The sequence below is a fragment of the Pseudomonas sp. S2_B07 genome (assembly GCF_054668435.1).
The window spans coordinates 1-57,671 of sequence record NZ_CP162769.1 but is presented as its reverse complement, the minus strand read 5'-3'; the positions used below and the strand labels follow the sequence as shown (position 1 = coordinate 57,671).

At 59.8% G+C, this 57,671-nt stretch carries 45 protein-coding genes, 1 pseudogene and 2 riboswitches (1 of these 48 running past the window's edge); of the genes and pseudogenes, 22 read left to right on the top strand and 24 right to left on the bottom strand.

Annotated features, from left to right (window positions below; translation table 11 throughout):
* Together hbdH and AB4N43_RS00225 are read left to right on the top strand one after the other, a co-directional pair.
* A protein-coding gene (gene hbdH, locus AB4N43_RS00230) for a 3-hydroxybutyrate dehydrogenase (protein WP_027923789.1) crosses the window boundary here: on the top strand, positions 1-700 show its 3' portion. Its footprint begins 74 nt before the window's first position; only the last 700 of its 774 coding nucleotides appear in the window; the start codon falls outside the window, past its left edge; its stop codon occupies positions 698-700.
* A 120-nt stretch (positions 701-820) separates the two neighbouring features.
* Positions 821-2,776, top strand: a complete 1,956-nt coding sequence (locus AB4N43_RS00225; RefSeq protein ID WP_460152699.1) for an acetoacetate--CoA ligase — start codon at positions 821-823, stop codon at positions 2,774-2,776.
* A gap of 6 nt (positions 2,777-2,782) precedes the next feature.
* On the opposite strand, the gene AB4N43_RS00220 is transcribed toward AB4N43_RS00225, so the two are convergent.
* Both AB4N43_RS00220 and AB4N43_RS00215 read right to left on the bottom strand, forming a co-directional pair.
* Positions 2,783-6,634, bottom strand: coding sequence for a hypothetical protein (locus tag AB4N43_RS00220; protein WP_460152698.1), 3,852 nt, complete (start codon positions 6,632-6,634; stop codon positions 2,783-2,785).
* Positions 6,635-6,758: 124 nt separating this feature from the next.
* Positions 6,759-7,868: a PilT/PilU family type 4a pilus ATPase gene (locus AB4N43_RS00215; RefSeq protein WP_460152696.1), complete on the bottom strand. Its 1,110-nt coding sequence runs from the start codon at positions 7,866-7,868 to the stop codon at positions 6,759-6,761.
* A gap of 121 nt (positions 7,869-7,989) precedes the next feature.
* Between AB4N43_RS00215 and AB4N43_RS00210 the strand changes: the two genes are divergently transcribed.
* Both AB4N43_RS00210 and AB4N43_RS00205 read left to right on the top strand, forming a co-directional pair.
* The gene (locus AB4N43_RS00210; protein WP_194940167.1) at positions 7,990-10,527 is read left to right on the top strand and encodes a PAS domain-containing hybrid sensor histidine kinase/response regulator; all 2,538 of its coding nucleotides are present in this window, start codon (positions 7,990-7,992) and stop codon (positions 10,525-10,527) included.
* 51 nt (positions 10,528-10,578) lie between these two features.
* The gene (locus AB4N43_RS00205) at positions 10,579-10,854 is read left to right on the top strand and encodes a peptidylprolyl isomerase (RefSeq protein WP_007898282.1); all 276 of its coding nucleotides are present in this window, start codon (positions 10,579-10,581) and stop codon (positions 10,852-10,854) included.
* A gap of 115 nt (positions 10,855-10,969) precedes the next feature.
* On the opposite strand, the gene AB4N43_RS00200 is transcribed toward AB4N43_RS00205, so the two are convergent.
* The 8 genes from AB4N43_RS00200 to AB4N43_RS00165 all read right to left on the bottom strand — a co-directional run bounded on the left by AB4N43_RS00200 (position 10,970) and on the right by AB4N43_RS00165 (position 17,645).
* Positions 10,970-11,902 (bottom strand): sugar kinase, encoded by a 933-nt coding sequence (locus AB4N43_RS00200; protein WP_027923786.1) that lies wholly within the window; start codon positions 11,900-11,902, stop codon positions 10,970-10,972.
* A gap of 131 nt (positions 11,903-12,033) precedes the next feature.
* On the bottom strand, positions 12,034-13,251 hold the full coding sequence (locus tag AB4N43_RS00195) for an amino acid deaminase (protein WP_460152694.1): 1,218 nt from the start codon (positions 13,249-13,251) through the stop codon (positions 12,034-12,036).
* Positions 13,252-13,290: 39 nt separating this feature from the next.
* Complete coding sequence (locus AB4N43_RS00190; protein WP_027923784.1) at positions 13,291-14,055, bottom strand: IclR family transcriptional regulator; 765 nt, start codon at positions 14,053-14,055, stop codon at positions 13,291-13,293.
* Positions 14,056-14,201: 146 nt separating this feature from the next.
* Positions 14,202-14,591, bottom strand: a complete 390-nt coding sequence (locus AB4N43_RS00185) for a RidA family protein (protein WP_027923783.1) — start codon at positions 14,589-14,591, stop codon at positions 14,202-14,204.
* Positions 14,592-14,621: 30 nt separating this feature from the next.
* Positions 14,622-15,413: an amino acid ABC transporter ATP-binding protein gene (locus AB4N43_RS00180; RefSeq protein ID WP_027923782.1), complete on the bottom strand. Its 792-nt coding sequence runs from the start codon at positions 15,411-15,413 to the stop codon at positions 14,622-14,624.
* Positions 15,410-16,072, bottom strand: a complete 663-nt coding sequence (locus AB4N43_RS00175; protein WP_027923781.1) for an amino acid ABC transporter permease — start codon at positions 16,070-16,072, stop codon at positions 15,410-15,412. Before AB4N43_RS00175 ends, AB4N43_RS00180 begins: the two co-directional genes overlap by 4 nt.
* A 9-nt stretch (positions 16,073-16,081) precedes the next feature.
* A complete protein-coding gene (locus tag AB4N43_RS00170; protein WP_008015908.1) occupies positions 16,082-16,744 on the bottom strand; it encodes an amino acid ABC transporter permease in 663 nt (220 codons plus the stop codon).
* 52 nt (positions 16,745-16,796) lie between these two features.
* Positions 16,797-17,645: a transporter substrate-binding domain-containing protein gene (locus AB4N43_RS00165; RefSeq protein WP_027923780.1), complete on the bottom strand. Its 849-nt coding sequence runs from the start codon at positions 17,643-17,645 to the stop codon at positions 16,797-16,799.
* Between the two features lie 344 nt (positions 17,646-17,989).
* Between AB4N43_RS00165 and AB4N43_RS00160 the strand changes: the two genes are divergently transcribed.
* Entirely contained in the window at positions 17,990-18,433 is a 444-nt protein-coding gene (locus tag AB4N43_RS00160) for a thioredoxin family protein (RefSeq protein ID WP_059182854.1), read from the top strand.
* A 130-nt stretch (positions 18,434-18,563) separates the two neighbouring features.
* Here the strand turns inward: AB4N43_RS00160 and AB4N43_RS00155 are convergent, their stop codons facing one another.
* Positions 18,564-20,123 carry a TerC family protein gene (locus tag AB4N43_RS00155; RefSeq protein WP_027923778.1) on the bottom strand — a complete coding sequence of 520 codons (1,560 nt, stop codon included), beginning with the start codon at positions 20,121-20,123 and terminating at the stop codon, positions 18,564-18,566.
* Positions 20,124-20,458: 335 nt separating this feature from the next.
* On the opposite strand from AB4N43_RS00155, the gene AB4N43_RS00150 reads away from it, so the two are divergent.
* Complete coding sequence (locus AB4N43_RS00150) at positions 20,459-20,716, top strand: DUF2790 domain-containing protein (protein ID WP_059182853.1); 258 nt, start codon at positions 20,459-20,461, stop codon at positions 20,714-20,716.
* Here AB4N43_RS00150 and AB4N43_RS00145 read toward each other — a convergent pair.
* Entirely contained in the window at positions 20,707-21,117 is a 411-nt protein-coding gene (locus AB4N43_RS00145; protein ID WP_059182852.1) for a MerR family transcriptional regulator, read from the bottom strand. The genes AB4N43_RS00150 and AB4N43_RS00145 overlap by 10 nt on opposite strands.
* A 77-nt stretch (positions 21,118-21,194) precedes the next feature.
* Here AB4N43_RS00145 and AB4N43_RS00140 point away from each other — a divergent pair, with 77 nt between their 5' ends.
* A complete protein-coding gene (locus AB4N43_RS00140) occupies positions 21,195-22,418 on the top strand; it encodes an NADH:flavin oxidoreductase/NADH oxidase family protein (RefSeq protein WP_460152689.1) in 1,224 nt (407 codons plus the stop codon).
* 52 nt (positions 22,419-22,470) lie between these two features.
* Here AB4N43_RS00140 and AB4N43_RS00135 read toward each other — a convergent pair whose 3' ends face one another.
* The 4 genes from AB4N43_RS00135 to cobW all read right to left on the bottom strand — a co-directional run bounded on the left by AB4N43_RS00135 (position 22,471) and on the right by cobW (position 29,041).
* Complete coding sequence (locus AB4N43_RS00135; protein ID WP_460154185.1) at positions 22,471-23,082, bottom strand: vWA domain-containing protein; 612 nt, start codon at positions 23,080-23,082, stop codon at positions 22,471-22,473.
* 53 nt (positions 23,083-23,135) lie between these two features.
* Complete coding sequence (locus AB4N43_RS00130) at positions 23,136-24,134, bottom strand: ATP-binding protein (protein WP_194940171.1); 999 nt, start codon at positions 24,132-24,134, stop codon at positions 23,136-23,138.
* Positions 24,135-24,199: 65 nt separating this feature from the next.
* Positions 24,200-27,976: a cobaltochelatase subunit CobN gene (cobN, locus tag AB4N43_RS00125; protein WP_460152687.1), complete on the bottom strand. Its 3,777-nt coding sequence runs from the start codon at positions 27,974-27,976 to the stop codon at positions 24,200-24,202.
* A 3-nt stretch (positions 27,977-27,979) separates the two neighbouring features.
* Positions 27,980-29,041 (bottom strand): cobalamin biosynthesis protein CobW, encoded by a 1,062-nt coding sequence (cobW, locus tag AB4N43_RS00120; protein ID WP_460152685.1) that lies wholly within the window; start codon positions 29,039-29,041, stop codon positions 27,980-27,982.
* Between the two features lie 100 nt (positions 29,042-29,141).
* A riboswitch (cobalamin riboswitch) is annotated at positions 29,142-29,353 on the bottom strand.
* A gap of 114 nt (positions 29,354-29,467) precedes the next feature.
* Positions 29,468-29,695, top strand: a riboswitch (cobalamin riboswitch).
* A gap of 120 nt (positions 29,696-29,815) precedes the next feature.
* Between cobW and AB4N43_RS00115 the strand changes: the two genes are divergently transcribed.
* The 4 genes from AB4N43_RS00115 (at position 29,816) to cobM (ending at position 31,976) form a co-directional block, all read left to right on the top strand.
* The gene (locus AB4N43_RS00115) at positions 29,816-30,019 is read left to right on the top strand and encodes a CbtB domain-containing protein (RefSeq protein WP_027923770.1); all 204 of its coding nucleotides are present in this window, start codon (positions 29,816-29,818) and stop codon (positions 30,017-30,019) included.
* Between the two features lie 11 nt (positions 30,020-30,030).
* Positions 30,031-30,738, top strand: a complete 708-nt coding sequence (locus tag AB4N43_RS00110) for a CbtA family protein (RefSeq protein WP_410922783.1) — start codon at positions 30,031-30,033, stop codon at positions 30,736-30,738.
* Positions 30,735-31,148: a cobalamin biosynthesis protein gene (locus tag AB4N43_RS00105; RefSeq protein WP_027923768.1), complete on the top strand. Its 414-nt coding sequence runs from the start codon at positions 30,735-30,737 to the stop codon at positions 31,146-31,148. Before AB4N43_RS00110 ends, AB4N43_RS00105 begins: the two co-directional genes overlap by 4 nt.
* An 81-nt stretch (positions 31,149-31,229) precedes the next feature.
* On the top strand, positions 31,230-31,976 hold the full coding sequence (cobM, locus tag AB4N43_RS00100; protein ID WP_460152682.1) for a precorrin-4 C(11)-methyltransferase: 747 nt from the start codon (positions 31,230-31,232) through the stop codon (positions 31,974-31,976).
* A gap of 97 nt (positions 31,977-32,073) precedes the next feature.
* Here cobM and nfuA read toward each other — a convergent pair whose 3' ends face one another.
* Positions 32,074-32,658: a Fe-S biogenesis protein NfuA gene (gene nfuA, locus AB4N43_RS00095; RefSeq protein ID WP_007946504.1), complete on the bottom strand. Its 585-nt coding sequence runs from the start codon at positions 32,656-32,658 to the stop codon at positions 32,074-32,076.
* A 216-nt stretch (positions 32,659-32,874) separates the two neighbouring features.
* Entirely contained in the window at positions 32,875-35,172 is a 2,298-nt protein-coding gene (locus tag AB4N43_RS00090; RefSeq protein ID WP_460152680.1) for a fatty acid cis/trans isomerase, read from the bottom strand.
* A 155-nt stretch (positions 35,173-35,327) separates the two neighbouring features.
* Between AB4N43_RS00090 and metH the strand changes: the two genes are divergently transcribed.
* A complete protein-coding gene (gene metH, locus AB4N43_RS00085; protein WP_027923765.1) occupies positions 35,328-39,038 on the top strand; it encodes a methionine synthase in 3,711 nt (1,236 codons plus the stop codon).
* Between the two features lie 190 nt (positions 39,039-39,228).
* Complete coding sequence (locus AB4N43_RS00080) at positions 39,229-39,447, top strand: DUF2970 domain-containing protein (RefSeq protein ID WP_027923764.1); 219 nt, start codon at positions 39,229-39,231, stop codon at positions 39,445-39,447.
* On the opposite strand, the gene AB4N43_RS00075 is transcribed toward AB4N43_RS00080, so the two are convergent.
* On the bottom strand, positions 39,444-40,517 hold the full coding sequence (locus AB4N43_RS00075) for an ABC transporter substrate-binding protein (RefSeq protein ID WP_460152678.1): 1,074 nt from the start codon (positions 40,515-40,517) through the stop codon (positions 39,444-39,446). The genes AB4N43_RS00080 and AB4N43_RS00075 overlap by 4 nt on opposite strands.
* Before the next feature lie 522 nt (positions 40,518-41,039).
* Between AB4N43_RS00075 and AB4N43_RS00070 the strand changes: the two genes are divergently transcribed.
* Both AB4N43_RS00070 and AB4N43_RS00065 read left to right on the top strand, forming a co-directional pair.
* Positions 41,040-42,698 carry a nitrite/sulfite reductase gene (locus tag AB4N43_RS00070; protein WP_027923762.1) on the top strand — a complete coding sequence of 553 codons (1,659 nt, stop codon included), beginning with the start codon at positions 41,040-41,042 and terminating at the stop codon, positions 42,696-42,698.
* Positions 42,682-43,176 carry a DUF934 domain-containing protein gene (locus tag AB4N43_RS00065; protein WP_460152676.1) on the top strand — a complete coding sequence of 165 codons (495 nt, stop codon included), beginning with the start codon at positions 42,682-42,684 and terminating at the stop codon, positions 43,174-43,176. The genes AB4N43_RS00070 and AB4N43_RS00065 overlap by 17 nt, the downstream gene beginning before the upstream one ends.
* A 52-nt stretch (positions 43,177-43,228) precedes the next feature.
* On the opposite strand, the gene AB4N43_RS00060 is transcribed toward AB4N43_RS00065, so the two are convergent.
* Entirely contained in the window at positions 43,229-46,972 is a 3,744-nt protein-coding gene (locus tag AB4N43_RS00060) for a leucine-rich repeat domain-containing protein (RefSeq protein WP_460152674.1), read from the bottom strand.
* A gap of 183 nt (positions 46,973-47,155) precedes the next feature.
* A complete protein-coding gene (gene sohB, locus AB4N43_RS00055; RefSeq protein ID WP_027923759.1) occupies positions 47,156-48,178 on the bottom strand; it encodes a protease SohB in 1,023 nt (340 codons plus the stop codon).
* 204 nt (positions 48,179-48,382) lie between these two features.
* Between sohB and AB4N43_RS00050 the strand changes: the two genes are divergently transcribed.
* The 6 genes and pseudogenes from AB4N43_RS00050 to AB4N43_RS00025 all read left to right on the top strand — a co-directional run bounded on the left by AB4N43_RS00050 (position 48,383) and on the right by AB4N43_RS00025 (position 54,912).
* Complete coding sequence (locus AB4N43_RS00050) at positions 48,383-49,093, top strand: histidine phosphatase family protein (RefSeq protein WP_027923758.1); 711 nt, start codon at positions 48,383-48,385, stop codon at positions 49,091-49,093.
* Positions 49,094-49,160: 67 nt separating this feature from the next.
* Positions 49,161-49,475 (top strand): SCP2 sterol-binding domain-containing protein, encoded by a 315-nt coding sequence (locus AB4N43_RS00045; protein ID WP_027923757.1) that lies wholly within the window; start codon positions 49,161-49,163, stop codon positions 49,473-49,475.
* A gap of 296 nt (positions 49,476-49,771) precedes the next feature.
* Positions 49,772-51,619: an amidohydrolase gene (locus tag AB4N43_RS00040; RefSeq protein ID WP_027923756.1), complete on the top strand. Its 1,848-nt coding sequence runs from the start codon at positions 49,772-49,774 to the stop codon at positions 51,617-51,619.
* A 97-nt stretch (positions 51,620-51,716) separates the two neighbouring features.
* Positions 51,717-52,580, top strand: a complete 864-nt coding sequence (locus AB4N43_RS00035) for a LysR family transcriptional regulator (RefSeq protein WP_194940181.1) — start codon at positions 51,717-51,719, stop codon at positions 52,578-52,580.
* Positions 52,581-52,679: 99 nt separating this feature from the next.
* Positions 52,680-53,825, top strand: coding sequence for a sterol desaturase/SRPBCC family protein (locus AB4N43_RS00030; RefSeq protein ID WP_027923754.1), 1,146 nt, complete (start codon positions 52,680-52,682; stop codon positions 53,823-53,825).
* Positions 53,822-54,912 (top strand): annotated as a pseudogene (locus AB4N43_RS00025) (SMP-30/gluconolactonase/LRE family protein). The gene AB4N43_RS00030 and the pseudogene AB4N43_RS00025 overlap by 4 nt, the downstream one beginning before the upstream one ends.
* Before the next feature lie 137 nt (positions 54,913-55,049).
* On the opposite strand, the gene AB4N43_RS00020 reads toward AB4N43_RS00025, so the two are convergent.
* Both AB4N43_RS00020 and AB4N43_RS00015 read right to left on the bottom strand, forming a co-directional pair.
* Positions 55,050-55,214 (bottom strand): hypothetical protein, encoded by a 165-nt coding sequence (locus tag AB4N43_RS00020; RefSeq protein ID WP_172825943.1) that lies wholly within the window; start codon positions 55,212-55,214, stop codon positions 55,050-55,052.
* Positions 55,215-55,322: 108 nt separating this feature from the next.
* Positions 55,323-55,565, bottom strand: coding sequence for a DUF465 domain-containing protein (locus AB4N43_RS00015; RefSeq protein ID WP_027923752.1), 243 nt, complete (start codon positions 55,563-55,565; stop codon positions 55,323-55,325).
* Positions 55,566-55,783: 218 nt separating this feature from the next.
* Here AB4N43_RS00015 and AB4N43_RS00010 point away from each other — a divergent pair, with 218 nt between their 5' ends.
* Positions 55,784-56,305, top strand: a complete 522-nt coding sequence (locus tag AB4N43_RS00010; protein WP_027923751.1) for a DUF4142 domain-containing protein — start codon at positions 55,784-55,786, stop codon at positions 56,303-56,305.
* 142 nt (positions 56,306-56,447) lie between these two features.
* Here AB4N43_RS00010 and AB4N43_RS00005 read toward each other — a convergent pair.
* On the bottom strand, positions 56,448-57,671 hold a 1,224-nt coding region (locus AB4N43_RS00005), incomplete at its 5' end, for an excinuclease ABC subunit UvrA (protein WP_460152669.1).

Sequence of the window (57,671 nt, the reverse complement as noted above, 5' to 3'; positions counted from 1 at the left end):
CTTGGCCAAGGCCGGCGCCAACGTGGTGCTCAATGGTTTCGGCGATGCTTCCAAGGTGATCGCCGAGGTCCAGCAGTTCGGTGGCAAGGTCGGTCATCACCCCGCCGACGTCAGCGACCCGGCGCAGATCGCCGAGATGGTTGCCTATGCCGAGCGCGAATTCGGTGGCATCGATATTCTGGTCAACAATGCCGGCATCCAGCACGTGGCGTCGGTAGAAGAGTTTCCGGTGGAGCGCTGGGACTCGATTATCGCGATCAACCTGTCCTCGGTGTTTCACAGCACCCGCCTGTGCCTGCCGCGCATGCGTGCGAAGAATTGGGGGCGGATCATTAACATTGCCTCGGTGCATGGTCAGGTGGGTTCGGTGGGTAAAGCCGCGTACGTCGCCGCCAAACATGGGGTGATCGGCTTGACCAAAGTGGTGGGCCTGGAAACCGCGACGACGCACGTGACGTGCAATGCGATTTGCCCGGGCTGGGTCTTGACGCCGCTGGTGCAGAAGCAGATTGATGACCGTGCCGCGACCGGGATCGATCCGCAGCAGGCGCAGCATGATTTGCTGGCCGAGAAACAGCCGTCACTGGAGTTCGTCACCCCGCCGCAATTGGGTGAACTGGTGCTGTTTTTGTGCAGCGAGGCCGGCAGTCAGGTGCGTGGCGCGGCGTGGAATATTGATGGTGGGTGGTTGGCGCAGTAACCCCCCCAAACCGCGTTATCGTTCATCGCGGGCAAGCCGCGCTCCCACATTAGATCGCGTTTACCGGTGGGAGCGTGGCTTGCCCGCGATTGGATCTCCAGATAGAACAAGAGGCAAACCATGTCCGACATTCTCTGGCAACCCAGTGCCGAGCGCATCGCCAAGACGCGCATGGAGGCCTTTCGGCGTTCCATCAGCCAGCGCCACCACGTCCACATTGATGACTACCCGGCCCTGCACCAATGGTCCATCGATCAGCGCGAAGACTTCTGGCAGGCCATCGTCGACTTCTTCGACATCCGCTTCCACGACCAACCCGACGCAGTGCTGGTCGAAGGCGCGCAAATGCCCAGCGCCCAGTGGTTTCCCGGCGCCACCCTGAACTTTGCCGAACACCTGCTGCGCCGTCGCGACGATGCCATTGCGGTGATTGCCATTGGCGAGAACGGCCAGCGCGAACACCTGACCTGGGCGGAACTGGCCGAGCATGTGGCCGGGTTCCAGCACAGTCTGATCGCTGCCGGCGTTGGCCTCGGCGACCGCGTCGCCGCGTGCATGCCCAACACCTGGCAAACCCTGGTGGCCATGCTCGGCACCACCAGCCTGGGGGCGATCTGGTCCTGCTCCTCGCCGGACTTCGGCACCCAAGGGGTGATCGACCGTTTCGGCCAAATCGAACCAAAGGTACTGATCACCTGCGCCGGTTACCGCTATGCCGGCAAGGACATCGACCAGACCGGCAAAATCAACGAAATCCTCTCGCGCCTGCCGTCCTTGCAGCAGTTGATCGTGGTGCCGTATGCACGGCCACAGGCGCACATCGTCGATTTCCACACCCATGCCAATGTGACGTTGTGGGAGGATTTCTACGACGTGGGCGGCGAGCCGGATTTTGTCCCCGTGCCTTTCGCGCATCCGTTGTACATCCTCTACTCCAGCGGCACCACCGGCGTGCCGAAATGCATCATCCACAGCACCGGCGGTGTGTTGCTGCAGCACGTCAAAGAACATGGGCTGCATTGCGATCTCGGCGCTGGCGACCGTTTGTTCTACTACACCACCTGCGGCTGGATGATGTGGAACTGGCTGGTCTCGGCCCTCGCCGTCGGCAGCGCCGTGGTGCTGTACGACGGTTCGCCGTTCCATCCAGGCCCCGAACGGTTGATCGACCTGATAGACGATGAACAGATCAGCGTCTTCGGCACCAGCCCCAAGTACCTGGCGACCCTGGAAAGCAATGGCGTGAAGCCGCGCGAAAGCCATGACTTGAGCAGTCTGAAAACCCTCCTCTGCACCGGCTCCGCACTGTCGCCCCAGAGTTACGACTATGTTTACCGCGACTTCAAGCCCGACGTATGCCTGGCGTCGATGTCCGGTGGTACGGACGTCGTTTCGTGTTTTGTGAACGGCAACCCGTTTCAACCGGTGCGCCGTGGCGAAATACAGGGCAAGAGCCTGGGCATGGCCGTTGAAGTCTGGAATGACGACGGCCAACCGGTGATCGGAGAGAAGGGTGAACTGGTGTGTACCCGGCATTTCCCGGCCATGCCCATCGGTTTCTGGAATGATCCGCAACAGGAAAAGCTGCACGCTTCGTATTTCAGCCAGTTCCCCGGTGTCTGGTCCCAGGGCGATTACGCCGAGCAACTGCCCCACGGCGCGATGATGATCCATGGCCGCTCGGATGCGGTACTCAACCCCGGCGGCGTGCGCATCGGCACGGCGGAGATCTACCGCCAGGTAGAGAAAATCACGCAAGTGCTGGACAGCGTGGCCATTGGTCAGCAATGGCAGGATGACGTGCGGGTCGTGTTGTTTGTGCGATTGCGCGACGGTGTCGAACTGGATGAAGCCTTGCAGCAACAGATCCGCCAAGTGATTCGCGCTAACACCACGCCGCGACATGTGCCAGCGAAGATCGTCGCGGTGACCGATATTCCACGAACCATCAGCGGCAAGGTCGTTGAGCTGGCGGTGAGGAACGTGGTGCATGGGCAGAAGGTAAAGAACACCGATGCGCTGGCCAATCCCGAGGCGCTGGAGCAATTTCGGGATCGGCCGGAACTCGCTTTTTAAACGGTTCTACTGGACGCTCGTGCCAGGCCTGCCAGAGCCAGAGCCAAGCCGCTGCGCAGTCACGGAATGGTTCAACGTGATCCGCACCGGATCGACGATCGCGCTATCGGGATGTGCTTCAAGTGTGTTCCGCAGGAGGGACATGTTGCGGTCAAACCCGACTTCGTCGGTGTGCAACTGGCTCAGCAGCGAAGTGACCACCGCCAGTGAGTCGGCGTTTTCAAAGGCTTTGGAACTGGCGTGACGAGCATTGCCTTCATCTGTCACCGCAAGCCGGCCGGAAGCCAGGTTCAGCAGCGACGCCACGTCCAGCGACTGTCCACCGCCGACGCTGCCAGCGTCGCGGGCATAGGCGACATCACCGATCTGCGCAGGCCCGTGAAACAGCTCATGGATCAAGTCGTCTGCGACGACGTCATGATTGAATCCCAGGCCAATGAAGTGCCGGTTAAGATTGGGCGTATAGATTTCAATGAACTTCGCGTCGGATTGCCCGGCTGCACCTTTCCACTGTTGGTAAGCGCTCGTGTCGAAAGCGGCAATGTGGTGGGTGTCCTTGAGTGGATCAAGGATGAAGTTACTGATGGAAACGCCCCCAAAGTCGGCCCTGACCGCTCTCAAATAGTTCAATAACTGATTGATTGCATCGTTCGAGTCGCTTCCCATCAGCAGTCTGGCAACCAGGTTGCGCTGCGACACAAAGTCACGATGGGTCAAGGCGTTGATCGCGTTTTCGATTTTCGTCCGGGCCCGCGGCAGACTTTGTTCGATGAACTGTCGGGTATAACTGACAGGCAATGTCTTGGTAGATCGCGGCAAACGGACAGGGGCCACATAGGCAAAGTTGTCGAGTTTTGGCCCCCAGGCTTTGCCCAGACGGTCGAGGGCATACCATTGAAAATTATTGCGGGTCGCCACCACCGTGAGCTCCTCACCGATGGCACCACGGGGTCGCCAGGTACCCTGTCCGGTGTTGACGTTGCTGGCTGCGCGGACCAGGTCATAGGAATTGTGGCTGCCATGGAGTCTGCCCAACTGGGACTTTGCCAGTCCGAGAAGCTCTTCAGCCTGCTTGCTGAACCGTAACGCGCCTTTGTGGATGAGTTTCCCGGCACCATAGAACACCGTTGGCACATCATCCACGGGGTTGAAGAGGGAAACGGACGTCGCAAACGCCAGTTTGGTCAGGCGGGCGCCTTTGGACGACAAGGAGACCGCCTTCGACGAAATGCTCAGCGCTTTGGCGCCCGCCCCCACAAATGCACTGCCCAACGCCATAGCATCCATGACGCAACCGTAGATCCCGTCAACGACCTTATTGTGTTCTCCAGAAGACAAATCCTCGATGCACTTCTTGAACGGAACCACCAAATTCACGATGTAATCTGCAGTCTCTTCGCCATTTTTGCGTTCTGTTTCAAGTGCTGTCGGTACCGTGGCCATTAACTCGATTTCGTCAAATGTGCGCAACGGATGATTGTTCACAACGAACTCGGCAATTCGCCGTAGCTGCGGATTACCGAAATTACGGTAGTGACTCTGCTGCCGCGCCGACACAGACGCTGGTGCGGGAAGCTCACCCAGTTTTTCAATAATCCCCATGGCGCTGCTGGCGTCATTCTCAGCAAAATCGCCGGCAGTGTATTCAACAACCGAGAGAGGCAACAATTCGGGAGTCGCAGGTCGCAGGGGCGCATTCAGCTCCCCGTTAAAATCCATTCGGGCGGCAGTCCGCAATTTACCCGTTGAGGTTATCAGCGTCGCCAGCGTGGTGTTTTTCCGTAATTCACCGCGCAAGGCAAACAACTCATAACAGGCAACCGCATTGCCGTGGGCAGCGAACATGACAATGCCAAAACGTCCCTTCACAGCATCGTTACTTTGCTGTGTTTCGTAAGTCGTCGAAACGGGCACCGGCGATATCGAGAAGTAAGACTCAGTGCTGGTCGCTGGAAGACGAACGGTAAAAAAGGTGATCTTACCTTTTAGAAAAATCTCCAGATCATGGGCAAGCATGTGTGAAAGGGCCAACTTCACATTGGTCGCCAGCGCTTTATTCAGATCGCCGAGATAATTCCGTAACAGGCGATGGTATTCGACATTGTTGGGCGGCAGGCTCTGCAACCTTGGAAAGCGGCTATAAAGGCTGGTGACGGAGGGGTCGTAGTGAGTTGGTCTTTGTTGATTGGTCACACCGGCCAACAAATCAGGGGTTCTGGAAAAAACATCGTCGGGAAAGACCGCGCGGAAATCCCACTGGCCACCCGCAAGGTCCGCCGACATGTGCAAGCCGACCATCGACATGGGGTTGGGGGATGCATAGAGGCCGGGGTGTTGATAAAGCACTTTATCGTCCAGGAAATCACATTCCGGCACTGCTCCTTTCAACGCTTCGCGCGCAATGGTTTCGCGGTTGGGCATTGGGATGGAATAGACGCTGGCCAGATGGGTGAAGTTCTCCGCGAATTCCTGGAACGCCGTGATTGCCCGCTCGGTGGTTTCCTTTGCCGCTTGAGTGAGCTCGCTTTCGCTGATAACGCCATTCAATAGCGCCCAGTCAACGATCGGATCGATCATCGCCAATTCCCGCAGTCGGGACAGCGGTTCGCTGACAGGTTCCAGTTCGACATACGCCATGATCTGCGCATACGTCAGCACACGCGACGCCCCCTTCCTCACCGCTTCCGCCAGAGCAACGCCATGGCAAAAGGTGACCCAGGCAACCGAGCCCATCGTCATCGCTGCTGGCACGCCCGTGACCAGAAATTCCGGCGCCATCTCCGCCAGCAGCAGATGACACGCCAGCGGCGCCGCGGCAGGATCAACCCAGCCTTTGGTATAGAGTAAGGCTTGCAGCTCCTCGCGCACCACGGCCGGCGACCGCTCAACGTTGCTCGGCGCATATAAAGCGAAACCGGCGATACGCTTGCGGTCTTGGGTGCTACCGAGAGACGGATAAAGATCCAGCAACAGGCTGGTTACCAGCAGTTGCTCAAGACCTTGTGAAGAGACCTCTTGCCCGGATTGCGCGCCGAACCAGCCCGACTCCTCCAGGAGTTTCCTGGCACAAGCTTGGGCCACCGGATGCTTGATCAACTGACCGATCCGTTGCGCGGCATTATCGTGCGTCGCAATGACGCGCCCCGTTTCGCGGAACAACTTATCCAGCAGTTTGGTGTTTTTGGCGACACGCTGGGTGACCTGCCGAATGGCGTCGCGCTGCTCAACCGACAAGACGGCTAACGACGGATCATCCGTAACAAGCTGCCCCCAATAGTTACCCAGCTCATCAACCTCAGGATCGAACTCGAAAAGCGCGATCAGGTTTTTTGTTTCGCTGGCATTTCTTGGAACCATCAGGCCATGAAACTTCAGCCATTGGTCCACATCGACGAAATCTTCGCTATAAATGTAACCACCGGCTTGTTTGGCAATATCACCTATCACCAGAAGCTTCTGATAATAGTGGGACTCCTGGACGATATTCACGTCGACGACGTCCCACACTAACCGGTCTTTTCTGAAAATCTCAAGCCCGCCGGTTTCGTTGATACGGGTTGCGGCCATGTTCTCGGGGCCGTGGCGACGGAGTTCATCCATCACGACCGTGTAGTTGGCCAGGTTATTCCATGCCACTCGACCCGGCATATGGACTTCATACAACGAAGAGCCTTTCGCCAGTTCAAACTCGTAGCCTTGCCAATGGTAGGGCCCGTCGTCCTCTTGATCCTCGAAGACACTTTGCAATAAGCGCACGACCACCTGTCGCTCAGCCGCATCGACCTTTAACCAAAGGTGTTGAACTTCAGAAACCGCCCCGGACAACGGATAGTCTTTATACTTAAACTTATAAAACATAACAACCTTATGAAATTAGTTAACTGATTCATTCAACGACGGTTAATCCTGACTCATCGAATAATAACTAAACAGTAAAAAGTCATAAGACAATATTTCACAACCCCTCACTTTACCAATTTAATCAATCCACCAACCCCCAGCCATCACTGCGCATATTAACGTTCGAAGCCCCTGCGCCATAAAGTTTAAGGCGCAACTTAAGATTACAAAGCGAGTCCGCATGTTTTAGCGCCTCTTCCTCGCTGATAGCGCCTTCCACCACCAGCGCATACAGTGCGCCATCGAACGTTTGCATACCGAACTCTGCAGACTTGTCCATAATGTTTTTAAGTTCATCGAGTTCATTGCGTCTAATCAAGTCAGCAATCGTCGGTGTACCCAACATCACTTCCACTGCCGCCCTGCGCTGACCGTCGCGGGTACGCACCAGTCGTTGTGAAACAAACGCCTTGAGATTGTTGCCCAGGTCATGCAGCAACTGCGTCCGCCGCTCTTCGGGAAAGAAATTAATGATGCGGTCCAGCGCCTGATGGGCGTTGTGTGCGTGCAACGTGGAAATCACCAGATGACCGGTGTCGACGAACGCCAGCGCGTGCTCCATGGTTTCGCGGTCACGAATTTCGCCGATCAGCACCACGTCCGGTGCCTGGCGCAGGGTGTTTTTTAATGCCGCATGAAAACTTCGGGTATCGACGCCCACTTCGCGCTGATTGATGATCGACTGCTTGTGCCGATGGATATATTCGATCGGGTCTTCAATGGTGACGATATGACCGCTGCTGTGGCGATTGCGGTAGTCGATCAGCGCCGCCAGCGATGTCGACTTGCCCGAGTCTGTGGCGCCGACGAACAGTATCAGGCCTTGCTTGAGCATCACGGTGTCCAGCAGCACGGGGGGTAATTTGAGATCTTCGAAGCGCGGGATGTCGAGTTTGATGTTACGGATCACAATGGACACGTCGTTGCGTTGCTTGAACAGATTGACCCGAAAGCGCCCGATTCCCGACAACGAAATGGCCAGGTTCATTTCCAGCTCACGGTCGAACTCCAGACGCTGTTCGGCGTCCATGATGGACGCGGCCATTGCCGCGACTTCACCGGGTTTGAACGGCTGATCGCACAACGGTTCAAGGACGCCGTCGAACCGCGCGCTGGGCGGTGCCGCCGTGGAGAGATAAAGATCGGAGCCATTACCGCTGGCCAGAAGTTTCAACAGTGCATCGATTTCCATGGCAAAAAACACCCGCGAAGCATTCAATGAAAAAATAATGACCCGACATGGGTCATCCAGCCTCTACCGCCCTACGAGGATAGTAGACGCCGCCACACCGACTTAAGCGCAGGACCACTTGATGAACGCATCACCCACCGGCAGCGATGCCCAGGCATTGATTGCCCGACTGGACTGGACACAGACCCCCTTGGGCCCTGCTGGCACCTGGCCGCAGAGCCTGCGCACCGCCGTCGACATCGTGATTCACTCACCGATGCCGATGCTGTTGCTATGGGGACCACAGCTGACACAGATCTACAACGACGGTTTCGCCCTGCTCGCTGGCAGCAAACATCCACACGCTTTCGGACAGCCGACGCACCAGATCTGGCCAGAACTTCAGGACTTTACCGACCCGATTTACAGCGCCGTCCTACAAGGCCAGGTGCGCACCTACAGCGAACAGCGCTTTACCCTGCAACGTGACGGTGGCGATTCCGACTTCTGGCTGGATTTGACCTACAGCCCGATCCGCGATGAAAGCGCCGAGGTGGCGGGCATTCTGGTCACCGCCATCGAAACCAACGAACGTCGCCGCATCGCCCTTGAACTGGAACAACGCTCGGCCGCCAGCCTCAAGGCCCAGCGCGAAACCGAGCAGCGCCTGCAACTGGCCTTGGCCGCGACCGACTCGGTGGGCACCTGGGATTGGGACATCGGCGAAGACCGTTTCCTCGCCGACGCTCATTTTGCCCAACTGCACGGCATCGATCCGGCGTTGGCCGGGGAATTGCCGATCAGCGCGTACCTCCAGGGCGTGCATCCGGAAGACCGGGCGATGATTGCGCGCAGCATCAAGCACTGCATCACCCATGGCACCGAGTACGCCGAGGAATATCGCCTGCTGCAACCCGATGGGCAGTTGAGCTGGGTGTTTGCCCGGGGGCGCTGCTACAAGGATCATCACGGCCGGCCGATGCGCTTTCTCGGCGCCGCGCTGGACCTGACCGAGCGCAAACGCACCGAACAGGCCCTGCGCCAGAGCCAGACCGAGCTGCAATTGATCATCAACGCGATGCCGATCCTGATCAGCTACGTCGACAGCGAAGAGCGTTTCCGCCTGAACAATTCCGCGTACCTGGACTGGTACGGCCTGACGCCGCAAGAGCTCTACGGCAAAACCATTCGCGAAGTACTGGGTGACGAGGCCTATGCCTTACGTGCCGAACACATTGCTGAAGCACTTACGGGCAAACCTTGCTGCTTCAGCATCAGCACGCCACACCGCGACGGCAGTCTGCGGCATGCGCTGATGAACTACCTGCCGCGCCACGGCGCGGATGGCGCGGTGAATGGCTTCTACATTTTTGTGATCGACGAAACCGAGCGCAAACAGACCGAAGAAGCCTTGCGCAATCTCAATGAAACCCTGGAGGAGCGCGTCGCCGCTCGCACCCAGCAGTTGGCCGAAGCCAACCAGCGCCTGCAAAACGAGATGGTCGAGCGCGAGCGTGCCGAGGACGCCTTGCGCCATGCTCAAAAAATGGAAGCAGTCGGCCAACTCACCGGCGGCATCGCCCATGACTTCAACAACATGCTTACCGGGATTATTGGCAGTCTTGACTTGATGCAGCGCTACATCGCCGATGGGCGCACTCACGAGATCAGCCGTTTTACCGAAGCCGCGGTGTCCTCGGCCAACCGCGCCGCCGCGTTGACCCATCGCCTGCTGGCGTTTTCCCGTCGCCAGTCACTGGATCGCAAACCGCTGAATGCCAATGAATTGGTGCGCTCGCTGGAAGACTTGCTCAGCCGGACCACGGGCGACCACATCGAGCTCAATCTGAAACTGGCCGATGAAGTCTGGCCGATCAGCACCGACGTCAGCCAACTGGAAAACGCCCTGCTCAACCTGGTGATCAACGCCCGCGATGCGATGCCCGATGGCGGCCAACTGCTGATCGAAACGAGCAATGTCTACCTCGACGGCACTGACATCACCACACTGGAACCGGTCAAGGCCGGGGATTACGTGATGATCGCCGTCAGTGACAACGGCACCGGCATGACACCCTCGGTACTGGCCAAGGCATTTGACCCGTTCTTCACCACCAAACCCATCGGCCAGGGCACAGGGCTGGGGTTGTCGATGATCTACGGCTTCGCCCAGCAATCAGGCGGACATGTCAGCCTGTTCAGCCTGCCCGGCAAGGGCACCAGCGTGCGCCTGTACCTGCCGCGCTTGCATGCCATGGAACCGGAAAACGTGCTGGTGCCGGTCACGGGCGAGGCGCCCGCGGCGATTGCCGGTGAAACCGTGGTGCTGGTGGAAGACGACCCGGCGGTGCGCATGCTGGTGCTCGACTTGCTCAATGAGCTGGGTTACCACGCTCACGAAGCCGAAGACGCCAAGACCGCCCTGCCCTTGCTGGAATCGGATTTGCGTGTTGATCTGCTGGTGACCGATGTCGGACTGCCGGGCATGAACGGTCGGCAACTGGCGGAGATCGCCCGCCAGCATCGCCCGGACCTCAAAGTGCTGTTCATGACCGGTTACGCGGAAACCGCCGCGGAACGTCAGGGCTTTCTGGAGGAAGGTATGGACATGGTGGCCAAGCCCTTTTCCATCGACTTGCTGGCCAACAAGATTCGCACGATGATCGGCCAACCCGAGTGAGTTGAGGCATAATCGCCCGCCCCGCTGTCAGCACGTTGCAAGGTACGCCCCATGAAAGCTCAAGCCCGCCATATTCTGGTGAAAACCTCGGAAGAAGCCGAGCAGCTCAAACAACGCATCGCCAAGGGCGAAGCCTTCGACGTGCTGGCCAAAAAGTACTCCACTTGCCCGTCCGGCAAGCGCGGCGGCGACCTCGGTGAAGTGCGGCCGGGGCAGATGGTCGGGGTGATTGATGCGGTGATTTTCAAGAAGCCGCTGCGGGTGGTGCACGGACCGATCAAGAGCAAGTTCGGGTATCACCTGGTGCAGGTGTTTTACCGGGATTGAGGGGTGGCCTTGAGGGCCTCATCGCGAGCAAGCTCGGCTCCTGCATTGGAATGCGTTCCCCTGTGGGAGCGAGCCTGCTCGCGAACCGACTGCGAAGCAGACGGCCATTCATCCCTTATCTAGGGATCAGCGCCCCCGGCACCTGAATCACCCGACTCGCCAACCGATGCCCCGCCTCAGCCGCTTCCACCGCGCTCGCGCCCTTGAGCCGACTGGCCAGGTACGCCGCACTGAACGAATCCCCTGCCGCCGTCGTATCTACGACGCGGTCGACCTTCTGCGCCGGCACTTCAAACGACTCACCGTCACAGCGAATCAGGCACGCGTCTGAACCGCGCTTGAGCACCACTTCCGGCGTGCCGATCTGCTCGTAAGCATCGAACACCGCCTGGCAACTTGAGAAATGGAACAGCGCCTGCTCGTCCTCAACCGTCAGCAACGCCAGGTCCACATACGGCAACACACTGCGATACGCCGCGCGGGCTTCCTCAACCGACGCCCACAAGCGCGGCCGATAGTTGTTGTCGAAGACGATGCGCGCATCTCGCTGACGGGCTTCGATCAGGGTTTCCAGCAATTTTGCCCGACCTTGCACACCGAGCACCGCCAGCGTGATGCCGCTGAAGTACAACACGTCGTAATCCGGCAGCGCCGCCAGAATCGGCGCGGCGGCGGGCGTGGTGAAGCAATCGCGCACGGCCGCTTCGTTGCGCCAGTAGAGAAAACGACGCTCGCCGGCGGCGTCGGTCTGGATGCAATACAAGCCGGGCAAACGTCCGGGTAAACGCTGGACCATGCCCAGGCCGATGTTTTCGCTGGCCCAGTTCTGGCACATCGCGTCGCTGAAGCTGTCGTCGCCCAGGGCGGTGACGTAATCGACGATGCCGCGCTCGCCCAGTTCACGGGACAGGTAGACGGCGGTGTTCAGGGTGTCGCCGCCGAAGCTTTGTTGCAGGCTGCCGTCGGCGCGTTGTTGCAGCTCGATCATGCATTCGCCGATCAGGGCGATGCGCGGGATGTTGGGGCCGAGGGTGTTGATGGTGTGCATGGTGTGGGGTCTCTGGTGTTTCTTTGTTGTCTGGGCGGGCCTCATCGCGGACTAGCCCGGCTCCCACAGGGATCGTGTTACCCATGTAGGCGCCGGGCTTGCCCGCGATAGCAGCGCCTCGGTCTCAAGCCTTAGAAACAGGTTTCCATGGTTTCGATGACATTCATCTGATCATCCACCAGACACCCCGTGCGCCACTTGTCGAACGTCAGGCACGGGTGCGACGTGCCGAACGAAATAATGTCGCCGACCCGCAACTCAACCCCCGGCGCCACGGTCATGAACGCGTGCTGGTCCATCACTGCCGTCACCTTGCAGGCACTGACGTCATCGCCCTTCGCCGGCACCACACCGGCCTTGTAACGCAGCAACGGCACCGGCAGACCGGCGTCGTACGCTACATCGCGCTTGCCCAGGGCAATCACCGCAAAACCCGGTTCCGGCATCGACTGCACGTGTGCCCAGACTTCCAGCGCCGGACGCAGGCCTTCATTCAGGTCACTACGACGGTCGAGCACACAGCATTGCGCTTCCTTGTAGATGCCATGGTCGTGGGCCACGTAGCTGCCCGGACGCAACACACTGAGGAAACGCCCGGCAGCGTTCTGTGCTTCGAACTCCTCGGCAATCAAGTCATACCAGGCGGAACCCGACGCAGTGATGATCGGCTTGGCGATCGCAAACGCGCCGCTGTCCTGCAACTGCACGGCCAAACGCACCAATGACTGGGCGAATGCGCGGATACCGGTCACCGCATGATCGCCATGGATCACGCCTTCGTAGCCTTCGATACCGGTCAGAGCCAGCGCCGGTTGCGCGTTGATGGCTTTGGCCAGCGCGATGACTTCGTCCTCAGTGCGGCAACCGCAACGGCCGCCGACCACACCGTATTCGATCATCACGTTCAGGCGCACGCCGCGCGAGGAAAAGTAGGCACCGAGGTCCGCGACGTTGTCCGGATGATCGACCATGCAATGGAAATCGAACGTCGGGTCCGCCAGCAGATCGGCGATCAACGCCATGTTCGGCGTACCGACCAATTGGTTGGCCATCAGCACCCGACGCACGCCATGGGCATAGGCCGCGCGGGTTTGCGTGGCGCTGGCCAGGGTGATGCCCCAGGCGCCGGCGTCCAGTTGGCGGCGAAACAAGGCAGGGGTCATGCTGGTCTTGCCATGGGGCGCGAGTTCGGCGCCACTGTTGCTGACAAAGTCCTGCATCCAGCGAATGTTGTGTTCCAGCGCTTCGCGGTGCAGCACCAGCGCCGGCAGGCTGACATCGCGGACCAGGTTGGCGCCGGTCTGGGCAAAACCCTTTTCCACGGCGGCAGTATTGTTGGCAGTAGACATGGTCGAACTCCTCACATTCGCGGCCGCAGGCAGCCGCATTTATTCGTTGATACGCCGGGCCAGGTGGTTGGCGTTGTCGATCAGCACTCGGCGATAGTCGTTGTAATGGGTCTTGGCATCAGCCCGTGGGGCCACGATGCACAGGGTCGCAATGGCCACGCCGTTGGGGTCTTTGACCGGGGCGGCGAAGCAATGGGTAAAGGTGTCGGCGACGCTATCGAAGGAGAAAAAGCCATCGATGCCGGCCTGCCGGATTTCCGCCAGAAACTGTTCCAGCGGCAGGCGTTCGCCGTTGGGCAGAATGAAGTCGTCATGGTCGATCAGGTCGACAATTTCCTCGTCACTCAAATGCGCCAACAGCAGGCGCCCGGAAGCGGTCCAGGGAATCGGCGCGTTCTCGCCGATGTCCGAGGAAATGCGGAAATGCCGCTCGCCCTCCTTCATCAGCGCCACGGTGTATTTGCGCCCATTGAGCAGGCACATCTGGGCGGTTTCGTGGGTCTGGCTGACGATTTCCTGCAAGGCGAGATCGGCCTCGCGGGTCAGGTCGAAATGACGCAAATGCGCCTGCCCGAGGAAGTACAACTGACGGCCCAGGTAGACATGACCGTCCTTGCCCACGGTTTCCAGAATGCGCCGTTCCAGCAGGGAGGCCACCAATTCGTAGACCGTGGATTTCGGGCTGCCGATACCGCTGGCAATTTCATTCGGGCGCAGGGGTTTGCCGATTTCCTTGAGGAAGTCGAGGATATCGAACGCCCGGTCCAGACCGCGAGCCCGGCGCTTGATGGTGTCTTCGGTCATTTCATTGGTTCCCATACAAAGTGCCGGGAGTTTACCTAGAGTGCGGTGGCGATTGTTAGGCCGCCATCGCGGGCAAGCCACGCTCCCACATTTGAAATGCATTCCCCTGGGGGAGCGTGGCTTGCCCGCGATGGGCGCGACTCGGTTCAGGCCTTTTTCTTGTACGCGATGCAGTCGATCTCGACCTTGCAGTCGACCATCATGTTCGCCTGCACGCAGGCACGGGCCGGAGCGTGTTCGGGTTTGAAGTACTCGGAGAAGACCTTGTTGAAACTGGTGAAGTCCCGTGGATCCTCCAACCACACGCCAGCACGTACCACATCTTCCAGGCCATAACCGGCCTCTTGCAGAATCGCAATCAGATTCTTCATGGTCTGGTGGGTCTGTTCGACGATGCCACCCGTAATGATCTCGCCATCCAGCGCCGGCACCTGCCCGGAAACGTGCAGCCAGCCATCGGCTTCAACGGCGCGGGCGAAAGGACGAGGCGTACCGCCAGCGGCGCTACTGCCGGTGCCGTAACGAGTAATGCTCATGAGTGTTTCTCCTGATTGAATTCTGAAAAGTTAAAAGCGCGTGTTTTTGAGAAACTCAGCCAGACGCGGTGATTGAGGGCGCTCGAACAGCTCCTTGGGTGGCCCCTGCTCTTCGATGCGCCCCTGATTCATGAAAACGATTTTGTCCGAGACTTCGAATGCAAAACGCATTTCGTGGGTGACCAGCAACATGGTCATGCCTTCGTCGGCCAGGCCCTTGATCACGTTCAGCACTTCGCCGACCAGCTCCGGGTCGAGGGCCGAGGTGACTTCGTCGAACAGCATCAGGCTCGGGTTCATCGCAATCGCCCGGGCAATCGCCACGCGCTGTTGCTGACCGCCGGACAACTGACCGGGATAGTGATCACGGCGTTCCAGCAAGCCGACGCGCTCCAGCCATTTTTCCGCCAGAGCAACGGCCTCGTCCTTGTGCAGTTTTTTCACCTTGAGCAAACCCAGGGTGACGTTCTGCAAGGCGGTGAGGTGCGGGAACAGGTTGAATTGCTGGAACGCCATGCCCGTCATCGCACGATGCCGGGCGATGACTTTTTCCGGGTGACGGATGCGTTTGCCGTCGACCTCGTCATAGCCGATGGACTCGCCGTCGAGCATGATCTGCCCGCCCTGGAATTCTTCGAGCATGTTTACGCAGCGCAGCAAGGTGGTCTTGCCCGAACCGCTGGAGCCGATCAGTGTGACGACGTTGCCGCGCTGCATGCTCAGGTCGACGCCCTTGAGCACTTCGAGCTTGCCGTATTGTTTGTGCAGGCCGCGTATGTCCAGCAGGGCCTGACCGTTTTGCGTGTTGGAGAGTTGAGTCATGGCAAGGCCACCCGCTTTTCAATGTGCCGGCCGAGTAATTCGATGGCGTAGTTGATGACGAAAAACAGAAATCCGGCGAACAGGTAAAACTCCAGGGTCATGAAGGTCCGGGCGATGATTTGCTGTGTGCTGAGCAGTAACTCCGCCACGCCGATCACCGACAACAGCGTCGAGGCCTTGACGATTTCCGTCGAGGAGTTGACCCAGGTCGGCAGGATCTGCCGCAACGCTTGAGGCAACAGCACGTAACCGAGGGATTGGAAAAACGTCAGGCCAATCGCCTTGCTCGCTTCCATCTGACCGCTAGGCAGTGCTTGCAACGCGCCGCGCACGATCTCGGCGACGTGGGAGCCGCAAAACAGCGTCAACCCCAACGCACCGGCCTGAAACGCGCTGATCTGCCAACCCAGTGCCGGCGCCATATAAAAGCAGGCCAGCACCAACACAAACACCGGCGTACCGCGAATCAGGTCGACGTAGACGCGAAACGGCGCACGCATCCAGAACTTGCCGTAGGTCAGCACCAGACCGGCGACAATGCCGACCATCGTGCCCAGCAAAATGGCCAGCGCCGACACCTGCACACTGGTCAGGAAGCCTTGCCACAACACTTCGCGGGCAACCCATAACTCATGCAACCAACCAGGGGATTCGTACATGGGGGGCTCCTATCGGCGAATCGCCAGACGCTGTTCGAGGTAACGCAGCATCATGGCAATGAGGTAACAGGCCGCCACATAGAGCGCCGTGGTCACCAGCCAGGTTTCAATCACCCGGTAGCTCTCGACATTGATCTTGCGCGCGTAATAGGTCAGCTCCGGCACCGCGATCGCAGCGGCCAGCGAAGTGTCCTTGAACAGCGAAATAAAGTTGTTCGACAAGGCCGGCAGCACATTGCGCAGCATCACCGGGACGGTGACGTAAGCCTTGACCTGCCACTCGCCGAGGCCGATGGCGAGCCCGGCTTCACGCTGGCCCTTGGGAATGCTCAACAAACCGCCACGGAACACTTCGGTCAGATACGCCCCGGCGTAGAGCGACAGGGTGATGATGAACGACGGGATCTTGTCCAGACGAATGCCCAGGCTCGGCAAGGCAAAGTAGATCAACAGAATCAACACCAGAATCGGCGTATTACGGATCACCGTCACATACACCGACGCCAGCACCCGCAATGCGCGGTGCTTCGAGAGCAAAGCAAACGCCATCATCAGGCCGATCACGCAACCGATGGCGATCGACACCAGCGCCAGCTCAAGACCCAGACCGAGCCCCGCCAGCAAGGTGTCGAAATCGCGCCACACGGCGGCAAAGTTCAACTGATAGTTCATGGTCAGCAGTACCTTGAACGGGGCGCGTTACAAGCGCCCCGCTCTCACGGGATCATTTGAATTCGACAGGGAAACCGATGGCTGGAGTCGGCAGATCGACACCGAACCATTGTTTGAAGGACGCCGCATAGGTCGGGAACTCAACGCCGGTCATGGCTTCATGCAGGGTGGTGTTGACGAAGTTCAGCCAGTCCTGATCACCGCGTTTAACTGCACAGGCGTAGGTTTGCGGGCTCCAGGCGTAAGTCGGGCTGCGGTAGCGGCCAGGGTTCTGCACCATCAGGTATTTCACCGACGACTGATCGGTGGCGGCGGCATCGGCACGGCCCGAGTTCACGGCCTGGTACATCAGGTCCACGCTGTCGTATTGATCGACCTTGGCCTTGGGTAACGCCTGGTGCACCAGCTCTTCGGCGTATACGTTCTGCAAGACCGCCACGGTCACGCTGTCGTTGGCAGCCTTGAGGTCTTCGATTTCCTTGTACTTGCTGTTCGCCGGCAGCAGCAGGCCGACACCTTCGCGGTAGTACGGCAGGGTGAACGCCACCTGCTGCGCACGACTGGCGGTGACGGTGATGAACTGGCAACTGATGTCGACCTTGTCGGTCAGCAGGTTGGGAATCCGCGCATCGGACGACTGCACCACAAACTCGACTTTGGTCGGATCGTTGAACAACCCCTTGGCAATCATCCGCCCGATATCGATATCGAACCCCTGCAACTTGCCATCCGCTCCCTGGAAGTGCCACGGCGCATTGGTACTGCCCGTGCCCACAATCAATTTTCCACGGGCCAGCACGCTATCGAGCTTACTGTCCGCCGCCTGGGCCACGCCCATGGCAGCGGCGGTAGCCGCGAGAACAAAAACACACGCTTTTAACAAGGAAGGTCGGCGATGCATGGCAAGCACTCCAGGATGATGTTTATTCCGCTATACCGGACATAGGTATGTAACAACGGAATAGACAGCAGAAAGTGTGCCACAGGTTGCGGAGAGAATGTTGGGGAGATTGAAAATCGATTTGAATCAACGGGATGGGAAAAACACTGAGGGATCTGTTACCAAACGCACGCGAGGGGAAGCGCTACCGTTGGCTACAGCGTGCGGGTACTTGCACCACAATTGGAGATGAATGACCGAAATTGACGCAGCGTGTCACCTGTAATTTCTGACAGTAGACCCGCCCCCGCTCCCTCCTTTAACGTCGACAAACCTCGATGGTCGTTGTGAAAAGGAGATTTTCAATGGGCTCGACACATCACTTGGCATCGCTCGCCCCGGTCTACCGCAAGGCGCTGAAAACCTGGCGCCCGGTGATCCTGTATTTCGGCGATGAACACTGTCCGGCCTGTGAATGGGCAGAACCGGTCTTTCGCGAAGTCGCCCTACGCTATCGTCATCACGCGAACATTTATGTATTGAACACCCGTGAATCACCGCGGCACCCGAACGTTACCGGCACACCGACGGTGTTGTTCTTCAAGGACGGGCGATTGCGGAAGAAGCTCAAGGGCATTGGCACCCGAGAGACGCTGGAGGAGGATTTCGCCAGCCATGTTGGCAGGCTCAGGCCGCGATACGTGCCGCATAAAACGCGTCACGATCTGGCGTGGTTGCGCCAGACGTTGCGCGGGTTGTGTACGGTGCCTCGGGCGTTAGAGCGGTTGAATTGTCGTAGTGGGTGTTAGGGCTTGGGAGCGATGGGGTTTGGCAGGACGCTATCGCGAGCCAGCTCGCTCCCACATTGGATCTCCAGTGCTCACACGACCCGTGTGGGCGTGAGCCTGCTCGCGAACAGGCCCTGAATCCCGGAAAAAACTAGCGGTCGATACACACCAGCAGCACCCGCGTCACCCGCCGCTCCTCAACGGCCACCACTCTCATTCGCCAGCCCTGCCACTCCAGGCTGTCGCCGATCACCGGCAATCGATCCAGCAAGCTCACGACCAACCCGGCCAGGGTCTGATAGTCCTCAGTAGGCTCAGCCACGAATCCGGTCTGCTGTCGAACCCGTGTCAGGTTCAACGCACCGCTGACCAAAAAACCGCCTTGCTCTTCCACCACGTCCGGGCCTTCGATTTCGCTGGCGTCGGGCAGTTCGCCGGCAATCGATTCCAGAATGTCGGTCATGGTCAACACACCCACAAAGTCACCGAATTCATTGACCACGAATGCAATGTGCGTCGAGGCCTGGCGCATCTGCTCCAGCGCATTGAGGATGGAGTAGCTGTCCAGCAAGTTAACGGTCTTGCGCGCCAACTGCTCCAGATCCGGTTCGTTGCCGGCCAGGTATTCGTTGAGCAACTCCTTCTTGTGCACGAAGCCCAGCGGCTCGTCCACCGCGCCGTCACGGATCAACGGCAAGCGCGAATAGGACGAATGCATCAGCCGCGTACGAATGGTAGGCGCATCATCGGCCAGGTCGATGTAATCAACGTCGGCACGCACGGTCATCAACGTTCGGATCGGCCGTTCGGCCAGTTGCAGTACGCCGCTGATCATCACCCGCTCGCGGCGGTCGAACAGTGCTTCGCCCGGTGCGTCGCCGTTGTCCAGCAGGTCGGCAACCTCCTCACCGACTTCCTCCACCGCCATGCTGCGACCGCCGAGCAAACGCAACACCGCATGGGCCGTTCGCTCGCGCATGGGCCGCAGTCCCTGCAGGGATTTCTTGCGGCGAGCGCGGGCGATCTGGTTGAACACTTCGATCAGGATCGAGAAACCGATGGCCGCATACAGATAGCCTTTGGGAATGTGGAAACCCAACCCTTCGGCCGTCAACGCGAAGCCGATCATCATCAAGAAGCCCAGACAGAGCATGATCACTGTCGGGTGCGCGTTGACGAACCGGGTCAACGGCTTGCTGGCGACGATCATCAGGCCGATGGAGATGATCACCGCGATCATCATCACCGCCAGTTCATCGACCATACCCACAGCGGTAATCACTGCGTCGAGGGAGAACACCGCGTCGAGCACCACAATCTGCGCCACGATCGGCCAGAACATCGCATATGCGGCGTTGGCCGAGCGCTGGCCGACATGGCCTTCGAGCCGTTCGTGCAATTCCATGGTGGCCTTGAACAGCAGGAACACTCCACCGAACAGCATGATCAGGTCACGACCGGAGAAGCTCTTGTCGAACACCTCGATCAGCGGCTGCGTCAAGGTGACCAGCCACGAGATACTCGCCAGCAAGCCCAGGCGCATGATCAGCGCCAACGACAAACCAATGATTCGCGCACGGTCGCGCTGCTCGGGCGGCAATTTGTCCGCAAGGATCGCGATAAACACCAGGTTGTCGATGCCGAGCACCAGCTCCAGCACAATCAACGTCAATAAGCCCAGCCAAGCGGTGGGGTCAGCTAACCATTCCATAAAAACGTCTCGATCTCTTCAGTGAATTCAGAATGCCAGGCACGGCAAGGCGCGGCGCAGAGGCCGTGGGATTGCAATGACAAAGTGTTTTGAATGTCGAAAGACCGGGTGTTTCAAGAGCGCGCAATGGCGCGATGAGGAAGGATAACCGGGAGGCTCCAAGAGGGTGTTCATGCAAGTCCTGAAAGACAAAAGGACTTGGATCGTACAGGCGAAACCGATAATTCCTACAATCGAAAATCATTTCAAAATTTGTAGTCAGCCTGGAATAAACCCTGACCGGGCTCGTCGTACTGCCACTGAAATCGTTCAGTAGCCACCACGAGAGCCCCGCCATGAAAAGCCTCCTGTCCGCGCTGTTTCTGATTGCCTTCAGCGGCACTGCCGCCGCTGCGTCTGCCGCCACCGCCAGCCCCTCGAATGTCGAGGACTACAACTATTCGACACCGTTGAATATCGCCAAGGTCGTCAACATCACCCGCGGCGACTATTGCGGCATTGGCCCACGGGAGATGACCTACGTCGACACCAAGGGCGCCACCCATGTCTTGCGCTATCAAGCGTTCGGTGATTCGTGCATCGATCAGAATTGATGTTTGAGCGACGCCATCACCCGCTCGGCATTCGCCTCACAGGCTATCCCCTCAGGCCGCGCCTGGATGCCTTCAATCACCCCCAGCAACTTCGCCTTGCTCTGTGCCAGGTGAAGTTGCATCTGTTCGATCTGCTCGACCTTGCGCAGCAGCCCCGCCAATAATTCTTCGTGCTTGAACTCGCCCGTCACCGTATCCGGCAACAATTGCTTCAGCTCTTCAAGGCTGAACCCGGCCTGCTGCGCGCACTGGATGATCATCAGCGTTTGCAGGACTTGTGCGGGATAATGCCGGTAGCCGTTGGCCGAGCGCTCTACCTGACGAATCAATCCCTGAGACTCGTAAAAGCGAATGCGCGATGCATTCAATCCGCTCAACTGCGCCAATTCACCAATCTTCATCCCGGCCTCATTTGCCTGCTTGACATTAAAGTTAACTTTAAGCTTAGCCTCTGCTCTTCACTGATGAGGAGTCAAGCATGTCGCCCTTCCAAGCGTTGAATCTGCCCAACGGCCAGACCGTCGGCAATCGTATTGCCAAAGCCGCCATGGAAGAAAATCTCGCCGACACCGGGCAAGCACCGTCAGGCGCATTGTTTCAGCTGTATCAGGCCTGGGCCGAGGGCGAAGCGGGCCTGTTGCTGACCGGCAATGTGATGATCGACCGCCGCGCCATGACGGGTCCCGGCGGCGTGGTGCTGGAAGATGAACGCGATCTGCAGCGCTTTCGTCAGTGGGCGACGATCGGGCGTTCCGGTGGCGCGCAGTTCTGGATGCAGCTCAATCATCCCGGTCGCCAAACCATGGCCAACCTCGGTCAACCAGCCTGGGCACCCTCTGCCGTCGCACTGGACCTGGGCGCGTTTTCAAAGATGTTCGCCGAGCCCAAACCGATGTCCGAAGACGATATCGCCCAAGTGATCGCACGCTTCGCCACCAGCGCGGCCCTCGCGGAAAAGGCCGGGTTCACGGGCGTGCAGGTTCATGCGGCCCACGGTTACCTGATCAGCCAGTTCCTCTCGCCGTTGACCAATCACCGCACCGACCATTGGGGCGGCTCACTGGAGAACCGCGCGCGCTTGTTGCTGGACGTGGTCCGCGCCGTTCGCCGCGCGGTCTCACCGCAGTTTTGCGTGTCGGTGAAACTCAACTCTGCTGACTTCCAGAGAGGCGGCTTTGACGCCGACGATGCTCGCCAAGTGATTGTGTGGCTCAACGAGCAACGCATCGACCTGCTGGAGCTCTCCGGCGGCAGCTACGAAGCGCCGGCGATGCAAGGCGAAGCCCGCGACGGCCGGACGTTGGCACGTGAAGCCTACTTCCTGGAAATGGCCGCTGAACTGGCCAGCGTCGCGCACATGCCGGTGATGGTGACAGGCGGCATTCGGCGCCTGGCCATCGTCCAGCAGGTGCTCGACAGCGGCATCGCCATGGCAGGTATCGGCACGGCACTGGCGGTTGAACCGCAGTTGGTCAAACACTGGCGCGAAGGCCGCAACAGCCATCCGCAATTGCCGCCGATTCTATGGAAGCGCAAACCGTTGGCCGCACTGGCGAACATGGCAGTGGTGAAGTTTCAGCTGCATCAATTGAGCCGCGGGCGCAAGCCTCGTCCTCAGGTCTGGGCGGTGTGGGCGTTGATTCTTGACCGGCTGTACATAGGCCGGCGTACGCGGCAGTACCGTCAGGCGATGGGTAAATAGATTTAGACCGAGTTGCATGTTCGCGATGGGGCCAGGACAGCCAGTCAATCACTCAACCAGGAATCAGCTCATCAATGTGCCGATAATCCGCTTGCAGCTCTGCCGCCAACTGCTTCGCCCGGCCCAACCGGATCGGCCCGCGCTCGATATCAATCAGCAGGCTGGGGCATTCCAGCGCTGGCAACAATGACCACTCCTTCAATCGCCCATCAGTCAGCAACAACACACGCAGCTGTTCCGCCGGAAAGCGCTTTTTGCGCGTCGCCAACCAACGCCCCGCCTCACCCAGCGCCGCCAACACTGGCGTGCCACCGCTGGCGCCCAACCCATCAAGCCAGGTCCGCAGTCCGCTGGACGCTTTCAAGCCTTGCACCTGCCATTTCGGCACATTGCCGCTGGCCGTCAACAACGCCAGGCGCGCACGCTGACGGTAGGCATCGTCAAACAGCTGCGCCAGCAACCCCTTCGCATCACTCAACGCCTGATGTCGGCGAGTCGAGGCGGAGGCGTCGACAATCACCAGCCACAGCTCATGGGCGCTTCGAGTGCGAAGGTGGAACAACACGTCGCTGCGCTGACGAGGCTGACCATTGAGCAAGGTGCCGGGCCAGTTGATCGAGCCGCTGCGTGCAGCATGGCGTTTGCCCTGTTTGCCGTTGTCCAGCCGTCCTGTACGGGGTCTGGCATTCGCCCCCGCGTCAGATCGAGGGCGAATGCCTAGGGCTTTTTTGGCCAGCTCGGCACTTCACGGCGGGCGCCAACCGGCAGCGCCTGGGCGGGCATTTCACCCCATTGCCCCTGGCCTTCGCTCGGGGCGGACTGTTGCGGGGATGGCGCCTGACTGTGCTGCGGGGCCGGCGGTGATTGCTCGCGGCGGCGATGGCGCAAGGCGAATTCAGCGACGGCGTCGATATCGTCCTCACTGATCGCGTTCGCACCGCGCCACGCAGCGTGGGCGCGAGCCGCACGCAGCCACACCAGGTCAGCGCGCAAGCCATCGACGCCGGCAGCAAAGCAGCGCTCAGTGATCAGCGCCAACGCTTGATCGTCGAGCGGGATGCTCGGCAAGAGGCGGCGGGCCTTCTCGCACCGTTCGCGCAGCGATTGCTGCGGGTGTTCCCACTGCGCGCAAAAGCGCTGCGGATCGCTGTCGAAATCCAGGCGCCGACGGATGATCTGCCCGCGCTCGATCGGTGCGGTGTGGCCGCTGAGCGCGACGTTCAGGCCAAAGCGGTCGAGCAATTGCGGACGCAGTTCGCCTTCTTCCGGGTTCATGGTGCCGATCAGCACAAACTTCGCCGAATGCCGATGGGAAATACCATCACGCTCGATCAGGTTGGTGCCGCTGGCGGCGACGTCGAGCAACAGGTCCACGAGGTGGTCGGGCAGCAGGTTGACCTCGTCGACGTAGAGCACGCCACCATCGGCCTTCGCCAGTACGCCGGGAGAGAATTGCGCACGCCCGTCGCTCAGCGCGGCATCGAGGTCGAGGGTGCCGACCAGACGTTCTTCCGTGGCGCCCAGCGGCAAGGTGACGAACTGACCGCTGGCCAGCAGGTCCGCGAGGCCCCGAGCCAGGGTGGATTTGGCCATGCCGCGCGGACCTTCGATCAGCACGCCGCCGATTTTCGGGTCGATGGCGGTCAGGTACAGGGCGAGCTTCAAGTCGTCGGCGCCGACCACGGCGGATAAGGGGAAATGCGGGGTGTCGGTCATGTCGAGTCTCGTGTGTGGTCGGTGATGTGATCGTTTCCACGCTTTGCGTGGGAACGATCATGCCCTCATGAATCTTCTTCTATATCCAGCAGCAGGTTTTCCAGGGCCTCGCGGTACTCGCCCGGCTCCTGCCACATCCCCCGCTGCTGCGCTTCCAGCATCCGTTCGGTCATGTCGCGCAAGGCATGCGGATTGTGCTCGCGAACAAACTCGCGCGTCGCCGGGTCGAGCAAATAGGCATCAGCCAGCAACGCGTACTGGTGATCGTCAATCAGCTGCGTCGTCGCGTCGAAGGCAAACAGGTTATCGACCGTCGCCGCCAGTTCAAACGCGCCTTTGTAGCCGTGACGCTTGACCCCGTCGATCCACTTTGGATTGGCCGCCCGGGAGCGGATCACCCGGTTCAGTTCTTCTTTCAAGGTGCGGATCTTCGGCAGATCCGGCTGACTGTGATCGCCGTGGTAACTGGCCGCTGTTTCACCGCTAAGGCTTTCCACGGCAGCAAGCATGCCGCCCTGGAACTGGTAATAGTCGTTGGAATCGAGCACGTCGTGCTCACGGTTGTCCTGGTTTTGCAGCACCGCTTGCACCTGACTCAAGCGCTGGGCGAATTGTTCGCGGGCGGCGGTGCCTTCGTCGGAACCGCCATAAGCATAGCCGCCCCAATTCAGGTAAACCTCGGCCAGGTCTTCACGGCTTTGCCACAGGCGCCCGTCGATGGCGCCCTGCACACCGGCGCCGTAGGCACCGGGCTTGGCACCAAAAATTCGCCAACCGGCCTGACGGTTCGCGGCGTCTTCATCCAGGCCCGATTGCATCAGCGCTTCACGCTCGGCACGCACTTTGGCGGCCAAGGGGTTGAGGTCGTCGGGTTCATCCAGCGCTGCGACCGCTTGCACCGCCGCATCGAACAGACGGATCAGGTTGGCAAACGCATCGCGAAAGAACCCGGAAACACGCAGGGTCACGTCCACACGCGGGCGGTCGAGCAAGCTCAGCGGCAGGATTTCGAAATCGTCGACCCGCTGACTGCCCGTGGCCCAGACCGGGCGCACGCCCATCAGCGCCATGGCCTGGGCGATGTCGTCGCCGCCGGTGCGCATGGTCGCGGTGCCCCACACTGACAGGCCGAGCTGGCGCAGGTGATCGCCATGGTCTTGCAGGTGTCGTTCGAGGATCAGGTTGGCGGACTGGAAACCGATGCGCCACGCAGTGGTGGTGGGCAGGTTGCGCACGTCGACCGAATAGAAATTGCGCCCGGTTGGCAGCACGTCCAGGCGACCGCGACTGGGTGCGCCGCTCGGGCCGGCGGGGACGAAGCGGCCGTTCAAGGCGTCGAGCAGACCGCGCATTTCGGCTGGGCCGCAGGCGTCAAGGCGTGGGGCGACGACTTCGCACAAATTGTCGAGGATGGCGTGCACTTCCGCCCAACCCGGCTCACTCCTACAAGGTCCGGGTTCGGTCGACAACGTTTGGGTAATGAGTTGAGCGGCGAACAATTCCAGGCGTTCACGGGTATCCCCCGCCGTGCGCCAGGCTTCATCGGTGAGGGTTTGCAGTTCAATGGGACGCGGCCCGCTCCAAGTCTCGGCCAGCGCACAATCCAGCGGATCGAACCCCAACTCGAACGCCTTGGCCAATGCCCGCAGCAAACTCGATTGCGCGCCACGCCCATCGCCACGCGGAATCCGCAGCAAAGCCAGCAAGGTGTCGATGCGCAACCGCCCTCTCGGTGATTCACCAAAGATGTGCAAACCATCGCGAATCTGCGACTCCTTCAAATCGCACAAATACGTGTCCAGTCGCGGCAACCAGATCGCCGCGTCGGCATCGCTGTCGAGTTTTTCGTCCAGTTGCAGCTCACGATCAATGTGCGTGTCGCGCACCAGTTGCAGGATGTCGCGCTGCAATTCACGGGCGCGGCGCGGATCGAGCAGTTGCGCTTCGTAATACTCGTCGGCCAGCAGCTCAAGGTTGCGCAGTGGGCCGTAGGTTTCAGCGCGCGTCAGCGGCGGCATCAGGTGGTCGATGATCACCGCTTGGGTGCGGCGCTTGGCCTGCGCGCCCTCGCCCGGATCGTTGACGATAAACGGGTAGATGTTCGGCAGCGGCCCGAGCAACGCATCCGGCCAGCAGCTTTCCGAGAGCCCGACGCCTTTGCCCGGCAACCATTCGAGGTTGCCGTGTTTGCCGACGTGGATCACACCGTGGGCGCCATAGGTGTTGCGCAGCCAGAAGTAGAACGCCAGATAACCGTGGGGCGGCACCAGGTCCGGGTCGTGATAGACCGCGCTCGGGTCCACCTGATAGCCGCGCGCCGGTTGAATGCCGACGAAGGTCAGGCCAAAACGCAGGCCGGCAATCATCATCCGTTCGCCACGGTACATCGGGTCGTTTTCAGGCGTACCCCAGCGTTCCAGCACGGCCTGGCGATTGGCCTCGGGCAAGGCGTCGAACATCCGCTGGTATTCGTCCAGCGCAAGGCTTTGATGACACGGACGCTGGTCGAGCGTGTCAAGGTCGTTGCTGACGCCGCCAAGCAATTGCTGGATCAACGCGGTGCCACTGTCCGGTAATTCGGCCGGCAACGGATAACCTTCTTGATGCAGCGCACGCAGGATGTTCAACGCGGCGGCTGGCGTGTCGAGGCCGACACCATTACCGATTCGCCCATCGCGGGTCGGGTAGTTGGCGAGAATCAGGGCGATGCGTTTTTCGCGGTTCGGCACCCGCGCCAGATCGATCCAGCGCCGCGCCAGTTCAGCGACGAAATCCATGCGTTCCGGTTGCGGTCGATAACACACCACGTCCGACTGACTGCGCTCGCTGCGCCACGCCAGGTCCTTGAAGCTGATCGGGCGGCTGATGATCCGACCGTCCAGTTCCGGCAGCGCGATGTGCATCGCCAGGTCGCGCGGGCCTAGGCCCTGCTCGCTGGCGCGCCAACCGGGTTCGTTGTCCTGGGCGCATATCGCCTGGATCACCGGGATGTTGCGGCGAAAGGGTCGCAGATGCGGCGCTTCGGGACTGGATTGGGCAAAACCGGTGGTGTTCAGAATCACCCCCGCCTCGACTTCATCCAGCCAATCCTCGACCACCGTCAGGCAGCCGGGCTCTTTCAAACTGGCCACGGCCATCGGCAAAGGGTTTAACCCGGCCGCTTGCAAACGCTGGCAGAAAACATCGATGAAAGCGGTATTGGCCGCTTGCAAATGCGAGCGGTAAAACAGCACTGCCGCCACCGGTTGATCGGCTTGCCAGTCGGCCTGCCAATCCTTCAGTTCAGCCGGACTTTTGTGCGGGTGGTAAATCGCTGTGCGCGGCAGGACTTGCGGCTCGGCCCACGCGTAATCGCGGTCCAGCCAGCGAGTGGCGAGGCAGCGGAAAAAGTCCAGGGCATTGCCCATGCCGCCCTGACGCAAAAACTGCCAGAGCCGATCACGGTCGCAGGCCTCGACGGTGCTGAGGTCGCTGAGTTCCGGGTCCGGACGATCATCGCCGGGCACCAGAATCAGTTGCACGCCTCGCTCGGACAATTGCACCAGCCGCTCGACGCCATAACGCCAGTAGGCAATGCCGCCGTGCAGCGAGATCAGGATCACCTTGGCGTGGCGCAGCACTTCATCGACATACAAATCGACCGAGGCGTGATTCTGCACCTGCATCGGGTTGGCCAAACGTACGCTCGGGTAGTCGTCGGGCAGTTGCTGCGCGGCTTCGGCCAGCAGCGCCAGGCTGGAATCGCCGCTGCACAGGATCACCAGCTCGGCGGGGGTTTGTCCGAGGTCGGCGATGTTGTCATCCGACACAAAACCGCCGGGCTGGGTCCTGAGCAGGTGCATGGCTTAAACGCTGAGCGCAGCGCGCAATTGCGCTTCGAGTTCGGTGGCGTCCAGTTCCTGGCCGATCAGCACCAGGCGCGTGGTGCGTCCTTCCTCGACTCCCCACTGGCGGTCGAAGTGCTTGTCGAAACGTGTGCCCACGCCCTGAATCAGCAAGCGCATTGGTTTGTTCGGGATTGCCGCGAAACCTTTGATACGCAGGATGCCGTGCTTGACCACCAGTTGCGTCAGGGCGTCCATCAGCAGGCTTTCGTCGGCTTGCGGCAGCTCAATGGAGATCGAATCGAACGCGTCGTGGTCGTGATCGTCTTCACCTTCATGGTGATGATCGTGGTGACTGTGACGGCTGTCGATGTGTTCTTCGGAGCCGGCGCCGAGGCCGATCAACACGTCCAGTGGCAGGCGACCACTGCTGGCTTCGATGACTTTCACTGCAGGCGGCAGTTCTTCGGCGACTTCGAGGCGTACGCGGGCCAGGTCTTCAGGGCTGATCAGGTCGGCCTTGTTGAGGATCACCAGGTCGGCGCTGGCCAGTTGGTCGGCGAACAGTTCGTGCAGCGGCGATTCGTGGTCCAGGTTCGGGTCGAGTTTGCGCTGGGCATCCACTTGATCCGGGAACGCGGCGAAGGTGCCGGCGGCCACGGCCGGGCTATCGACCACGGTGATCACTGCGTCAACGGTGCAGGCGCTGCGGATTTCTGGCCACTGGAAGGCCTGGACCAGCGGCTTTGGCAGGGCCAGGCCCGAGGTTTCGATGAGGATGTGATCGAGGTCGCCGCGACGGGCCACCAGTTCGCGCATCACCGGGAAGAATTCTTCCTGGACGGTGCAACACAGGCAGCCGTTGGCCAGTTCGTAGACGCGACCGTTGGCTTCTTCTTCGGTGCAGCCGATGGAGCACTGCTTGAGGATTTCGCCGTCGATGCCCAGCTCGCCGAACTCGTTGACGATCACCGCAATGCGACGGCCTTGGGCGTTGTCGAGCATGTGCCGCAGCAAGGTGGTTTTGCCCGAGCCGAGGAAGCCGGTAACGATGGTGACGGGGAGTTTGGCCAGTGTTTTCATCGGATGCCCTTTGGCAAGGTGGCGGGCATACGGGACGACGACCGCAGCAGCACACGCTGCGCGGAAGATTTCGCCACCGGATCACCCCGCCCGGTTGAAAGTCAGAATCTGTGTCGAGGCAGGTCTCCTGGCTGACGGCTGGCCAGTCGTTTGACTGGCGGTTTCTGCGCCTTCCCGCTCGCGCCATGGCTGGCGCATGCAGTGGCATGGCAGAAACTGAACCGTTCACAGTTGCGGGGGCAGCCGCGGCATTGACCGCGTTCCCTTCTTAGCTTCGGCAAACGCCGAAGAACCTCGAAAGCGCAAGGCTACGCATCGCGCTGGGGCGGGTCAATGTCTTGTGGCGGCCATTAGGACGCTATGGCGTCGACACGGTCCCAAGTTGAGAACCCTTGCCAATTGACGCGAATCCCCCGCCCATGCTCTCCTACGCATCTTGTTACGGGTGCCCTTCACAGGGTGAAACGGGAAACCGGTGAATCATGTGCTTTACTCAAAGCCATGTCAGTCCGGTGCTGCCCCCGCAACGGTAAGCGAGCGAAGCATCAAATCCACTGTGCCAGCAGTTCGGCATGGGAAGGTGATGCTTGCAGGTCAAGGCGAAAGCCTGCGCCCCTCGTGAGCCCGGAGACCGGCCCGCAACACCCAGTGACCGTTACGGTCACTGAACAACAAACCCGCGGTGGGCGGGCGCTGTTTGAACGTCTGCGTGCCCGGCTCGCAGGGGTTTTCCATGCGCTCTATTCACCCGCTGACAGACCAGAGGGATGCGCCATGTCGATCATCAACAGCACCGCCAGCAACGCCGATAAGAGCACCGCCAGCACCACGTCTACCCTGACCCAACGCCTGACTGCCGCCATCTGCGCGTCGATCCTGGGCGCGTGCCTGGTGTATTTCGCCGGTTTCTCGCACATCGAAGCGGTGCACAACGCTGCACACGATACCCGTCACAGCTCTGCGTTCCCGTGCCATTGAGAGCTCTCGACATGATCAAGCGTATTGCGCAAACCGCAGGGTTTACCGGGCTGCTGGCCGCCCTGCTGCTGACCTTGCTGCAAAGCTTCTGGGTCGCACCGCTGATTCTTCAAGCGGAAACCTACGAGAAAGCCGAGCCGGCAGTGGTTCAACCCCATGAACACGCCAAAGGCGCCATGGCCGCGCACACCCACGACGCCGAAGCCTGGGAGCCGGAAGACGGCTGGCAGCGCGTGCTGTCGACCACTGGCGGCAATCTGGTGGTGGCCGTTGGTTTCGCCCTGATGCTCGCCGGCCTCTACACCCTGCGTGCACCGACTAAAACGTCTCAAGGCCTGCTCTGGGGTCTGGCCGGTTATGCAACGTTTGTCCTCGCACCGACCCTGGGCCTGCCGCCTGAACTGCCGGGCACCGTTGCGGCGGATCTGGCGCAACGGCAGATCTGGTGGATCGGCACTGCTGCTTCAACCGCTGTCGGTATCGCGCTGATCGTGTTCAGCCGTCACTGGCTGATGAAAGTGCTGGGCGTGGCGATTCTGGCCGTTCCGCACGTGATTGGCGCGCCACAACCGGAAGTGCATTCGATGCTCGCGCCGCAAGCCCTGGAAGCTCAATTCAACATCGCTTCGCAGTTGACCAACGTAGCGTTCTGGCTGGCCCTGGGCCTGATCAGCGCCTGGTTGTTCCGCCGCAAAAGCGATGGCCAATACCACGCATGACTGATGCCAGCACAGCGCCGACGCTAGTGGTCGGCCTGGGCTGCCAGCGCGGCTGCCCCGCGAGCACGCTGCGGGCATTGCTGGATCAGGCGCTACAGGCTCATCAAATCGGGCTTCATGAGATAAAGGCCCTCGCCAGCATTGACCTGAAGCGCGATGAGCCTGGCCTGATCGAACTCGCGGAACAACTCGCACTGCCGTTGATGTTCTTCAGCAGTGAACAATTGGCTGGATATCACACCAGCCTCAGCCATCGTTCCGACATCGCGTTCGAACGCACCGGCTGCTACGGCGTAGCGGAAAGTGCCGCCCTGGCACTGGCCGAACAGCTGGCTCAGGCTCCGGTAAAACTGCTGATCTGCCGACAAAAATACGCGCAAGCAACCCTGGCATTGGCCGGCGCTGCGTAAAATCCCCGATAATCGCGCATTCGATCATGAGCAATCTTCATCTGAAGCGTTGCCCGGCCTCTTTTTTCACAGGAAACGACGATGACCGTCTACTTCATTGGCGCGGGTCCCGGCGACCCGGAACTGATCACGGTCAAAGGCCAACGGCTGATTCGCAGCTGCCCGGTGATCATCTATGCCGGCTCACTCGTGCCGGCAGCCGTGCTGGAAGGCCATCGCGCCGAACAGGTGGTCAACAGCGCCGAATTGCACCTGGAACAGATCATTGATCTGATCAATACCGCCCACGCCAACGGTCAGGACGTGGCGCGGGTGCATTCCGGCGATCCGAGCCTGTATGGCGCGATTGGCGAGCAGATTCGCTACCTGCGTGAACTCGACATTCCGTTTGAAATCATTCCTGGCGTGACGGCGACCGCGGCGTGTGCAGCGCTTTTAGGGGCTGAACTGACCTTGCCGGACATCTCGCAAAGCGTGATTCTGACCCGCTATGCCGACAAGACCGCCATGCCGCCGGGCGAGGAACTGGGCAGCCTGGCGCAGCATGGGGCGACCATGGCCATTCATTTGGGCGTGAATCATCTGGAGAAAATCCTCGCTGAGCTGCTGCCGCATTACGGCGCGGACTGCCCGATTGCGGTGATCCACCGGGCGACGTGGCCGGATCAGGATTGGGTGGTGGGAACGCTTGAGGACATTGCCGGGAAGGTCGAGGCCAAAGGGTTTCGGCGCACGGCGTTGATTCTGGTGGGACGGGTGTTGGGGAGTGATCAGTTCAGCGAGTCGTCGCTGTATCGTGCGGGGCATGCGCATCTCTATCGCCCATAGGGCCCCATCGCGAGCAAGCTCGCGATGGGGCCACTGAATTTCACCCATAAAAAAACGGCGCTCACGGGGCGCCGTTTTTCATGTCGCAGCGAACACCTTAGTAGTAGGCGTTTTCTTTCTGCGTGTGGTCAGTCACGTCACGCACACCCTTGAGCTCAGGAATACGCTCAAGCAACGTGCGCTCGATGCCTTCCTTCAGGGTCACGTCCGCCTGACCGCAGCCCTGGCAACCGCCACCGAATTTCAGCACGGCAATGCCGTCTTCAACGACATCGATCAGGCTGACCTGACCGCCGTGGCTCGCCAGCCCCGGGTTGATTTCGGTTTGCAGGTAGTAATTGATGCGCTCATTGACCGGGCTGTCGGCGTTGACCATCGGTACTTTGGCGTTTGGCGCCTTGATGGTCAGCTGGCCGCCCATGCGGTCAGTGGCGTAGTCGACCACCGCATCGTCCAGGAAGGCTTCGCTGAACGAGTCAATGTAAGCGGTGAAGCTTTTGAGCCCCAGCGCCGTGTCTTCAGGTTTTTCTTCGCCCGGCTTGCAGTAGGCAATGCAGGTTTCGGCGTACTGGGTGCCAGGCTGGGTGATAAAGACGCGGATGCCGATGCCCGGGGTGTTCTGCTTGGAGAGCAGGTCAGCCAGGTAATCGTGGGCGGCGTCGGTAATGGTTATAGCGGTCATGGAAACTCCTCGCAGGCTTGGGCGCAGTTTACGCCAATCAACGCGCCGCACAAAGTCCTAGTATTTTTGTCGGGAAAGATTCCGACGATCCCCTGATCCCTGATCCCCTGTGGGAGCGAGCTTGCTCGCGATAGCGTCCTGACAGTCAGCATAAATGTTGATTGATCCGACGCCATCGCGAGCAAGCTCGCTCCCACAGGGGGGTGTCGCGGTGAGTCAGAGGTTTTGGTAGCGGTTCATGTCCAGCACACCCTCTTCCACCGGATCGGTCTCGTGGACATAGCGACTCAGGTCGTGGAAATAGAACCAGAATTGCGGATGACTGCGGCGAATCCCCCAACGTTCGACGATTTTCTCGAAGCCGTCATCGTCCTTGGCGTTTTCCATTGCATCGACGAACGCCGGCACCTGGTCGGCCGGGATGTTGAATATGAAATTCGGGTAACTGCTGAGTACGCCAGGGAAAATCGTCAATGTGTCCAGCCCCGGCTGGTAGCGCAACGATTCACCCAACAGGAACGCCACGTTGCTGTGCGCACGGTTGCGCAGCAGGCTGTAGACCTCGCGCTTGCCGCTCGTCGTTTCGATGCGCAACATCGTCGCTTCCGGCAACTGGTCGATGACCTTCAAGCCCGCCGCCGGCCTCGATGTCAGGCGACTCAAGGCCTGTTCGGCGCCCTGCAAGGCCGGGTCGATGTTCGGTCGCGAGCAATAGGCGCCGTCGCAGCGGTTGATCGGGTCGGGGGTGGCATTGAGCTCGCCGTAACGGACCAGCAACTGTTGGGCGAAGTCGCGCTTGGGGTCCTTCTCGTCGAGTTTCAACGCAGTGGGTTTGTCGTCATCGATGGACTCATAGTCCAGCCACATCTTGAACTTGCCGCTGTTCTGGTACCAATCGTCAAGGTAGGCGTCCCGGGAGTCCGCCGGCATCAGACGCAGGAAGTTCTGCTCGGCGCCGTTACGGATCAGGTCGAAGTACAAACGGGTCTGGGCCTGGTGAGAAACGTTGCCGAACACGTCGAAGTTCACCGCCAATTGATAGTAGGTACGCTCCAGCAACGGGAAGTCGAACAGCCACATCGTTTGCGGCACATCGCCGATCAGGCCTTTGTTCACCGATGCACTGTCAAAGTGCCGGAAGATGCTCAGCAGCGCGTTGTCATTCCCCGCCCACAAGGCCGACCAGCTCGGTGCCGGTACATCGGCGTAGCTGTCCCGACGCAGTGCTTCGTACTCGTTACGCTTGTCGCGGTAGTCATGCCACAGGCTCAAGACACTGCCGACATCATCGTTTTGGCCAGGCATGGCCAGCAACGGCGTCGCCTGGCCGCGGTAGTTGGGATCGATGATATAGAGGTCGTGTTCAGGGGCCTGGAACAGCGCCCAGAAGTTATCGCGGATCACGTCCGTGGCGATCTGGCCACGGCAGACCGGGCCACGAATAAAGGTGCGCACGAAGTATTCGGCGTTATCCAGCATGAACTGGTAGCGCGCCTGCGCCGGGATCGCCTCGAAGGTAGCGAACGGATTGGCCCGCCGTTCAGGTCCGTAACCTGGCGAGGCGTTGACCTGCCAGTCGCCGCTATAGAACAGGCTTTTGACCCGCGCCATCTTCGCCGCACTCAGCGGGTAGGTGATGTGGGTCTTTTGCACAATCACGCCCTGCACCGGCCACAGGCGGTAATACACCTGAGTGCCCGGGTCGTCATTCGGGCGCCGGGTGTTGATCAAGTCAATCGGCTGGCCGGTGGGCGTGCGCGAACGCACCCACTGGAAGAAATGCCCGGGTTCGCCGTCCTTGAAGTAGATATGCGCAAGAAACCAGTGCTCGAACAACCAGCGCGCCACCAGGCTTTGCCGGGAGCCGGGCGCGTTGAGCAGGTTTTCCCATTGCACCACCTCCTGTGCTTCTTTTGCGCTTGGCACCAGCCCGACCTCATCGATCGGCGCACCCGACGCCAGCCAGCGCTGCAACGTCTGATATTGCTGATCGGTCAGGCCGGTGACCGCCAGCGGCATGCCCTCTTTGGGATGGGAACTGGCGTAATTGTCGAACTCTGCGGGCATGGCGCACATGTTTTCCCGGTTCAGACCGAGAACGATGTCTTGCGGTAATTTGATGTTGGGTTGCAATGGGGTTTTGTGGCCCAGTTCCAGCATCCGCGCCATCAACGCGGCCTGACTGCCCTGGGCGTCAAGCATCGGATAGAAGCCCTTCTGGTGCCAGGCGTGCTTGCCGAACGCATCGTAAAACAGCCGCGTCGGTGCCGCAGCGGTACTGCGGTCGCCGTCGTAGACCGTGACTTTCGTGGCGCCCCGCGCCGCCCCTTCACCACTGCCCAGGTTGAGCTGGCAGGGGGCATCGTTGCACGCATGGCAGGCGACGCACTTTTCGGTAAAGATCGGTTGGATGTCGCGGCTGTAGGAAATCGCAGAGGACATGGCCGGACCTTGCGCCGCGGCGCCCCAGCTTAAAAGCAGCATGAAAATGCTGGTGATGACGCGATACGACATATCCCTGGTCCCAATCATGAAAAATCGCGGCGATTCTACCGGTCAGATACCCATACCAACATGAACGATATTCATGCAAAACCGGGTGATGCTCTAAAAGCGCACAGGTTTGCTATGATCCCGCCCCTTCGTCATGGTCTTTCCGAGTAGTCCAAATGTCCGATCGCAGTGTTCGCCTTCAAGCTCTCAAGCACGCCCTCAAAGAGCGCATCCTGATTCTCGATGGCGGCATGGGCACGATGATCCAGAGCTACAAGCTCGAAGAGCAGGATTACCGTGGCAAACGCTTTGCTGACTGGCCAAGCGATGTCAAAGGCAACAACGACCTGTTGGTGCTGACTCGCCCGGATGTGATTGGGGGTATCGAGAAAGCCTACCTGGATGCCGGCGCCGATATTCTGGAAACCAACACGTTCAACGCCACCCAGATTTCCCTGGCCGACTATGGCATGCAGGGCCTGGCGTATGAGTTAAACGTAGAAGGCGCACGCCTGGCCCGCAAGGTGGCTGACGCCAAGACCCTGGAAACCCCGGACAAGCCACGTTTCGTCGCTGGCGTGCTTGGCCCTACCAGCCGCACCTGCTCGCTGTCCCCGGACGTGAACAACCCCGGTTACCGCAACGTGACCTTTGATGAGCTGGTGGAAAACTACACCGAATCCACCAAGGGTCTGATCGAAGGCGGCGCCGACCTGATCCTGATCGAAACCATCTTCGACACCCTGAACGCCAAAGCCGCGATCTTTGCCGTGCAAGGCGTGTTCGAGGAGCTCGGCATCGAGTTGCCGATCATGATTTCCGGCACCATCACCGACGCCTCCGGCCGTACCCTCTCCGGCCAGACCACCGAAGCGTTCTGGAACTCCGTGGCTCACGCCAAGCCGATCTCGGTCGGTTTGAACTGCGCCCTCGGTGCCAGCGAATTGCGTCCGTACCTGGAAGAGCTGTCGAACAAGGCCGGCACCCATGTTTCCGCGCACCCGAACGCCGGTCTGCCGAACGAGTTCGGTGAGTACGACGAACTGCCGGTGGACACTGCCAAGGTCATCGAGGAGTTCGCTCAAAGCGGTTTCCTGAACATTGTCGGCGGCTGCTGCGGCACCACCCCTGGCCACATCGAAGCCATCGCCAAGGCCGTAGCCGGTTACGCACCGCGTCAAATTCCGGAAATCCCCAAGGCCTGCCGCCTGTCGGGCCTGGAACCGTTCACCATCGACCGCAGCTCGTTGTTCGTCAACGTCGGTGAGCGGACCAACATCACCGGCTCGGCCAAGTTCGCCCGCCTGATCCGCGAAGACAACTACACCGAAGCCCTGGAAGTCGCCCTGCAGCAGGTCGAAGCAGGCGCCCAGATAATCGACATCAACATGGACGAAGGGATGCTCGATTCGAAGAAGGCCATGGTGACCTTCCTCAATCTGATTGCCGGCGAGCCGGACATCTCCCGCGTCCCGATCATGATCGACTCCTCCAAGTGGGAAGTGATCGAGGCCGGCCTGAAATGCATCCAGGGCAAGGGCATCGTCAACTCGATCAGCATGAAAGAAGGTGTCGAGCAGTTCATCCATCACGCCAAACTGTGCAAGCGCTATGGTGCCGCGGTGGTCGTCATGGCCTTCGACGAAGCCGGCCAGGCCGACACCGAAGCGCGCAAGAAAGAAATCTGCAAACGCTCCTACGACATTCTGGTCAACGAAGTCGGCTTCCCGCCGGAAGACATCATCTTCGACCCGAACATCTTCGCCGTGGCCACCGGTATTGAAGAACACAACAACTACGCTGTGGACTTCATCAACGCTTGCGCTTACATCCGCGACGAACTGCCGTACGCGCTGACCTCGGGTGGCGTGTCCAACGTGTCGTTCTCGTTCCGAGGCAACAACCCGGTGCGTGAAGCGATCCACTCGGTGTTCCTGCTGTACGCGATCCGCAATGGCCTGACCATGGGTATCGTCAACGCCGGTCAGCTGGAGATTTACGACCAGATCCCGCAAGAGCTGCGCGACGCCGTCGAAGACGTGATCCTAAACCGCACCCCGGAAGGCACCGACGCCCTCCTCGCCATCGCCGACAAGTACAAGGGCGATGGCAGTGTCAAGGAAGCCGAGACCGAAGAATGGCGCGGCTGGCCGGTCAACAAGCGCCTGGAACATGCGCTGGTCAAGGGCATCACCACGCACATCGTTGAAGACACCGAAGAGTCGCGCCAGTCGTTCGCCCGACCGATCGAAGTGATCGAAGGCCCGCTGATGTCCGGCATGAACATCGTTGGCGACCTGTTCGGCGCCGGCAAAATGTTCCTGCCGCAAGTGGTGAAATCCGCCCGCGTAATGAAGCAGGCCGTGGCCCACTTGATCCCGTTCATCGAACTGGAAAAAGGCGACAAACCGGAAGCCAAGGGCAAGATCCTGATGGCAACGGTGAAAGGCGACGTGCACGACATCGGCAAGAACATCGTCGGCGTGGTGTTGGGCTGTAACGGCTACGACATTGTCGACCTCGGCGTGATGGTCCCGGCGGAGAAAATCCTGCAAGTGGCCAAGGAGCAGAAGTGCGACATCATCGGCCTGTCGGGCCTGATTACGCCTTCGCTGGATGAAATGGTCCACGTCGCCCGTGAAATGCAGCGTCAGGACTTCCACCTGCCGCTGATGATCGGTGGCGCGACCACCTCCAAAGCGCACACGGCGGTGAAGATCGAGCCCAAGTACAGCAACGACGCGGTGATCTACGTGACGGACGCCTCCCGCGCCGTGGGCGTGGCGACGCAGTTGCTGTCCAAGGAGCTGAAACCGGCGTTTGTCGAGAAGACCCGCCTGGAATACATCGACGTTCGCGAGCGCACGGCCAACCGCAGCGCGCGCACCGAGCGCCTGAGCTACCCGGCTGCGATCGCCAAGAAGCCGCAGTTTGACTGGAGCACTTACGCACCGGTCAAACCGACGTTCACCGGCTCCAAGGTGCTGGACAACATCGACCTGAAGGTTCTGGCCGAGTACATCGACTGGACGCCATTCTTTATCTCCTGGGACCTGGCCGGCAAATTCCCGCGCATCCTCCAAGACGAAGTGGTCGGTGAAGCCGCCACCTCGCTGTATGCCGATGCCCAGGAAATGCTCGCCAAGCTGATCGATGAAAAGTTGATCAGTGCCCGCGCGGTGTTTGGCTTCTGGCCGGCCAACCAGGTGCGCGACGATGACATCGAAGTCTACGGCGACGACGGCAAGGCGATTGCCAAGCTACATCACCTGCGCCAGCAGATCATCAAGACCGACGGCAAGCCGAACTTCTCCCTGGCCGACTTCGTCGCGCCAAAAGACAGTGAAGTCACCGACTACGTGGGCGGGTTCATCACCACCGCCGGCATCGGCGCCGAAGAAGTGGCCAAGGCTTATCAGGACGCTGGCGACGATTACAACTCGATCATGGTCAAAGCCCTGGCCGACCGCCTGGCCGAAGCCTGCGCAGAATGGCTGCACCAACAAGTCCGTAAAGACTACTGGGGTTACGCCAAGGACGAAACGCTCGACAACGAGGCGCTGATCAAAGAGCAATACACCGGCATCCGCCCTGCTCCGGGCTACCCCGCGTGCCCGGATCACACCGAGAAGTCCACGCTGTTCAAACTGCTGGACCCCGAAGCCGAAGAGCTCAAGGCCGGTCGCAGCGGCGTATTCCTCACCGAGCACTACGCGATGTTCCCGGCGGCAGCCGTCAGCGGGTGGTACTTCGCTCACCCGCAGGCGCAGTACTTCGCCGTGGGCAAGATCGACAAGGATCAGGTGCAGAGCTACACCTCGCGCAAAGGTCAGGAGTTGAGCGTGACCGAACGTTGGCTGGCCCCGAACCTCGGGTACGACAACTAACCAACCGACGGGCCACAATACGGTGGCGAACCGTGATCCCCTGTGGGAGCGAGTCTGCTCACGAAGGCGGTGGACCAGGCGATATTAATGTCGACTGACACGACCTCTTCGCGAGCAGGCTCGCTCCCACAGTTGTTTGTGCTGTCCGTAGGTCTATGCTTACGGCTCACACACACGTGACGAGGGGTTTATGGACGATCCAGCAGACAACAAGCCGCCGACCTTCTGGCAGATGCTGCAGAGCGTCATGGCGGCGGCGTTCGGGGTACAGAGCGGGAAGAACCGGGCCCGGGATTTCACCCACGGTAAACCGAGTCATTTTGTGATTCTGGGGATTTTGTTCACGACCGTGTTTGCCTTGACCCTGTACGGCATCGTGCAACTGGTGCTGCATCTGGCCGGGGTTTAGCGCATCAGTGTTTGCAAGCTGAACGGGTAGCGATAGGTGGTCGGCCGCCCTTTGGCCGAGAGTCGACGGAAGTTCACGCCATAGTCAGGTGTGGCCCCCAACGCCAGCAGGCGTTTGGCTTGCGTCTTGTCGATCAGTTGCAACAGCGGGATCAGCCGGTGGCGGCCACCGTACAGATCAAGATCAACGCCCTGGTCATAATCATGCAACTCCACCAGCGCCCAACCACCTAAAGTGAAGTGACCGCCCAGCAGCACGCTAAGGCGTCCATCAATCATCGCCTGCAAGGCGGCGGGAGAGGTGTTGACGGCACTAAACAACACGTCTTTTCCGGGTTTTCCACCGCTCTCCTCAAACGCCTGCATCGCACCAAACGCCATTTCATCATTGGCTGACCACACCAGAGATATCTGCGGATAACGCCGGAACAACAACTTGGCCTGCTCATAGGCGCGGTCCCGGGTCCACCCGCTATAGACCAATTGGCGCAAACGCACTTCAGGATGCTCGGCCAATGCGCGCATCATCCCTTGCTCGCGCAATTGCGCAGACGGAGTGATTTTCAGGCCGGAAAATGCCAATAGCTCGATAGGCTTGCCGGGCGTTGCCGGTGGATGCTGACGGATCAGCTCCTTGAGCATCAGGTAACCGCCCTCCTCGTCGTTGGGCACCAGGCTGCCCAGGTGATCGGGGCGCTCACCCAACAGGCTCTGCTGGTTGGCCGTCAGCGACGCGTTCACCATGAACAGCTTTACACCACTGCCCTGGGCCAGGCGCAGGATCTGTGGGGCGACATATTGTTCATTGACGAACATCAGATAGTCCGGGCGATCGGGACCTTGCAGCGCCTGACGGGCTTGCGCCACCGTGAGTTCGGGCATGCGCTGGGCATAAAGAATTCGCAGGTCAACCCCCAAATCTCTGGCGGCGGCCTGCATAAATTGCGCGTAACTGACCCAGAAGGCTTCCTGGGTGGTACCAGGGCTCAGGAACAACACCGATTCCGCACGCGCAACCGGTCCGTAGACCGTGCCAAGCAGTAGCACAATGGTGTAGAAAAACTTCAACATTAACGTCCGAGCCCCCGGAAAATCGCCGCGCATTATAGCCAGTGAAGTTCCGTAATACGGCGTTTATTCCGGTTTTTGTCCGACAATCGTCGGAACCGGGCCCGGACGGGGTCGGTTATTGATGGCTGACCCAGAACACTGCCGTGCCCACGACCAAAATGATCAGGAAAAGAATCGCCCAAGCATCGACCGTGCTATCAGGTTTTGTCGCTTTGGTAGGGTTGCTCATTGCATCGCCTCTTGTCGGTTTTATCGGTGATTGCATAAAGACTCGACCACAGTAAAGACGACGATTGCCCGCACCACAAATAAGGGTTTAGTCATCACAGTTCTTATTAGTCGTTTTGGTTCTTTACATATACTCAAACATCACTTTTGCGCATAACTGCAAACTGGTATCTTGCCCCGGCTCCGTAGGGAGAGCGCGGCCGTGCGCGCAGAATTGCAGAGGTTCTTTCGGACTCCGCCAAGCACAAAAACGCAGCTGTATCCGAGCGACCCAAGCCTGAGAACAGGACTTATATGTACGTATACGACGAATACGATCAGCGGATCATCGAGGACCGCGTCAAGCAGTTCCGTGATCAGACCCGACGCTATCTGGCAGGCGAGCTGAGCGAAGAAGAATTCCGCCCCCTGCGCCTGCAAAACGGGCTTTACATCCAGCGTTTCGCGCCGATGTTGCGTGTGGCGGTGCCTTACGGCCAACTGACTTCGCGTCAGGTACGCATGATGGCCAAGATTGCCCGCGACTATGACAAGGGCTATGCCCACATCAGCACCCGGCAGAACGTACAGTTCAACTGGCCGGCCGTGGAAGACATTCCGGACATATTGGCTGAACTGGCGACCGTGCAGATGCACGCGATCCAGACCAGCGGCAACTGCCTGCGCAACGTCACCACCGACCAGTTCGCCGGCGTCGCCGCCGATGAACTGATCGATCCGCGCCCATGGTGCGAGATCGTCCGCCAGTGGACCACGTTCCACCCGGAATTCGCCTACCTGCCGCGCAAGTTCAAGATCGCAGTCAACGGTTCGACATCTGACCGCGCCGCCATCGAAGTGCATGACATTGGCCTTGAGCCCGTGCACAACGCTGCCGGCGAGCTGGGCTTCCGTGTACTGGTCGGTGGGGGTCTGGGCCGTACGCCGGTGGTGGGCGCGTTCATCAATGAGTTCCTGCCGTGGCAAGACCTGTTGAGCTACCTCGACGCCATCCTGCGGGTCTACAACCGCTATGGCCGTCGCGACAACAAGTACAAGGCGCGGATCAAGATTCTGGTCAAGGCGCTGACGCCTGAAGTCTTCGCGCAAAAAGTCGACGCGGAAATGGAACACCTTCGCGGTGGCCAGACCACGCTGACCGAGGCCGAACTGCATCGCGTCGCCAAGCATTTTGTCGACCCCGACTACAAGGCCCTGGACAACCAGACCGCCGAATTGGCCGAGCTCGACCAGCAGCACCCGGGCTTTGCCCGCTGGCGCACGCGCAATACCCTGGCGCACAAGAAGCCGGGCTATGTGGCCGTGACCCTGTCCCTGAAGCCAACCGGTGTAGCGCCGGGCGACATCACCGACAAGCAGCTCGACGCGGTGGCCGACCTGGCCGATCGTTACAGCTTCGGTCAACTGCGCACGTCTCACGAACAGAACATCATCCTGGCCGACGTGGAACAGTCCCGACTGTTCGCGATGTGGGGCGAGTTGCGCGAGCAAGGTTTCGCCACACCGAACATTGGCTTGCTGACGGACATCATTTGCTGCCCTGGCGGTGATTTCTGCTCGCTGGCCAACGCCAAGTCGATCCCGATTGCCGAATCGATCCAGCGTCGCTTCGACGACCTGGATTACCTGTTCGACATCGGTGAACTGGACCTGAACATCTCCGGTTGCATGAATGCCTGTGGTCACCACCACGTCGGCCACATCGGCATCCTCGGGGTGGACAAGAAAGGCGAAGAGTTCTACCAGGTGTCCCTCGGTGGCAGCGCCAGCCGTGACGCCAGCCTGGGTAAAATCCTCGGCCCGTCTTTCGCCCAGGAAGCCATGCCTGATGTGATCGAAAAGCTGATCGACGTGTACATCGAACAACGTACCGAAGACGAGCGGTTCATCGACACCTACCAGCGTATTGGCATCGACCTCTTCAAGGAGCGCGTCTATGCAGCGAATCATTAAGAACAACGAAGTCGTCGACGAAACCTGGCACTTGCTGCCCAAGGACTTCAACATCGACGAGATCAGCAACTGCGATGACCTGATCGTTCCGTTGCAGCTGTGGCGCGAACACAGCCGTATGCTCAAGGCCCGCGATGGCGGCCTGGGCGTCTGGCTGGATGCCGACGAAGAAGCTGAAGAAATCGGTGACGACGTGGGTCAGTTCAAGGTGATTGCCTTGAACTTCCCGGCGTTCACCGATGGCCGCAACTACTCCAATGCTCGCCTGCTGCGTGACCGTTACGGTTTCAAAGGTGAACTGCGAGCGATTGGCGATGTACTGCGCGATCAGTTGTTTTACATGCGCCGCTGCGGTTTCGACGCGTTTGCAGTGCGCCCCGATAAAGACCCGTACGAAGCCCTGGAAGGTCTCAAGGACTTCTCAGTGACGTACCAGGCCGCCACCGACGAACCGCTGCCGCTGTTCCGTCGCCGCTGATGGTCAAACCTTGAACCCCTTTCGGGGTTCAAGGTTCCCCTCCCGCTTTACGTCAAAGATTGGCACGCTCCTCCAGTGCCCTGAAAGCCGCCATCGGATGTTCAAAGCGCCCGCTGCTGCGACTCAATCGATTCCACATTTCCTCAGACGCATCAGCCTCGTTCAACAATCGCCAGACTCTCGTCTGCAGTGGCAAGTAACCGACCTGAAAGTCAGCCGTCAAACTCAGCCTGTCGATGACGGCTAAAAACCGGGTGCCGGAAGGTTTGCCCGCCAGTCGTTGCCAAAGGGCCTGTCGGGACTGTTGCAACGCGTCGTCGTAGTCTCGCAGCCATACACTCGGCGAGCCATAGCCAGCGCCGGGGGCGTTGAGCCATAAATTGATGCCGGTTTCCTCTCGATGGCTGACTAATCGGCGCAGCGTGTCTTCGTCTGTCAGTGGATTCCCCAAGAGCAACACACGATCATCTGCGACTGCCTGGTTTATGACTGCTGGCGGTATCCGGGTGATCTGGTTATCCCGTAAATCCAGAGACGTCAGATAGGGCTCATCCTTGATACCGATCGGGCATCGGGTGATTTGAGTGTTTCTCAGGTTGAGCTGACGTAGATCGTTCATGCCCATCACCAATGGCGGCACGCCCAAGGGGTTGTCACTCAAGTCCAGCGTTTGCAAATGAGTCAGGTCACGCAGTTGTGAAGCGGCACTGTCAGTGAGTACCAGCTGTGTGCCACGCAAGTTCAGCGAGCGAAGAGGTGCCATTTGTTCGATGGCGGGCGGCAAAGCGCGACCAGCATCGCCAGCCACGAAGTAGTTCCGCAAGTCCACGCTTTCAAGGTCCAACACTTCAAGGTTCGCAAAACACTCCAGAAACCCGTTCAAACTGTCCTGCTCTGTCAGATGAAAACCTCGCATCAGTAACTGGGTCACATCGTCGAACCTGACGTTCATCGTGGGTAATCGGTGATAGTTCTCAAAGTTCATATCCAGCGTGGCATGTGGCGCGTCTCCGCGCTTTTGCCAAAGGGCGACCAATTCCTCGGCGAGCTCTTTCCTGAGCGATCGTTCGTCCTCCAACTCATCCATGAAAAGGTCAACGTTATGGGCCGCAATTTGCGCAGGGCTCATATTCGCTGCCTCGGCATCGCCAATCGCCAGAAACGGAAGATCCATGTCATTGACGTCATCGGCAACCTGGTCGATCCAACCGCTTAAATCGGTGTTGAGTTGTTGTAGCTGTTGCTTCAACCCATCGATATAAGCCTGCGTATTGTTGCCCACACGTTGCAGTACTTCATCGGCCTGCGCTGAGGTGAAGTCGGGATAAATCTCCTTGAGTTGCAACCTCATCATCTCGTGGGTCATGGCTTCGCCTTGAGGCGTCGACGGATAACCTCCGCCGCGCAAGCCCTGAGGCTCGAACGTCAGCCCGCTGTCCATCCGTTGTAATCCGAGCAGGGTTTGCGAGCGAGGCAGTGCCACCGCGCCAATCTTGAGGCGCAACTCACTGACAGGATCATCAGATGTCAGGTGTAACGCCGAACGTTCGTCATCTGACAGGATCCCGAGGACAGCTTCGTAAAAGTCCGATTGCACGCCTTGTCGCTGATACCGATTCCTCACCCTGATGATGCTTCGACAATGAGCGGCATCGAGCGGACCACTGCGGTCCAGCACCCGGCCAGCAGGCGAACGGTCAAAAATGTCTATTCGAAGATCTTTGGGCCATCCCGGTAGATGCGACAGTGAATGCAATGCCAGAGTGTCCGTCTCGGCATTGACGACTGCCCCAAGGTAAAGGCCTTCGTAGGCCCGGTTCAGGCGCACATGCTGCTGGTACTGACGTGCTTTGCTGTCCAGGCGTTTGAACACTTGCCTGATCTCCACAACGTCAGGCGTCGCGCGGATGTCTATGCCATAACGGTCGAGCATTTGCTCAATGGCGCTTTTGGGAAGCCCTGGGTATTGGCGCTGAAACAGCCGGACCCATTCGTGCTCCGACTGCTGCAGCGCGGCGTATCGACTGTTGAACAGCTCGGTTTGCCCGGCCGAGCGCAGCTCCAGATCGAGCTTGAAACGGCTGATCGTGTCAGCCAGTAAAGGCGTCGGTGGCCGCCCGGCGTTCATCAAGCGCAGCATGTCGTCGTCTACCGTGCTGACCTTGCCGATTTGCGCCAGGACTTCATCGCTGAATGACGCCACTGAGGGGCCGATCCCGCGAATCAGTTCCAGTCGGGACAGACCGGAAGGCGCTGCTGTCACACTCTTTGTCGCCGGCATGACGATGGCGGCGTGTTCACTTGTCTTGACGGCCTCGGCCTCAGCCCTTCCAACACTGACATCTGCTGCCGCACCTGCCAGCGGCAGCGCGTTGAGCAAGCCAAATACTGTGCGCGTCACGCCCTCTTTGCGCAGGTTCGGCGTTTCGCCGTTCACAGCCTGATCCAGTCCATAACCGGCATCGATGAGCCCGGCCAGCGCCAGCACCCCCTCTCCCCCCGGCAGAAACAGGGCCAGGGGCCCAAACCGGTTGATCCATTGCACGACCGGCTCGACAACAGCACTCAAATTGTCTCGATTGACTTGAGCGTCATCCCGGATGGTTTGGACGCTTTCCCACGCAGCCTGTTTCATGGTCGAAACCAACTGTGCAAACGGATCGGTCGCGGGGGGCTGATCCTCGAAGCCGATATATTCGGCAGGCTCCCAATAACCATCATTATTAAAGAAGCCGGCATTTTTTGTCAGCCAGTGCTCATGCGGGTAGATGGCCATTCCATCCAGCGCCGTCAAAACACCGGCATGGAAGGTTCCATCCTGTCGATCGTCGTCGGCAAAGTGAGCGGCCAGCGCTTGCCTGGTTGCGCTGGCCTTGCTCTGTGCAACCACCCATCGGTGCAATTGCGACACATCAGCGAAGTCATGCAGGGGTGAAGAGTTACCCGGAATGTACATCAATACCCGAGGGCTGGCGGTGAGACGAAAAGTCCAGATATCGGTCGCTGTATAGCGGTACAGCTTCAGACGCCCCGCCGTGACCGTGGAGGGGATCAGGGTCGGTGCTTGCAGCGGTTCGATAGTCAGTGATTCCCATGCCTGATCCACCGGCAAACCTGCAGCCTGCATGGCCAGCTCCAGGCCCTTTTTACTCAGGCTTTGTTCATGCCGTTGCAGCGCGGCGGTCATGACAAATGCCGCTTTGACCGAGGTTCTCAGCGCATAGGGTTGCGGCGCAACGAGCGCCTCATCGGACGGCCAGGCGTGATCAAGATACGTCTTGTACAAGCCCTGCAAATCCAGCGCCCAGACCCATCTCTTGAAGTCAGCCGGTTTAATGGGGACTTGCGTCAACGGCCCATAGGCTTGCGGGATGGTTTGGCGATAAATGCCTTCATAGCTCTGGTGATTGCCACTGCCGCGGTCAGCGAATTCGTCAACGTTTTGCACGATTCGAACCGACGGCCCGATGTCCGGCGGCGCGTAAAAGCCGAAAGCGCTTTCGGCAAAACGTCCATCGCCCACGGTTTGATAGTTGGAAAGCAGCGCTTGCAGTAGCGATTGTGAACTCGCCACTTGGCCCTGCTGAATGCCATCCTGCGCAGGATGTCCCTTGTAGTTGTAATCGAGGGTGGCCAGCAAGCAGGTTTGGGGATCAATGTCCGCCCCCCACTTTTCCTTGATCAAACGTGCGCCAAATTGGTCTGGGGTTTGTGGCAACGCGATGTTCACGGCGGCCATGAGCTCGTCACGCATCCCTGGCGGGCCGGCAACGTTGTCTTGATTGAGATTGGGCATGTGCATTCCATTGCGAACATTTGGAACACCACCCTAGCCAGCCGCCATTCCATCGGATGCAGGAGCGGGTCGACAGACGGGTTAGGAGATTTCGCCATTTCAGGAAGGATTGCGACCGTTCTGAAGGCAAAAAAAACCGGGAGCTAAGTCCCGGCTTTTTTTAGAGCGAAGCTGCGCTGACGGTTACCAAAAGCGTTGCTGGGTCAAACGGCTCCACCAGGTCAGCAAAACGCGATCGACCGACCCGCTGGCCGCCATGCCAATACGCTCTTGCAGGCTTTTTCGCTCGGCATAGTGCAGGTGAAAGAGCTCGGCATTTTTTGCCCGTTCGGCGAGGTACTCATCGCTGGTCTTGAGTTCGTCGACCAGTTGTTTGTCGAGGGCGGCGACACCGAGCCAGATCTCACCGGTGGCCACTTCATCGATGGCCAGTTGCGGGCGATAGCGCGCGACGAAGTTCTTGAACAACTGATGGGTAATGTCCAGGTCTTCCTGGAATTTCTCGCGCCCCTTCTCGGTGTTTTCGCCAAACACGGTCAGGGTGCGTTTGTATTCGCCGGCGGTGAGCACTTCAAAATCGATATCGTGCTTTTTCAGCAAGCGATTGACGTTGGGCAACTGCGCCACGACACCGATCGAGCCGAGGATGGCGAACGGCGCGCTGATGATCTTCTCGCCGATGCACGCCATCATGTAGCCGCCGCTGGCCGCAACCTTGTCGATGCAGATGGTCAATGGCACGCCGGCATTGCGGATCCGCGCCAGTTGCGAGGACGCCAGGCCGTAACTGTGAACCATGCCGCCGCCGCTTTCCAGGCGCAACACCACTTCATCCTTGGGCGTGGCCAGCGTCAGCAGCGCGGTGATCTCGTGGCGCAGGTTCTCGGTGGCAGACGCCTTGATGTCGCCGTCGAAATCCAGCACGAATACCCGTTGCCTGGCCTCAGGGGTTTTCTTTTGCTTTTTCTCGGATTTGGCCTGGGACTTGCGCAGGGCCTTGAGCTGATCCTTGTCGAGCAAGGTTTGCTCCAGGCGTTCACGCAGCCCTTTGTAGAAATCATTGAGCTTGCTGACTTGCAACTGGCCGGCCGCCTTGCGTCGACCTTTGCTGCGCAAGGCCGCAAAACTGGCCAGGACCACCAGAATGGCGATCACCAGTGTCACGGTCTTGGCCAGAAAGCTGGCGTACTCGGTGAAAAACTCCACAGTGACTCCTTCATGACGATGCGCGACTTAAAACACGCGCGGGATGTGTCCAGCATACCCATGCGCCAGCTCGACGGCCAGCCGTGAAACCTCTGGCAACAGGCCTGTAACGGCCATTTCAAACAAGCGTATGTTTTTTCATTGACAGCTCAGCGCCATCCTCATAACCTCGCCAAACCTTCAACGTACCGGGATGACGCGGACGTGGGCAGTATCTATTTGATTCGACATGGCCAGGCCTCCTTTGGTGCAGACGACTATGACGTCCTGTCGCCGACCGGTATTCGCCAGGCAGAAATCCTTGGCCAACACCTGGCCGAGCTGGGTATCAGCTTCGATCGCTGCCTCTCGGGCGACCTGCGCCGTCAGCAACATACTGCCAACAGCGCGCTGGAACAGTACGCCGCCGTGGGCCTGCCGGTGCCGGCCCTGGAAATCGATCCTGCCTTCAATGAGTTCGACGCCGACGCGGTCATCCGCGCGTTGCTGCCGGCCATGCTGGAAGACGAACCCGAGGCCCTGGACATCCTGCGCAACGCCGCGCAAAACCGCGCCGAGTTCCAGCGCATCTTTGCCCTGATCATCGAACGCTGGCTCGCCGGCACTTATGACACGCCGGGCCTGGAAAGCTGGCTGGGCTTTGTCGAACGCGTACAAGCCGGCCTGCAGCGCATCCTGGAAAGTGCCGACAGCACCCAGAAAATCGCCGTGTTTACCTCCGGCGGCACCATCACTGCCCTGCTTCACCTTATTACTCAAATGCCTGCCCGGCAGGCATTCGAGCTGAACTGGCAAATCGTCAACACCTCGCTCAACCACTTGAAGTTCCGTGGTCGCGAGGTGGCACTGGCTTCCTTCAACAGTCACGCACACCTGCAACTGCTGAAGGCCCCGGAACTCATCACGTTTCGCTGAGTCCGGACTATTGTGACCCTGGCTGTAATCACCCAGCTCTAATAATTACCCAAGAAAGGATCGAACCATGACCTCCGTAGCTGATGCCGTACAAGCAATGAAAGCCAAGTTCAACCCAGCCGCTGCTGCCGGTCTGGACCTGGTATTCGGTTTCCGCATCGACGACACCAAGAACTTCTCGCTGATCATCAAAAACAGCACCTGCGAACTGCAAGAAGGCGAAAACCCGGACGCCCAGGTCACTCTGGTGATGGACGGCGATACCCTGGAAGGCATCGTTGACGGTTCGACTGACGGTATGCAAGCGTTCATGGGCGGCAAACTGCGCGCTGAAGGCGACATGATGATGGCCATGAAACTGTCCGAGCTGTTCCCTGGCTAAGACCGCGGCTCCCGGCCCTCGGGAGCCTTGTCTGGCTTATCAACGAATCCCGTCCATTGTGGCGGGATTCGTCGTTTTCCGCCCCCCGAAAACACCGCCTGTGGATTCACCGTCTATATTCCTTCTGGCCGTATGCGTCAGACATCGGCTGTTTGCCCCCCGATCACATTGCGCGGAGCACGGCCATGAGCCCACCTGACGACCCTGACGGTTTTAACCGCCGACGTGTACTGCAAGGCCTTTCGGCAGGTGCTGTCGGTGCCTGGATCAGCCCGCTCTTCGCAGGGAGTAAAACCATGCCCGATGCCCCCGCCGACCTCATTCTGTACAACGGACGCCTGCACACCGTCGATCGCAAAAAACCGCAGGCCAGCGCGGTCGCGATCAAGGACGGACGTTTTGTGGTGGTCGGCAGCGATGCCCAGGCCATGGCCCTGCAAGGCCCCGGGACGCACATCATCGACCTGCACGGTCGCACGGTGATTCCCGGCCTCAACGACTCGCACCTGCATCTGATCCGTGGCGGCCTCAATTACAACCTCGAACTGCGTTGGGAAGGCGTGCCGTCGCTGGTCGATGCCTTGCGCATGCTCAAGGATCAGGCCGATCGCACACCCACGCCGCAATGGGTACGGGTGGTTGGCGGGTGGAACGAGTTCCAGTTTGCCGAAAAACGCCTGCCAACGATTGATGAACTGAACAAAGCCGCGCCCGACACCCCGGTGTTTGTCCTGCACCTCTATGACCGCGCCCTACTCAATCGCGCCGCCCTGAAAGTGGTCGGTTACACCCGCGACACGCCGAACCCGCCGGGCGGTGAAATCCAGCGCGACGCCAACGGCGACCCGACCGGCATGCTGATCGCCCGACCCAATGCGATGATCCTGTATTCGACCCTGGCCAAGGGGCCGAAACTGCCGCTGGAATACCAGGTCAACTCGACCCGCCAGTTCATGCGCGAACTCAATCGCCTCGGCATCACCAGCGCCATCGATGCCGGCGGCGGCTATCAGAACTATCCCGATGACTATCAAGTGATCCAGCAGTTGGCCAAAGACCAGCAACTGACGGTGCGCATCGCCTACAACCTGTTCACCCAGAAACCCAAGGAAGAACTGACCGACTTCAAGAACTGGACCAGCACTTCACACTACGGCCAGGGCGATGATTTCCTGCGGCACAACGGTGCCGGGGAAATGCTGGTGTTCTCGGCGGCGGATTTCGAAGACTTCCTTGAGCCGCGCCCGGACCTGCCGCAAACCATGGAGCAAGAACTGGAACCCGTGGTGCGCCACCTAGTGGAACAACGCTGGCCGTTTCGTTTACACGCCACCTACAACGAATCCATCAGCCGCATGCTCGACGTGTTCGAGAAAGTTAACCGCGACATTCCATTCAACGGTCTGCCGTGGTTTTTTGACCACGCCGAAACGATCACGCCGCAGAACATCGAACGGGTCAAAGCCTTGGGCGGTGGCATTGCGATTCAGGACCGGATGGCGTTTCAAGGCGAGTATTTCGTCGACCGTTACGGTGCCAAGGCGGCCGAGCACACCCCGCCCATCGCACGCATGCTCGCCGAAGGCCTTCCGGTCGGCGCCGGCACCGATGCCACGCGTGTTTCCAGCTACAACCCCTGGACGTCGATGTATTGGCTGGTCAGCGGCCGCACCGTCGGCGGCCTGGAACTGTACCCGCAAGGCCTGAGCCGCGACACGGCGCTGGAGCTGTTCACCCACGGCAGTGCCTGGTTTTCCTCGGAACAAGGCAAAAAGGGTCAAATCAAAGTCGGGCAACTCGCTGACCTGATTGCACTGTCGGCGGACTATTTCCACATCGAAGATGAAGCGATCAAATGGATCGAGTCGGTGCTGACCATTGTCGATGGCAAGATTGTGCATGCCACCCACGAGTTCGAAAAACTCGGGCCGCCGCCGATTCCTGTGGTGCCGGAATGGTCGCCGGTTACCAAGGTGCCGGGGCACTGGAAACACCTGACGCCGATGACCGCGCAGGTTCATCAATGCGCAGGTGCCTGCGCGGTGCATGCGCACAGCCATGAGCGGGCGCGGATGTCGTCAGCGCCGGTCAGTGACTTTCAGGGATTCTGGGGCGCGTTTGGCTGTTCGTGTTTTGCGTTTTGAAAAGAACCGCTAATCCGACTGCGTCGACGCGATCCCGTAGCAGCCGGTTCTGGCAGGATCTGTTTACAATGCCAGCACCTCCCGCACCGGCTGCCCCATGGACATCGACCTCGCCCGCACCTTTCTGGAAATCGTCCGTCACGGCAGCCTTGCCGCGGCGGCCGAGAAACTCCATGTCACCCAGACCGCGATCACCGCGCGCGTGCAGAAACTGGAAAGCCAGCTCGGCAGCACGCTGTTCGTGCGCAACCGTGCCGGCGCCCGCCTGACGCCCAATGGCGAGGCCTTTGTGGTGTACGCCAACCAACTGGTCGAGACCTGGGAAGCGGCGCGTCGGGATTTGCCGCTGCCAGAAGGTTACCGCGATGTGCTGCACATCGGTGGCGAGGTCAGCCTGTGCAATCCGTTGATGCTCAGTTGGGCCGGCGAACTGCGCGAGAAGATTCCCAGCCACGCCCTGCGCATGGAAATCCGCGACGGCGAAAACCTCCTGCGGCAACTGGAGCTGGGCGTACTTGATGCCGCGCTGGTCTATCAGCCGGAGTATTGGCCACGCCTGCAAGTCGAGCAGGTACTGGAAGAAAAACTGGTGTTGGTGCGGTTGCCCGGCAAACCCGATCCATACGTGTACATCGACTGGGGCCCGGACTTCCGCCGCCAGCACGATGCAGCCCTGCCGGAAAAAGCCAAAGCCCCGTTGAGCTTCAACCTCGGCCCGCTCGGGTTGCAGTACATCCTCGAAAACGGCGGCAGCGGCTACTTCCGTACGCGTGTGGTCCGCAGTTACCTGGAAAACGGCGTCCTGGAAGCCGTGCCCAAGGCCCCGGAATTCAGTTACCCGACTTACCTGGTGTATTCGCGCGATCGCGACTCGGCGACCCTGCAACGGGCCTTCGATTTGCTGCGTGAAGTGATCCAGTCCGATGAAGACTGGTCGCAGCGCTGGAATCCACTGACCTGAGCGCACCGGATCATGGCGTTTGTGTCCTCTAAGTAGCGCCAGCCTTTGCGGGGAGATCAGCTAATCTGCTGGTTATAACTACAAGCAGAGGTGACCGCAGTGAGGCAGACCACCCAGGCATTCCGTAGCCGCTATCGCGCCGACATACATCCCCTCTATAACCCATGGCTGCACGGTGCGTTTGTGCTCATTTTCGGGGTGTTGGCCATCGGCGGATTCTGGAGCACCGTGCATCAGGTCACCCCGCTGGAATGGCTGGCGGTGCCGGTCACGCTGTTGTTCTTCAACTTCGGTGTATACAAGGTTCATCGAGACCTGGGGCATCACAAAAAGCGCTTCGCGCGGATGTTCTACGCCCGTCATGCGGGCGACCATCACAGCTTTTTCGCCCCCGGCCACATGACTTACGACAGCGCCCGGGACTGGCGGGTGATTCTGTTTCCAGCCTGGCTGATCGTGGTCCATACCGTCGTCATTACCCTGCCGCTGTGGTGGCTGCTGGGTCGCTTCGATACCAACGTCGCCGGCTTGTTTGGCGGCTGTCTGGTGCTCGGTTACCTGACCTATGAAGTGTTTCATGCCTGCGAACACCTGCCGCCCGGCAACCCGGTCACGCGTCTGCCGTGGATTCGCCAGATGCGCCGTCTGCATGAACTGCATCACCGCCGCGAACTGATGCAGGAGCGCAACTTCAACATCGTGTTTCCACTGATGGATTACCTGTTCGGCACCCTTTACTGGGAACCGGATCATGACCCCCTCCCCTTGACGAGAACGCCCATGACCCGCATGCAGCACCAGATCGTTATCGCCGGAAACCCGATTGACGTGCTCGCCTACGCCAGTACCGTCACCCGTTGGCCGGAGTGGCATCCGTCGTCCCTCAAGGTCGACGGTCAGGCTGGGGCGCTGCACGCCGGCTCACGGTTCGAGGAGGATATCCGGGCCGGCGGGCGCGACGGGCACCTGAGCTGGGAGGTCAATGAATACCTGCCGGGGCGCCGTTGGAGTGCCTGGGCGCGGGGCGATCACGGATTGTCGCTGGTGGTGACGTACGAATGCACCGCCGAAGGTGACGGCACGCAGTTTATCCGTACGCTGGAATACCAGTTCGCGGGCGTGGCAATGCGCATTGCCAATCAACTGTTGCTCAAGCGGCGCATCGAGCGTGAATCCGCCGAGTCGATGCTGGCCTTGCGCGAGATGGCGCAAAAACAACTGACACCCACCGGAGCCCATGTGTGAGAAGACTCATTAAGTTCCGGCATCTGGTGTTACTGCTCTTGATTGCCCTGTGCGCCTTTCTGTTGCTGTTCCCGACCAAAGTCCGCCCGGTGGCCTGGAACCCGCCGCCGGCGCCCTCCCTCACCAGCGGCGACTACGCCGACAATGAACGCCTTAAAGGCGTGGAGCGTGTCGGCCCGGCTGACATCGAAGGACCGGTAGCACTGCTGCTGGAGAACGACATGCTGATCACCGGCCTGCATGACGGCCGATTGATTCGCACGAGCCTCGACGGCAAACAAACCAAAGTGCTGGCCGATACTGGCGGCAGACCGTTGGGGCTGGCGCGCCATCCCAATGGTTTGCTGGTTGTCGCGGACGGCGTTAAAGGGCTGCTTTCGCTGGATGCCCAAGGCCGATTAATCCCGTTGAGCACTACGGCGGGCGGCGTGCCTTTGGCTTTACCGATGACGTGGCGATCGACAAACCCGGGCATTTCGCCTATTTCAGCGACGCCTCCAGCCGTTGGGGCTACGGCAAGGATGGCGAGGCGATCATCGAGCATGGGGGCGATGGCCGTTTATTGCGGTATGACTTCCAGACCGGCAAGACCGATGTGTTGCTGGACAAGCTCGAATTTGCCAACGGTGTGACGCTGGGGCCGGACGACGCCTTTGTGCTGGTCAACGAAACCGGCGCCTACCGCATTAGCCGCTTCTGGCTGACTGGGCCGAAAGCCGGCACGCACGACCTGTTTATCGACAACTTGCCCGGGCTGCCGGACAACCTCTCGTTCAACGGCCGCGACCGGTTCTGGGTTGCGCTCTACTCACCGCGCAACGCGCTGCTGGACCGTACGGCGCCGCACCCGTTCGTGCGCAAAATGATTGTCCGAGCGCTGACGGTGCTGCCTAAACCGGTGGAAAACCGGGCTTTTGCCCTCGGGCTGGATGTGGACGGCAAGGTGATTGCCAATCTGCAGGATGGCACCAGCGGTAATTATTCGCCGATCACAACGGTGCGCGAGTATGGGGACTGGCTGTATTTCGGGTCGTTGAAGGCGAAAAACATGGCGCGCTTGCCACTCGCCACCGCCCTCCAGCAATAACAACGATCAAACGGTAGGAGCTGGGCTTGCCCGCGATGGCGGTCTGTCTGATACATCCATGTCACCAGTGCCGCCGCCATCGCGGGCAAGCCCGGCTCCCACAGGGATTTGTGTGAGCCACAGGTTTTTTGTGTGGGTTATTCGGGATCCGGGTCGTCAGCGGTTTCTTCTTGCTCGCGCAACGGGTCGTCATCCTCGCTATCGGGATGGGTGGTGATGTGGTTCGGGCTCAACGGCTCGGGATGAGTCGGGATCGGGTCGTACCCGCCCTGCTCTTCACTCGGAAATCTGGGATTGGACATAAGGCACCTCTCAGTGAGTCGTTAACGATGACTCATGACATTCGAGGTGCCGGTTTTGACGCCGTTCCACTTCTCAGTCACCGGTCGTCGGTGGCTCGGTACGACGCGTCAGGACGATGCCTGCAATTGCTGGACGATCTTGTCCTTGACCAACAAGCGATGTTCCTTGAGCTTCTTCAACTGGTCATCACTGGGCGCATCGGATTTCGCGGTCTCGGCCTTCACCACTTCAGCGTCCGCCTGGGAATATTTGTTGATCAGCGAATCCAGTAACGGATCCTTGGTGCGTCTTTGCTGGATCTCTTCCTTTGAAACCTTCAAGTCCTGATACAGGTCGTGGTTCACCGGCATGGAACACCTCCGTTTGATGATCGGTAGCAAACGCGATCGATTGCGTTCACCAACTATCAGAATGGCCTTGGTTTGCGCGTTCTGTCGACCACCTGTCAGACCAGCGGTGTCCGTTCGTCGTCCTGTCGCAAATGCGATAAAACCTTTCCCCGGACACCAGCCTCCACAGAGTAACGATCCACCGGATCGCCTACCCAAACCTGTGTGGAGTATGACCAATGGACGGATTCACCCTGCGCCACCTCGCCCTGGCCGTCGCCTTGAGCAGCAGCATGGGCACGGCATTTGCCGCCACCTCCAATGATTTCGTCGACAAAGCAGCCGCTGGCGGCATTGCCGAGATCGAAACCAGTCGCCTGGCGCTGGAAAAAAGCGCTTCGGCCGACGTCAAGGCGTTCGCCAACATGATGATCACCGATCATTCCAAGGCCAACGATGAACTGGCGGCCCTGGCGAAAAAGCATGACATCGAGGTGCCGGACTCGACGACGCTGGTCAAACAGGCCAAGGAGAAAATTCTCGACATGCGCGATGAATCCTTCGACGCGGCGTACGCAAACAACCAGGTGAAGGCCCACGAAGACACCATCGAATTGTTCAAGAAAGAAGCCAACACCGTGACGGACGACAAGGTCAAGGGCGCCACCGAGCTGAAAGGCTTCGCACAAAAAATGCTGCCGGCCCTGGAAAAACACCTGGACATGGCGAAAAAACTCCAGGCTGCCCACCCCGACAAATAACTCGACCTAGAAGCCACAACGTCCCCCTGTAGCAGCTGGCGAAGCCTGCGTCCGGCTGCTACAAGTCTGCTCCTTCCCACAGCCAACCACATTCCAATGTGGGAGCGAGCTTGCTCGCGATGGGGCCAGCATAATCAACCCATCAAGCCCTACCGAGCACTCGAGCCAAAAACGGCGCAGTCCGGCTCTTCTTGCTTTTAGCCACTGTCTGCGGTGTGCCCGCCACGACGATCTTCCCGCCCTGATCCCCCGCCCCCGGCCCGATGTCGATCACCCAGTCACTCTGCGCCACCACGCGCATTTCATGCTCGACCACGATCACCGTGTGCCCCGCGACCACCAGCGTATTCAACTGCTCCAGCAACCGGTCAACGTCCCGTGGATGCAAACCGGTCGTGGGTTCATCGAGCACATACAACGTTGCCCCACGCTGATTACGCTGCAGCTCAGTCGCCAGTTTGATCCGCTGCGCTTCACCGCCTGACAATTCAGTCGCCGGCTGCCCCAGTCGCAAATACCCCAAACCGATATCCCGCAACACTTCCAGCGAACGGCGAATGCCGGGTTGCTCGGCGAACACCTCCACCGCTTCATCCACCGTCAACTGCAACACCTGCGCGATGTTCAACCCTTGCCAGGTGATCGCCAGTGTCTCGGGGTTATAGCGGGCGCCGTGACACGTCGGGCATGGCGCGTAAACGCTGGGCATGAACAACAATTCGACGCTGACAAAGCCCTCACCTTCGCAGGTCGCGCAGCGGCCCTTGGCGACGTTGAAGGAGAATTGTCCGGCGTCATAGCCCTCAGCCTGCGCCTCGGGCGTCGCTGCATACAGCTTGCGCACGTTATCGAACAGCCCGGTGTAGGTCGCCAGATTGGAGCGTGGCGTGCGGCCAATGGGTTTCTGGTCGACCTGCACCAGACGCTTGATTGATGCCAGGCCGGCCGTGACCTGACCACCGCTGACCTGCGGCGCATCGTCCTCCAGGCTCAACGCTTCGGCTTCGTTGTCGCTGGCGGTCCGTCCTAAATGCGCGCCGACCAATTCCAACAAAGCCTGACTGACCAGGCTCGATTTACCGGAACCGGACACGCCCGTCACGGCGCTAAAACAACCCAGCGGAAACTCGACGCTGAGGTGGTTCAGGTTGTTGCGGGTGATGCCCTCCAGTCTTAGCCAGTCCGTTGCCTTACGGCTGGCACGGGGCTCGGCGACCTGTTCAGCAAACAGGTAGGCACGGGTCTGTGAGTTCGTCACCGCGGCCAACCCGGGCGGCGGGCCGCTGTAGAGGATCTGGCCGCCGTTCTCGCCCGCTGCCGGGCCGACGTCGATTAACCAATCGGCGCGGCGCATGGTTTCCAGATC

What these genes read in the sequence shown, in the direction of transcription:
- AB4N43_RS00225 (WP_460152699.1), top strand. Translation starts at nt 821, where the DNA reads ATGTCCGACATTCTCTGGCAACCCAGTGCCGAGCGCATCGCCAAGACG.
- nfuA (WP_007946504.1), bottom strand. Translation starts at nt 32,658, where the DNA reads ATGACCGCTATAACCATTACCGACGCCGCCCACGATTACCTGGCTGAC.
- AB4N43_RS00070 (WP_027923762.1), top strand. Translation starts at nt 41,040, where the DNA reads ATGTACGTATACGACGAATACGATCAGCGGATCATCGAGGACCGCGTC.
- cobN (WP_460152687.1), bottom strand. Translation starts at nt 27,976, where the DNA reads ATGCACCTGCTCAGGACCCAGCCCGGCGGTTTTGTGTCGGATGACAAC.
- AB4N43_RS00130 (WP_194940171.1), bottom strand. Translation starts at nt 24,134, where the DNA reads ATGACCGACACCCCGCATTTCCCCTTATCCGCCGTGGTCGGCGCCGAC.
- AB4N43_RS00190 (WP_027923784.1), bottom strand. Translation starts at nt 14,055, where the DNA reads ATGACCGAAGACACCATCAAGCGCCGGGCTCGCGGTCTGGACCGGGCG.
- AB4N43_RS00220 (WP_460152698.1), bottom strand. Translation starts at nt 6,634, where the DNA reads ATGTTTTATAAGTTTAAGTATAAAGACTATCCGTTGTCCGGGGCGGTT.
- AB4N43_RS00090 (WP_460152680.1), bottom strand. Translation starts at nt 35,172, where the DNA reads ATGTCGTATCGCGTCATCACCAGCATTTTCATGCTGCTTTTAAGCTGG.
- AB4N43_RS00215 (WP_460152696.1), bottom strand. Translation starts at nt 7,868, where the DNA reads ATGGAAATCGATGCACTGTTGAAACTTCTGGCCAGCGGTAATGGCTCC.
- AB4N43_RS00210 (WP_194940167.1), top strand. Translation starts at nt 7,990, where the DNA reads ATGAACGCATCACCCACCGGCAGCGATGCCCAGGCATTGATTGCCCGA.
- AB4N43_RS00175 (WP_027923781.1), bottom strand. Translation starts at nt 16,072, where the DNA reads ATGTACGAATCCCCTGGTTGGTTGCATGAGTTATGGGTTGCCCGCGAA.
- AB4N43_RS00160 (WP_059182854.1), top strand. Translation starts at nt 17,990, where the DNA reads ATGGGCTCGACACATCACTTGGCATCGCTCGCCCCGGTCTACCGCAAG.
- AB4N43_RS00115 (WP_027923770.1), top strand. Translation starts at nt 29,816, where the DNA reads ATGTCGATCATCAACAGCACCGCCAGCAACGCCGATAAGAGCACCGCC.
- AB4N43_RS00170 (WP_008015908.1), bottom strand. Translation starts at nt 16,744, where the DNA reads ATGAACTATCAGTTGAACTTTGCCGCCGTGTGGCGCGATTTCGACACC.
- AB4N43_RS00065 (WP_460152676.1), top strand. Translation starts at nt 42,682, where the DNA reads ATGCAGCGAATCATTAAGAACAACGAAGTCGTCGACGAAACCTGGCAC.
- AB4N43_RS00040 (WP_027923756.1), top strand. Translation starts at nt 49,772, where the DNA reads ATGCCCGATGCCCCCGCCGACCTCATTCTGTACAACGGACGCCTGCAC.
- AB4N43_RS00165 (WP_027923780.1), bottom strand. Translation starts at nt 17,645, where the DNA reads ATGCATCGCCGACCTTCCTTGTTAAAAGCGTGTGTTTTTGTTCTCGCG.
- AB4N43_RS00200 (WP_027923786.1), bottom strand. Translation starts at nt 11,902, where the DNA reads ATGCACACCATCAACACCCTCGGCCCCAACATCCCGCGCATCGCCCTG.
- AB4N43_RS00060 (WP_460152674.1), bottom strand. Translation starts at nt 46,972, where the DNA reads ATGCCCAATCTCAATCAAGACAACGTTGCCGGCCCGCCAGGGATGCGT.
- AB4N43_RS00105 (WP_027923768.1), top strand. Translation starts at nt 30,735, where the DNA reads ATGACTGATGCCAGCACAGCGCCGACGCTAGTGGTCGGCCTGGGCTGC.
- AB4N43_RS00150 (WP_059182853.1), top strand. Translation starts at nt 20,459, where the DNA reads ATGAAAAGCCTCCTGTCCGCGCTGTTTCTGATTGCCTTCAGCGGCACT.
- AB4N43_RS00020 (WP_172825943.1), bottom strand. Translation starts at nt 55,214, where the DNA reads ATGTCCAATCCCAGATTTCCGAGTGAAGAGCAGGGCGGGTACGACCCG.
- AB4N43_RS00145 (WP_059182852.1), bottom strand. Translation starts at nt 21,117, where the DNA reads ATGAAGATTGGTGAATTGGCGCAGTTGAGCGGATTGAATGCATCGCGC.
- AB4N43_RS00195 (WP_460152694.1), bottom strand. Translation starts at nt 13,251, where the DNA reads ATGTCTACTGCCAACAATACTGCCGCCGTGGAAAAGGGTTTTGCCCAG.
- AB4N43_RS00155 (WP_027923778.1), bottom strand. Translation starts at nt 20,123, where the DNA reads ATGGAATGGTTAGCTGACCCCACCGCTTGGCTGGGCTTATTGACGTTG.
- AB4N43_RS00045 (WP_027923757.1), top strand. Translation starts at nt 49,161, where the DNA reads ATGACCTCCGTAGCTGATGCCGTACAAGCAATGAAAGCCAAGTTCAAC.
- metH (WP_027923765.1), top strand. Translation starts at nt 35,328, where the DNA reads ATGTCCGATCGCAGTGTTCGCCTTCAAGCTCTCAAGCACGCCCTCAAA.
- AB4N43_RS00035 (WP_194940181.1), top strand. Translation starts at nt 51,717, where the DNA reads ATGGACATCGACCTCGCCCGCACCTTTCTGGAAATCGTCCGTCACGGC.
- AB4N43_RS00080 (WP_027923764.1), top strand. Translation starts at nt 39,229, where the DNA reads ATGGACGATCCAGCAGACAACAAGCCGCCGACCTTCTGGCAGATGCTG.
- AB4N43_RS00075 (WP_460152678.1), bottom strand. Translation starts at nt 40,517, where the DNA reads ATGTTGAAGTTTTTCTACACCATTGTGCTACTGCTTGGCACGGTCTAC.
- cobM (WP_460152682.1), top strand. Translation starts at nt 31,230, where the DNA reads ATGACCGTCTACTTCATTGGCGCGGGTCCCGGCGACCCGGAACTGATC.
- cobW (WP_460152685.1), bottom strand. Translation starts at nt 29,041, where the DNA reads ATGAAAACACTGGCCAAACTCCCCGTCACCATCGTTACCGGCTTCCTC.
- AB4N43_RS00180 (WP_027923782.1), bottom strand. Translation starts at nt 15,413, where the DNA reads ATGACTCAACTCTCCAACACGCAAAACGGTCAGGCCCTGCTGGACATA.
- AB4N43_RS00010 (WP_027923751.1), top strand. Translation starts at nt 55,784, where the DNA reads ATGGACGGATTCACCCTGCGCCACCTCGCCCTGGCCGTCGCCTTGAGC.
- AB4N43_RS00185 (WP_027923783.1), bottom strand. Translation starts at nt 14,591, where the DNA reads ATGAGCATTACTCGTTACGGCACCGGCAGTAGCGCCGCTGGCGGTACG.
- AB4N43_RS00140 (WP_460152689.1), top strand. Translation starts at nt 21,195, where the DNA reads ATGTCGCCCTTCCAAGCGTTGAATCTGCCCAACGGCCAGACCGTCGGC.
- AB4N43_RS00110 (WP_410922783.1), top strand. Translation starts at nt 30,031, where the DNA reads ATGATCAAGCGTATTGCGCAAACCGCAGGGTTTACCGGGCTGCTGGCC.
- AB4N43_RS00205 (WP_007898282.1), top strand. Translation starts at nt 10,579, where the DNA reads ATGAAAGCTCAAGCCCGCCATATTCTGGTGAAAACCTCGGAAGAAGCC.
- AB4N43_RS00015 (WP_027923752.1), bottom strand. Translation starts at nt 55,565, where the DNA reads ATGCCGGTGAACCACGACCTGTATCAGGACTTGAAGGTTTCAAAGGAA.